This is a genomic window from Streptomyces sp. ICC4 (assembly GCF_003287915.1).
In the GTDB taxonomy this organism is placed as follows: domain Bacteria; phylum Actinomycetota; class Actinomycetes; order Streptomycetales; family Streptomycetaceae; genus Streptomyces; species Streptomyces tritrimontium.
In genome coordinates this window covers 4581677-4637146 of sequence record NZ_CP030286.1, presented here as the reverse complement: position 1 = coordinate 4637146, position 55470 = coordinate 4581677, and the positions used below count along the sequence as shown (strand labels likewise).

54 protein-coding genes and 1 pseudogene (2 of these 55 only partly in view) are annotated in these 55470 nt (G+C 72.8%); 29 read left to right on the top strand and 26 right to left on the bottom strand.

Annotated elements, in window-relative coordinates:
* The 3 genes from DRB89_RS21485 to DRB89_RS21475 form a co-directional block, all read left to right on the top strand.
* A protein-coding gene (locus DRB89_RS21485; RefSeq protein WP_112449840.1) for an FAD-binding and (Fe-S)-binding domain-containing protein crosses the window boundary here: on the top strand, positions 1 to 117 show its 3' portion. 2820 nt of this gene lie to the left of the window's left edge; the window shows 117 of its 2937 coding nt (coding positions 2821-2937); its start codon lies beyond the left edge, outside the window; it ends in the stop codon at positions 115 to 117.
* A gap of 112 nt (positions 118 to 229) precedes the next feature.
* The gene (locus DRB89_RS21480; RefSeq protein WP_112449841.1) at positions 230 to 2077 is read left to right on the top strand and encodes an ABC transporter ATP-binding protein; all 1848 of its coding nucleotides are present in this window, start codon (positions 230 to 232) and stop codon (positions 2075 to 2077) included.
* A complete protein-coding gene (locus DRB89_RS21475; protein ID WP_112449842.1) occupies positions 2074 to 3855 on the top strand; it encodes an ABC transporter ATP-binding protein in 1782 nt (593 codons plus the stop codon). Before DRB89_RS21480 ends, DRB89_RS21475 begins: the two co-directional genes overlap by 4 nt.
* A 129-nt stretch (positions 3856 to 3984) precedes the next feature.
* On the opposite strand, the gene DRB89_RS21470 is transcribed toward DRB89_RS21475, so the two are convergent.
* A complete protein-coding gene (locus DRB89_RS21470; protein ID WP_112449843.1) occupies positions 3985 to 4776 on the bottom strand; it encodes a metal-dependent hydrolase in 792 nt (263 codons plus the stop codon).
* Positions 4777 to 4921: 145 nt separating this feature from the next.
* On the opposite strand from DRB89_RS21470, the gene DRB89_RS21465 reads away from it, so the two are divergent.
* From DRB89_RS21465 to DRB89_RS21455, 3 genes are all read left to right on the top strand, one after another.
* On the top strand, positions 4922 to 7444 hold the full coding sequence (locus tag DRB89_RS21465; protein WP_112449844.1) for a DEAD/DEAH box helicase: 2523 nt from the start codon (positions 4922 to 4924) through the stop codon (positions 7442 to 7444).
* Between the two features lie 88 nt (positions 7445 to 7532).
* A complete protein-coding gene (locus tag DRB89_RS21460) occupies positions 7533 to 8435 on the top strand; it encodes an acyl-CoA thioesterase II (protein ID WP_112449845.1) in 903 nt (300 codons plus the stop codon).
* A gap of 50 nt (positions 8436 to 8485) precedes the next feature.
* Complete coding sequence (locus DRB89_RS21455) at positions 8486 to 8887, top strand: YchJ family metal-binding protein (protein ID WP_112449846.1); 402 nt, start codon at positions 8486 to 8488, stop codon at positions 8885 to 8887.
* Here DRB89_RS21455 and DRB89_RS43075 read toward each other — a convergent pair.
* Both DRB89_RS43075 and DRB89_RS21445 read right to left on the bottom strand, forming a co-directional pair.
* The gene (locus tag DRB89_RS43075; protein ID WP_162688676.1) at positions 8851 to 9759 is read right to left on the bottom strand and encodes a DUF6397 family protein; all 909 of its coding nucleotides are present in this window, start codon (positions 9757 to 9759) and stop codon (positions 8851 to 8853) included. The two genes, DRB89_RS21455 and DRB89_RS43075, sit on opposite strands and share 37 nt — an antisense overlap.
* Positions 9760 to 9856: 97 nt before the next feature.
* The gene (locus tag DRB89_RS21445) at positions 9857 to 10255 is read right to left on the bottom strand and encodes a roadblock/LC7 domain-containing protein (RefSeq protein WP_112449847.1); all 399 of its coding nucleotides are present in this window, start codon (positions 10253 to 10255) and stop codon (positions 9857 to 9859) included.
* 106 nt (positions 10256 to 10361) lie between these two features.
* On the opposite strand from DRB89_RS21445, the gene DRB89_RS21440 reads away from it, so the two are divergent.
* A complete protein-coding gene (locus DRB89_RS21440; protein ID WP_112449848.1) occupies positions 10362 to 10799 on the top strand; it encodes a PPOX class F420-dependent oxidoreductase in 438 nt (145 codons plus the stop codon).
* Positions 10800 to 10849: 50 nt separating this feature from the next.
* Here the strand turns inward: DRB89_RS21440 and DRB89_RS21435 are convergent, their stop codons facing one another.
* The 4 genes from DRB89_RS21435 to DRB89_RS21420 are packed head-to-tail and all read right to left on the bottom strand — an operon-like array spanning position 10850 to position 13075.
* The gene (locus tag DRB89_RS21435; RefSeq protein WP_112449849.1) at positions 10850 to 11488 is read right to left on the bottom strand and encodes an ATP/GTP-binding protein; all 639 of its coding nucleotides are present in this window, start codon (positions 11486 to 11488) and stop codon (positions 10850 to 10852) included.
* The gene (locus DRB89_RS21430) at positions 11488 to 11868 is read right to left on the bottom strand and encodes a DUF742 domain-containing protein (protein WP_112449850.1); all 381 of its coding nucleotides are present in this window, start codon (positions 11866 to 11868) and stop codon (positions 11488 to 11490) included. The genes DRB89_RS21435 and DRB89_RS21430 overlap by 1 nt, the downstream gene beginning before the upstream one ends.
* A gap of 17 nt (positions 11869 to 11885) precedes the next feature.
* Entirely contained in the window at positions 11886 to 12329 is a 444-nt protein-coding gene (locus DRB89_RS21425) for a roadblock/LC7 domain-containing protein (RefSeq protein ID WP_112449851.1), read from the bottom strand.
* Positions 12329 to 13075, bottom strand: coding sequence for a hypothetical protein (locus DRB89_RS21420; protein WP_112463388.1), 747 nt, complete (start codon positions 13073 to 13075; stop codon positions 12329 to 12331). Before DRB89_RS21420 ends, DRB89_RS21425 begins: the two co-directional genes overlap by 1 nt.
* A gap of 32 nt (positions 13076 to 13107) precedes the next feature.
* Here DRB89_RS21420 and DRB89_RS21415 point away from each other — a divergent pair, with 32 nt between their 5' ends.
* The 3 genes from DRB89_RS21415 (at position 13108) to DRB89_RS21405 (ending at position 15180) form a co-directional block, all read left to right on the top strand.
* Positions 13108 to 14253: an alpha/beta hydrolase gene (locus DRB89_RS21415; RefSeq protein WP_112450951.1), complete on the top strand. Its 1146-nt coding sequence runs from the start codon at positions 13108 to 13110 to the stop codon at positions 14251 to 14253.
* A gap of 127 nt (positions 14254 to 14380) precedes the next feature.
* Positions 14381 to 14827 carry an SRPBCC domain-containing protein gene (locus DRB89_RS21410; RefSeq protein ID WP_112450950.1) on the top strand — a complete coding sequence of 149 codons (447 nt, stop codon included), beginning with the start codon at positions 14381 to 14383 and terminating at the stop codon, positions 14825 to 14827.
* Complete coding sequence (locus DRB89_RS21405; protein WP_112463387.1) at positions 14824 to 15180, top strand: metalloregulator ArsR/SmtB family transcription factor; 357 nt, start codon at positions 14824 to 14826, stop codon at positions 15178 to 15180. Before DRB89_RS21410 ends, DRB89_RS21405 begins: the two co-directional genes overlap by 4 nt.
* 46 nt (positions 15181 to 15226) lie before the next feature.
* On the opposite strand, the gene DRB89_RS21400 is transcribed toward DRB89_RS21405, so the two are convergent.
* A complete protein-coding gene (locus tag DRB89_RS21400) occupies positions 15227 to 16726 on the bottom strand; it encodes a hypothetical protein (RefSeq protein ID WP_112463386.1) in 1500 nt (499 codons plus the stop codon).
* A 137-nt stretch (positions 16727 to 16863) separates the two neighbouring features.
* Between DRB89_RS21400 and DRB89_RS21395 the strand changes: the two genes are divergently transcribed.
* From DRB89_RS21395 to DRB89_RS21380, 4 genes are all read left to right on the top strand, one after another.
* Entirely contained in the window at positions 16864 to 17679 is an 816-nt protein-coding gene (locus DRB89_RS21395) for a class I SAM-dependent methyltransferase (RefSeq protein WP_162688675.1), read from the top strand.
* 211 nt (positions 17680 to 17890) lie between these two features.
* Complete coding sequence (locus DRB89_RS21390) at positions 17891 to 18283, top strand: hypothetical protein (RefSeq protein ID WP_112450946.1); 393 nt, start codon at positions 17891 to 17893, stop codon at positions 18281 to 18283.
* Between the two features lie 121 nt (positions 18284 to 18404).
* Positions 18405 to 19724, top strand: a complete 1320-nt coding sequence (locus tag DRB89_RS21385; RefSeq protein WP_112450945.1) for a neocarzinostatin apoprotein domain-containing protein — start codon at positions 18405 to 18407, stop codon at positions 19722 to 19724.
* A 197-nt stretch (positions 19725 to 19921) separates the two neighbouring features.
* On the top strand, positions 19922 to 21337 hold the full coding sequence (locus DRB89_RS21380; protein WP_239516272.1) for an Ig-like domain-containing protein: 1416 nt from the start codon (positions 19922 to 19924) through the stop codon (positions 21335 to 21337).
* 464 nt (positions 21338 to 21801) lie between these two features.
* On the opposite strand, the gene DRB89_RS21375 is transcribed toward DRB89_RS21380, so the two are convergent.
* On the bottom strand, positions 21802 to 22314 hold the full coding sequence (locus DRB89_RS21375) for a hypothetical protein (protein WP_112450944.1): 513 nt from the start codon (positions 22312 to 22314) through the stop codon (positions 21802 to 21804).
* A 128-nt stretch (positions 22315 to 22442) separates the two neighbouring features.
* Entirely contained in the window at positions 22443 to 22835 is a 393-nt protein-coding gene (locus tag DRB89_RS21370) for a hypothetical protein (protein WP_112450943.1), read from the bottom strand.
* Positions 22836 to 23069: 234 nt separating this feature from the next.
* Here DRB89_RS21370 and DRB89_RS21365 point away from each other — a divergent pair, with 234 nt between their 5' ends.
* Genes DRB89_RS21365 through DRB89_RS21350 form a run of 4 tightly spaced genes read left to right on the top strand, consistent with a single transcriptional unit; the run spans position 23070 to position 27413 of the window.
* Positions 23070 to 23591 (top strand): hypothetical protein, encoded by a 522-nt coding sequence (locus DRB89_RS21365; RefSeq protein WP_162688674.1) that lies wholly within the window; start codon positions 23070 to 23072, stop codon positions 23589 to 23591.
* Positions 23588 to 25405 carry a peptidoglycan-binding domain-containing protein gene (locus DRB89_RS21360; RefSeq protein WP_112450941.1) on the top strand — a complete coding sequence of 606 codons (1818 nt, stop codon included), beginning with the start codon at positions 23588 to 23590 and terminating at the stop codon, positions 25403 to 25405. The genes DRB89_RS21365 and DRB89_RS21360 overlap by 4 nt, the downstream gene beginning before the upstream one ends.
* Positions 25402 to 26136, top strand: coding sequence for an ABC transporter ATP-binding protein (locus DRB89_RS21355; RefSeq protein ID WP_112450940.1), 735 nt, complete (start codon positions 25402 to 25404; stop codon positions 26134 to 26136). The genes DRB89_RS21360 and DRB89_RS21355 overlap by 4 nt, the downstream gene beginning before the upstream one ends.
* On the top strand, positions 26133 to 27413 hold the full coding sequence (locus DRB89_RS21350) for an ABC transporter permease (RefSeq protein ID WP_112450939.1): 1281 nt from the start codon (positions 26133 to 26135) through the stop codon (positions 27411 to 27413). Before DRB89_RS21355 ends, DRB89_RS21350 begins: the two co-directional genes overlap by 4 nt.
* A gap of 18 nt (positions 27414 to 27431) precedes the next feature.
* Here the strand turns inward: DRB89_RS21350 and fxsT are convergent, their stop codons facing one another.
* The 3 genes from fxsT to DRB89_RS21335 all read right to left on the bottom strand — a co-directional run bounded on the left by fxsT (position 27432) and on the right by DRB89_RS21335 (position 31638).
* Positions 27432 to 29774: an FxSxx-COOH system tetratricopeptide repeat protein gene (gene fxsT / locus DRB89_RS21345; protein WP_112463385.1), complete on the bottom strand. Its 2343-nt coding sequence runs from the start codon at positions 29772 to 29774 to the stop codon at positions 27432 to 27434.
* Positions 29771 to 30175 (bottom strand): hypothetical protein, encoded by a 405-nt coding sequence (locus DRB89_RS43070; protein ID WP_162688673.1) that lies wholly within the window; start codon positions 30173 to 30175, stop codon positions 29771 to 29773. Before DRB89_RS43070 ends, fxsT begins: the two co-directional genes overlap by 4 nt.
* 242 nt (positions 30176 to 30417) lie before the next feature.
* The gene (locus DRB89_RS21335) at positions 30418 to 31638 is read right to left on the bottom strand and encodes a helix-turn-helix domain-containing protein (RefSeq protein WP_112463384.1); all 1221 of its coding nucleotides are present in this window, start codon (positions 31636 to 31638) and stop codon (positions 30418 to 30420) included.
* Between the two features lie 130 nt (positions 31639 to 31768).
* Between DRB89_RS21335 and DRB89_RS21330 the strand changes: the two genes are divergently transcribed.
* Positions 31769 to 32656 carry an alpha/beta fold hydrolase gene (locus DRB89_RS21330; protein WP_112452405.1) on the top strand — a complete coding sequence of 296 codons (888 nt, stop codon included), beginning with the start codon at positions 31769 to 31771 and terminating at the stop codon, positions 32654 to 32656.
* Between the two features lie 37 nt (positions 32657 to 32693).
* Here DRB89_RS21330 and DRB89_RS21325 read toward each other — a convergent pair whose 3' ends face one another.
* Positions 32694 to 33656, bottom strand: a complete 963-nt coding sequence (locus tag DRB89_RS21325; RefSeq protein WP_239516271.1) for an aldo/keto reductase — start codon at positions 33654 to 33656, stop codon at positions 32694 to 32696.
* A gap of 9 nt (positions 33657 to 33665) precedes the next feature.
* On the bottom strand, positions 33666 to 35564 hold the full coding sequence (locus DRB89_RS21320) for a peroxidase (RefSeq protein WP_112463879.1): 1899 nt from the start codon (positions 35562 to 35564) through the stop codon (positions 33666 to 33668).
* Positions 35565 to 35591: 27 nt separating this feature from the next.
* On the opposite strand from DRB89_RS21320, the pseudogene DRB89_RS21315 reads away from it, so the two are divergent.
* The 4 genes and pseudogenes from DRB89_RS21315 to DRB89_RS21300 all read left to right on the top strand — a co-directional run.
* Positions 35592 to 36044: pseudogene (locus tag DRB89_RS21315) on the top strand (class F sortase); the annotation flags it as partial.
* A gap of 24 nt (positions 36045 to 36068) precedes the next feature.
* Positions 36069 to 36719, top strand: a complete 651-nt coding sequence (locus DRB89_RS21310; protein ID WP_112449702.1) for a PH domain-containing protein — start codon at positions 36069 to 36071, stop codon at positions 36717 to 36719.
* 84 nt (positions 36720 to 36803) lie between these two features.
* Positions 36804 to 37415: a VanZ family protein gene (locus tag DRB89_RS21305; protein ID WP_275432081.1), complete on the top strand. Its 612-nt coding sequence runs from the start codon at positions 36804 to 36806 to the stop codon at positions 37413 to 37415.
* A gap of 44 nt (positions 37416 to 37459) precedes the next feature.
* The gene (locus DRB89_RS21300; protein WP_112449704.1) at positions 37460 to 37669 is read left to right on the top strand and encodes a PspC domain-containing protein; all 210 of its coding nucleotides are present in this window, start codon (positions 37460 to 37462) and stop codon (positions 37667 to 37669) included.
* Positions 37670 to 37675: 6 nt separating this feature from the next.
* On the opposite strand, the gene DRB89_RS21295 is transcribed toward DRB89_RS21300, so the two are convergent.
* From DRB89_RS21295 to DRB89_RS21285, 3 genes are all read right to left on the bottom strand, one after another.
* Positions 37676 to 38452, bottom strand: coding sequence for a hypothetical protein (locus DRB89_RS21295; protein WP_239516270.1), 777 nt, complete (start codon positions 38450 to 38452; stop codon positions 37676 to 37678).
* Between the two features lie 166 nt (positions 38453 to 38618).
* The gene (locus DRB89_RS21290; RefSeq protein ID WP_112449706.1) at positions 38619 to 38879 is read right to left on the bottom strand and encodes a hypothetical protein; all 261 of its coding nucleotides are present in this window, start codon (positions 38877 to 38879) and stop codon (positions 38619 to 38621) included.
* A 139-nt stretch (positions 38880 to 39018) separates the two neighbouring features.
* Positions 39019 to 40167, bottom strand: a complete 1149-nt coding sequence (locus DRB89_RS21285) for an adenosine deaminase (RefSeq protein WP_112449707.1) — start codon at positions 40165 to 40167, stop codon at positions 39019 to 39021.
* Positions 40168 to 40281: 114 nt separating this feature from the next.
* On the opposite strand from DRB89_RS21285, the gene DRB89_RS21280 reads away from it, so the two are divergent.
* On the top strand, positions 40282 to 41001 hold the full coding sequence (locus DRB89_RS21280) for an alpha/beta hydrolase (protein WP_112449708.1): 720 nt from the start codon (positions 40282 to 40284) through the stop codon (positions 40999 to 41001).
* A gap of 348 nt (positions 41002 to 41349) precedes the next feature.
* On the top strand, positions 41350 to 42495 hold the full coding sequence (locus DRB89_RS21275; protein WP_239516269.1) for a helix-turn-helix transcriptional regulator: 1146 nt from the start codon (positions 41350 to 41352) through the stop codon (positions 42493 to 42495).
* Here DRB89_RS21275 and DRB89_RS21270 read toward each other — a convergent pair.
* On the bottom strand, positions 42416 to 43372 hold the full coding sequence (locus DRB89_RS21270; protein ID WP_112449709.1) for a LysR family transcriptional regulator: 957 nt from the start codon (positions 43370 to 43372) through the stop codon (positions 42416 to 42418). The genes DRB89_RS21275 and DRB89_RS21270 overlap by 80 nt on opposite strands.
* Before the next feature lie 99 nt (positions 43373 to 43471).
* Here DRB89_RS21270 and DRB89_RS21265 point away from each other — a divergent pair, with 99 nt between their 5' ends.
* From DRB89_RS21265 to DRB89_RS21250, 4 genes are all read left to right on the top strand, one after another.
* Positions 43472 to 44785, top strand: coding sequence for an MFS transporter (locus DRB89_RS21265; RefSeq protein ID WP_112449710.1), 1314 nt, complete (start codon positions 43472 to 43474; stop codon positions 44783 to 44785).
* A gap of 67 nt (positions 44786 to 44852) precedes the next feature.
* Positions 44853 to 46076: a DUF402 domain-containing protein gene (locus tag DRB89_RS44725; protein ID WP_239516268.1), complete on the top strand. Its 1224-nt coding sequence runs from the start codon at positions 44853 to 44855 to the stop codon at positions 46074 to 46076.
* A 1-nt stretch (position 46077) separates the two neighbouring features.
* Positions 46078 to 47055, top strand: a complete 978-nt coding sequence (locus DRB89_RS21255) for an RNA-binding protein (RefSeq protein ID WP_239516267.1) — start codon at positions 46078 to 46080, stop codon at positions 47053 to 47055.
* Positions 47056 to 47147: 92 nt separating this feature from the next.
* The gene (locus DRB89_RS21250) at positions 47148 to 48149 is read left to right on the top strand and encodes a sigma-70 family RNA polymerase sigma factor (protein ID WP_112449711.1); all 1002 of its coding nucleotides are present in this window, start codon (positions 47148 to 47150) and stop codon (positions 48147 to 48149) included.
* Here DRB89_RS21250 and DRB89_RS21245 read toward each other — a convergent pair.
* The 7 genes from DRB89_RS21245 to DRB89_RS21215 all read right to left on the bottom strand — a co-directional run.
* On the bottom strand, positions 48045 to 48380 hold the full coding sequence (locus DRB89_RS21245; RefSeq protein ID WP_239516266.1) for an STAS domain-containing protein: 336 nt from the start codon (positions 48378 to 48380) through the stop codon (positions 48045 to 48047). The genes DRB89_RS21250 and DRB89_RS21245 overlap by 105 nt on opposite strands.
* 173 nt (positions 48381 to 48553) lie before the next feature.
* Positions 48554 to 49831 (bottom strand): thymidine phosphorylase, encoded by a 1278-nt coding sequence (locus tag DRB89_RS21240; protein WP_112449712.1) that lies wholly within the window; start codon positions 49829 to 49831, stop codon positions 48554 to 48556.
* Between the two features lie 108 nt (positions 49832 to 49939).
* On the bottom strand, positions 49940 to 50332 hold the full coding sequence (locus DRB89_RS21235; RefSeq protein ID WP_112449713.1) for a cytidine deaminase: 393 nt from the start codon (positions 50330 to 50332) through the stop codon (positions 49940 to 49942).
* Positions 50329 to 51594, bottom strand: a complete 1266-nt coding sequence (locus tag DRB89_RS21230; protein ID WP_112449714.1) for an ABC transporter permease — start codon at positions 51592 to 51594, stop codon at positions 50329 to 50331. Before DRB89_RS21230 ends, DRB89_RS21235 begins: the two co-directional genes overlap by 4 nt.
* Positions 51591 to 52706: an ABC transporter permease gene (locus DRB89_RS21225; protein ID WP_112449715.1), complete on the bottom strand. Its 1116-nt coding sequence runs from the start codon at positions 52704 to 52706 to the stop codon at positions 51591 to 51593. The genes DRB89_RS21230 and DRB89_RS21225 overlap by 4 nt, the downstream gene beginning before the upstream one ends.
* Complete coding sequence (locus DRB89_RS21220; protein WP_239516824.1) at positions 52703 to 54370, bottom strand: ABC transporter ATP-binding protein; 1668 nt, start codon at positions 54368 to 54370, stop codon at positions 52703 to 52705. Before DRB89_RS21220 ends, DRB89_RS21225 begins: the two co-directional genes overlap by 4 nt.
* Positions 54371 to 54600: 230 nt before the next feature.
* Positions 54601 to 55470, bottom strand: the 3' portion of a protein-coding gene (locus DRB89_RS21215) for a BMP family ABC transporter substrate-binding protein (protein WP_112449717.1). It continues 174 nt past the right edge of the window; only the last 870 of its 1044 coding nucleotides appear in the window; its start codon lies off the right edge, out of view; its stop codon occupies positions 54601 to 54603.

Genomic DNA, 55470 nt, shown 5'->3' with positions numbered 1-55470 from the left:
CGATGGTTCGACGCGCACCTGTCGGCGAACCGGATGTGCGAGGTGGGCATGGACCGGGCCACCGGTCGCAGCTACTACTCGGCGCTGCTGGAGCTGGAGCGCGCCACCCGCCCCTGACGCCCCAGGTCTTCACGCGGAAGGCTTCGGCCAACGGAAAATCGATTGCCCTGGACCGGTCCGGAACGCGAACCTTGCACGGTTTGGACCACTCGACGAGTCATGGGGCGTCATGCAGATCAGCGATCTTCCGTATCCGGACCCAGGGGTACCCGACGCTCGCTCCGGCCCCCGCTTCCTCTGGTGGCTGGGTCGGGGCCAACTCGGCGGACAGGCCAAAAGCCTGTGCTGGGGGCTCCTCCACTTCGGCGGCATCGCCGGACTGCCGTACGCCGTGGGCCTGGGCATCGACGCCGTCGTGGACCGCGACGGCGACCGGCTGCTCTGGGTCGGCGGCCTGATCGCGCTGCTCGGCGTCGCGATCTCGCTCGGCGACGCGATGCTGCACCGGACCGCCGTCACCAACTGGATCACCGCCGCCGCGCGCGTCCAGCAGCTGCTCGCCCGCAAGACCGCCGAGCTCGGCTCCGCGCTGACCCGGCGGGTCGCGGCGGGCGAGGTGGTGGCGGTCTCCACGGGGGACGTGGAGAAGATCGGCTGGTTCGTCGAGGCCGTCTCGCGCTTCCTGGCCGCCGCCCTGACCCTGGTCCTCGGCTGTGTCGTCCTGCTCTTCTACGCGCCCACGATCGGCGTGGTCGTGGCCCTCGGCATGCCGGTCCTCGCGCTCGCCGTCCTCCCCCTGCTGCCGCGCGCCACCCAGCGCGCCGACGTCCAGCGGGAGAAGGCGGGCCGGGCCACCGAGCTGGCCTCGGACACCGTGGCGGGCCTGCGGGTGCTGCGCGGCATCGGCGGCGAGGAGCTCTTCCTCAGCCGCTACCGCGAGGCCTCGCAGGAGGTCCGCAAGGCGGCCGTGCGCAGTGCCCGGATGTGGGCGCTGATCTCCGCGATCCAGGTGCTGCTGCCGGGCGTGCTGCTGATCACGGTGGTCTGGTACGGGTCCGCGCTCGTCCTGGACGGCCGGCTCGCGGTCGGCGAACTCGTCGCCGCCTTCAGCGCCGTCGCCACCATGCTCTACCCGCTGCGGCACTTCGAGGAGATCGCGATGGCGTACTCCTTCTCGCGGCCCTCCGCCAAGCGGGCCGCCCGGGTGCTGTCGCTGACGCGGACGGACCCGGACACGCATGCGAACACGGACACGGACGCGGACGCGGGCAAGGACGCGGCGGGCTCCGGCTCCGCGCGGCCGCCCGCCCCCGGCGGCGACCTGTACGACCCGGAGACGGGGCTGCTCGTCCCGGCGGGCCGGTTCACGGCCGTGGTGTGCGGGGACCCGGACCTGGCGGGCCGGCTCGCGGAGCGGCTGGGCGGGCATCCGATGGACGCCGCGGCCGGCCCCTCCGTCCTGCTGGGCGGGGTCGCGCTGGACGAGCTCGCGCTCGACACGGCACGCACGCTGGTCCTCGTACAGGACAAGGACCCGGTCCTGCTGTCCGGGACGCTGCGCGAGCTGTTCGACGTACCGGCCTCCGGCGCGGTCGACCCGCGCGAGGCCCTCGCGGCGGCCCAGTGCACGGACGTACTGGACGCCCTGCTGCAGTCCGCCCCCGACGGGGTGGACGACCCGATGGACGCCCGGATCACCGAGCGCGGCCGGTCGCTGTCCGGCGGCCAGCGCCAGCGGCTCGCCCTGGCGCGCTCGCTGGTCACCGACCCCGAGGTGCTGGTGCTGGACGAGCCGACCTCCGCGGTCGACTCGCACACCGAGGCGCGGATCGCGGACGGGATCTCTGACCTGCGCGCCGGGCGCACGACGGTGGTGCTGGCGTCCTCGCCGCTGCTGCTGGACCGCGCCGACCGGGTCGTCCTCGTCCACGAGGGCTCGGTCGTGGCGAGCGGCACCCACCGCGAGCTGTTGCACGGCGATCCGCGCTACCGCGCGGTCGTCACCCGCGAGACCGAGGACGAACAGCGGCTCTCGCACAGGGAATCCGTACTGACAGAGATCGAGGAATCCGCATGATCGGCGTGGCGCCGCCGCAATACGATCCGGCGGCCCCCGAAACGGCAGCGACCCTGCCCGTGGGCACGTCGGCGACCGTACGGGACTACGTGCGCGGCCTGTTCCGCCGCCACCGGCGGGCCTTCGTGGCCCTGGTGGCGGTCAACACGGTCGCGGTGGTCGCCTCCATGGTGGGCCCGTACCTGCTGGGCCAGGTGGTGGACCAGCTCACGGAGGGAGCCCGCGAACTCCATCTGGGGCGCGTGGGGCTGCTGTTCGCGCTGGCACTCGGTGTCCAGACCCTGTTCGTCCGGATGGTCCGGCTGCGCGGGGCGATGCTCGGCGAGGAGATGCTGGCCGACCTGCGCGAGGACTTCCTCGTGCGGTCGGTGGGCCTGCCGCCGGGCGTCCTGGAGCGCGCGGGCACCGGAGACCTGCTCTCGCGGATCACCACCGACATCGACCGGCTGGCCAACGCGATGCGCGAGGCCGTGCCGCAGCTGGCGATCGGCGTGGTCTGGGCGGGGCTGCTCTACGGAGCGCTCGCCGTGACCGCCCCGCCGCTGGCGCTGGCGGCGCTGGTGGCGCTTCCGGTCATGGTGATCGGCTGCCGCTGGTACTTCAAGCGGGCGCCCCGGGCCTACCGTTCGGAGGCCGCCGGCTACGCCGCGGTCGCGGCGGTGCTCACCGAGACGGTGGACGCGGGCCGCACCATCGAGGCGCACCGCCTCGGCGGGCGCCGGATCGAGCTGTCGGACCAGCGGATCAAGGAGTGGACGGCGTGGGAGCGGTACACGCTGTTCCTGCGGACGGTCCTCTTCCCCGTCATCAACGTCACGTACGTGACGATCCTCGGCTCGGTGCTGATGATCGGCGGGTACTGCGTGATCCAGGGCTGGATGTCGGTGGGCCAGCTGACCACCGGCGCGCTGCTCGCGCAGATGATGGTCGACCCGATCGGCCTGATCCTGCGCTGGTACGACGAGTTGCAGATCGCGCAGGTCTCGCTGGCCCGGCTGGTGGGCGTGCGGGAGATCGAGCCGGACGCGGGGGACGCCTCGCTCTCCCCGGACGGCCGCGACGTCCGGGCGGACCAGGTGCACTTCGGCTACCGGGAGGGCGTCGACGTCCTGCACCAGGTGTCGATGTCGGTGCCGCCGGGCACCCGGATGGCCCTGGTCGGGCCCTCGGGCGCGGGCAAGTCGACGCTGGGCCGGCTGCTGGCGGGCATCTACGCGCCCCGGACCGGCGAGATCACCCTCGGTGGGGCGCGCCTGTCGCGGATGCCGGCGGAGCGGGTGCGCCAGCACGTGGCCCTGGTCAACCAGGAGCACCACGTGTTCGTGGGCTCGCTGCGCGACAACCTGCGCCTCGCCCGTTCGGAGGCCGGGGACGAGGAGCTGTGGGAGGCGCTCGGCGCGGTCGACGCGCAGGACTGGGCGCGGGCGCTGGACTCCGGTCTGGACACCGAGGTCGGCTCGGGCGCCGCGGCGCTGACTCCGGCGCAGGCCCAGCAGATCGCGCTGGCCCGGCTGGTGCTGGCGGATCCGCACACCCTGGTGCTGGACGAGGCCACCTCGCTGCTGGACCCGCGCGCGGCCCGGCACCTGGAGCGTTCGCTGGCCCGGGTGCTGGACGGCCGTACGGTGATCGCGATCGCGCACCGGCTGCACACCGCGCACGACGCGGACGTGATCGCGGTGGTCGAGGGCGGGCGGATCAGCGAGCTCGGCTCGCATGACGCCCTGGTCGCGGCGGACGGCGCGTACGCCGCCCTGTGGCGCTCCTGGCACGGGTGACCCGCCCCCGGGTCCTGTGCCGGTGCACGTACGAGGCCCCGTGTTCCCCCGCGACCGCGGGGGAACACGGGGCCTCGATGCGAAAGCCGGAGGAAGCGGAGGAACCGGAGGCCCCTTCCGGTCACAGCACTAGAAGAGGCCGAGGGCCGAGGCTCCGCCGACGCCGCCGAGCAGCATGAACACCGGCATGAGGAGCTTGAGCTCCACCCAGCTGCCGGCGCGGAAGCGCATCATCTTGGGCGGGCCGATCGGGTACCAGCGCTTGCCCGCGATGGGCAGGGGCCACAGGATCGGGCAGCCGGAGACGGTCAGGGCGTCGCCGATGTCGTGGACCAGGGCGCCGAGCACGATCGGCAGGCCGAGCCACAGGTACTCCTGGCCGGGGCCGGTGAAGAGCCAGCCGGAGCCGTTGCCGGGCTGGTCGAGCACCCCGGCCAGTATCCAGGCGCTGGTCGCGCCGAGCAGCCAGACCAGGACGTCGCTGGACATGCGGGCGGCCCGCCACAGCAGGCCTTCGACGGCCAGGACCAGGTGGACGAAGAGCAGTGCGAGCACGCCCCACCGGTCGGCGGTGACGGCGAGCGCGGAGGAGCCCGCGCCGATCAGGACGGCCCAGACCCAGGTGTGGGTCAAGGTGCGGTGGCCGCCGGTGCGGCGGGCGTCGCGCGGGGCCCGGGTGGCCTTGTAGACCCCGTAGGAGATCTTGTCGACCACCTCGCAGAGGCCGCGCGAGAGCGGGCCGAAGGCCCGGGAGATCGTCGCCGACTTGTGGTCGAGGTCGGGGGCGAGTGCGGCTCCGGCGCAGATCAGCGCGCCGACGACGAGGACGGGCCAGGGCATCGGGTGCCCGGAGGCCGCGGCTGCCGCGCCCACCCCCAGCCAGGCCGCTGCCCCGGACAGTGAGTGCGCCGGACCCATCATGGTCGTTCCCCGCCCCGGTGGTGTGCTGGTCGGGCCCTGCCGACGGTGTCGTTCGGGCCGCATCGACGGCACAGCGTACCGTCGATGATCTTCCATCCGTCCGCCGGTTCCCTCATCCGGGGGGAAGCCAGGCAAGATGGGGGGTGTGACCCTCATTGATCAGCTCCCGCCGAACGCCGACCCCGATGCCCTCTTCGAGGCTTTCTCCTCGTGGGCGGAGGACCAGGGCATCACCCTGTACCCGGCGCAGGAGGAAGCGCTGATCGAGGTCGTCTCGGGCGCGAACGTGATCCTGTCCACCCCGACGGGCTCGGGCAAGAGCCTGGTCGCGGCGGGCGCGCACTTCACCGCGCTGGCCCAGGACAAGGTCACCTTCTACACCGCCCCCATCAAGGCGCTGGTCTCCGAGAAGTTCTTCGACCTCTGCAAGCTCTTCGGCACCGAGAACGTCGGCATGCTGACCGGCGACGCCTCGGTGAACTCGGACGCCCCGGTGATCTGCTGCACCGCCGAGGTGCTGGCCTCGATCGCCCTGCGCGACGGCAAGTACGCCGACATCGGCCAGGTCGTGATGGACGAGTTCCACTTCTACGCGGAGGCGGACCGCGGCTGGGCCTGGCAGATCCCGATCCTGGAACTGCCGCAGGCGCAGTTCGTGCTGATGTCCGCGACGCTCGGCGACATGAAGCGGTTCGAGGAGGACCTGACCCGGCGCACCGGCCGGCCCACCACGGTGGTCCGCTCCGCGACCCGGCCCGTCCCGCTGTCGTACGAGTACGTCACGACGCCGATCACCGACACCATCACCGAGCTGCTGGAGACCCGGCAGGCCCCGGTCTACATCGTGCACTTCACGCAGGCGCAGGCCGTCGAGCGGGCACAGTCGCTGATGAGCATCAACATGTGCACCCGCGAGGAGAAGGACAAGATCGCCGAGCTGATCGGCAACTTCCGCTTCACCACCAAGTTCGGCCAGAACCTCTCGCGCTACGTCCGCCACGGCATCGGCGTGCACCACGCGGGCATGCTGCCCAAGTACCGCCGCCTGGTGGAGAAGCTGGCCCAGGCCGGCCTGCTGAAGGTCATCTGCGGCACCGACACCCTCGGCGTCGGCGTCAACGTCCCGATCCGTACGGTGCTGTTCACCGCGCTGACCAAGTACGACGGCACCCGGGTCCGCACGCTGCGCGCCCGCGAGTTCCACCAGATCGCCGGCCGAGCGGGCCGGGCCGGCTTCGACACCGCCGGCTATGTGGTGGCCCAGGCGCCCGAGCACGTGATCGAGAACGAGAAGGCCCTGGCGAAGGCGGGCGACGACCCGAAGAAGCGCCGCAAGGTGGTCCGCAAGAAGGCTCCCGAGGGCTTCGTCGCCTGGTCGGACACCACCTTCGAGAAGCTCATCGGCGCCGACCCGGAGGCGCTGACCTCGCGCTTCAAGGTCACCAACATCATGCTCCTGTCGGTCATCGCCCGGCCCGGCGACGCCTTCAAGGCGATGCGCCACCTGCTCGAGGACAACCACGAGCCGCGCAAGGCCCAGCTGCGCCACATCCGCCGGGCCATCGCCATCTACCGCTCGCTGCTGGACGGCGGTGTCGTCGAGAAGCTCGACACCCCCGACGCCGAGGGCCGCACGATCCGCCTCACCGTCGACCTCCAGCAGGACTTCGCGCTGAACCAGCCGCTGTCCACCTTCGCGCTCGCCTCCTTCGACCTGCTGGACCCGGAGTCCCCCTCCTACGCGCTGGACATGGTCTCGGTCGTCGAGTCCACGCTCGACGACCCGCGCCAGATCCTCGCGGCCCAGCAGAACAAGGAACGCGGGATCATGGTCGGCCAGATGAAGGCCGACGGGATCGAGTACGAGGAGCGGATGGAGCGGCTCCAGGACGTCACCTATCCCAAGCCGCTCGAAGAGCTCCTCCTGCACGCCTACGACGTGTACAGCAAGAGCCACCCGTGGGTCCGCGACCACCCGGTCTCCCCGAAGTCGATCATCCGCGACATGTACGAACGCGCGATGACCTTCACCGAGTTCACCTCCTTCTACGAACTCGCCCGCACCGAGGGCATCGTGCTGCGCTACCTGGCCGGTGCCTTCAAGGCGCTGGACCACACGATCCCCGACGACCTCAAGTCCGAGGACCTCCAGGACCTCATCGCCTGGCTCGGCGAGCTGGTCCGCCAGGTCGACTCCAGCCTGCTCGACGAGTGGGAGCAGCTGGCGAACCCGGAGGTGGAGACGGCGGAGCAGGCCCAGGAGAGGGCCGACCAGGTCAAGCCGGTCACAGCGAACGCCCGCGCCTTCCGCGTCCTGGTCCGCAACGCCATGTTCCGCCGTGTCGAGCTGGCCGCCCTGGACCACGTCAACGTGCTGGGCGAGCTGGACGGGGACTCCGGCTGGGACGCCGACGCCTGGGGCGAAGCGCTGGACGGCTATTGGGACGAGTACGACGACCTGGGCACCGGCCCCGACGCGCGCGGCCCCAAGCTGCTCCAGATCGAGGAGGATGCGGCGCACGGCCTGTGGCGCGTCCGCCAGACCTTCGCGGACCCCAACGGGGACCATGGCTGGGGCATCAGCGCCGAGGTCGACCTGGCCGCCTCCGACGAGGAGGCCCGGGCCGTCATCCGCGTCACCTCGGTGGGCGAGCTCGGCCAGCTCTGACCTCCCCCGGACCCCGTCCGGGCGGGGGCCCTGCCCGCAACCGACCGGCGCCACCGTGGCCGCCGGGCCCGACAGTGGAGATCCTCTGATGACGAACCCCGCCGAGAGGCTGGTCGATCTGCTCGACCTGGAGCAGATCGAGGTCAACATCTTCCGGGGCGCGAGCCCCCAGGAGTCCCTCCAGCGCGTCTTCGGCGGCCAGGTCGCCGGCCAGGCGCTGGTGGCGGCCGGCCGCACCACCGAGAGCGACCGGCCCGTCCACTCCCTCCACGCGTACTTCCTGCGCCCCGGCATCCCCGGGGTGCCGATCGTGTACCAGGTGGAGCGGGTGCGCGACGGGCGCTCCTTCACCACGCGCCGGGTCACCGCGGTCCAGCAGGGCAAGACCATCTTCAATCTGACCGCCTCCTTCCATCACCCGGAGGAGGGCAGCATCGAGCACCAGCTGCCTCCCCGCCTCGACTTCCCGCACCCGGACACGCTCCCGAAGGTCGTGGACGAGATCCGCGAGCACCTGGGCGCACTGCCCGAGGCGCTGGAGCGGATGGCCCGCCGCCAGCCCTTCGACATCCGCTACGTGGACCGGCTCCGCTGGACCCCCGAGCAGCTCAAGGACGCCGATCCGCGCAGCGCGGTGTGGATGCGCGCCGTCGGCCCGCTGGGCGACGACCCGCTCGTGCACACCTGCGCCCTCACCTACGCCAGTGACATGACCCTCCTCGACGCCGTGCGCATCCCCGTGGAGCCCCTGTGGGGCATGCGCGGTTTCGACATGGCCTCCCTGGACCACGCCATGTGGTTCCACCGGCCCTTCCGGACGGACGAGTGGTTCCTGTACGACCAGGAGTCGCCCATCGCGCACGGTGGCCGGGGCCTGGCGCGCGGCCGCATCTACGACCTCGAGGGCAGGCTGCTGGTCTCCGTGGTCCAGGAGGGTCTCTTCCGGCCGTACGGCGCGAAGGACGGCACGCCGGCCGTGTCGCCGCAGTAGACCGGATCACCGCAGCCGTCCGACCCGTTCCCGAAGAACTGAGTGCACCCATGCCCACCCCGGCCCTCCCCTGTCCCTGCGGGCTGCCCGCCGCCTACCCGGAGTGCTGCGGCCGCTTCCACTCCGGTGAGCGGCAGGCGCCCACCGCCGAGCTGCTGATGCGGTCCCGGTTCAGCGCTTTCGCCGTCGGCGACACCGCCCATCTCCTGCGCTCCTGGCACCCTTCGACCCGGCCGGGCGCTCTCGATCTCGATCCCGGCCAGCGCTGGGAGCGGCTGGACATCCTGGCGACCGAGCGCGGCGGGATGTTCGAGACGGAGGGCTCGGTGGAGTTCCGGGCGCACTACCGCGAGGGCCGGCACACCGGCTCGCTGCACGAGCACAGCGCCTTCTCCCGCGTGGACGGGGCCTGGGTCTACGTCGGCCCCCTCTCACCCGTCGACTTCGACTGACCCCGGGCGCCGGTCAGGGCGAAGTCCAGGCTGGTGCGGTACCGGCCGGTCTCGTCCGGCGGCTCCGCGCACAGCAGCCGCGACGCCACGGCGGCCGCCGCCGGGACCTGGGGATGCCCGTAGGGCGGGGGCGGGGCGAGCGCGGCGAGCACGATCCGCTCCGCCGGATCGGGCACGGCCTCCCGGACCTCCTCCTCCGGGAGCACCGAGGCCAGCACGGCCGCCCGCTCCCAGGGGTCGGCGGTGCGGCCGAGCAGCAGCCCGACGTGCCGCTCGCGCCAGCGCCTCGGGCGGAGATCCGTCCCGGCCTCCATCAGCTCCCGGTCCGCCGGCGGCGCGCTCCCGCGCAGCATCCCCGGCTCCCGGGCCGCGAAGTCCCGTAGCTCCGAGGCCAGATAGAGCCACACCACCGCCCGGTAGCGGTTGATCCGGTATCCCACCGGAGCGATGTGCCCACAGCGCGCGAGCCGGGTGAACCGGCTCGGGCCCACTCCCAGCGCGGCGGCCGCAGCCTCCGCCCCCGCCACCGTCTCCACCCGCTCGAGCAGCGCCCGCGGGAATTCCCCGGCCGACCGGACCCGGTCGAGCTCGGTCCTGGTGAAGCGCGCGGATCCGCCGGGCCCGGGCGGACCGGCGCGCACGATGCCCAGCTGGACGGCACGGGCGAACTCGGCCCGGCCCAGCCCCAGTTCCCCCGCGGCCTGCCCACCGCCCAGCAGTCCGTCGACCGCTCCCGCCCGCGCCGCCGGCACCGCCCGCGTCGTGTGCTTCGCGTGCGTCGCGTGCGTCGCGTGCTTCGCGTGCGTCGCGTGCGTCGCGTGCGTCGCGTGCGTCGCGTGCGCCATGTTCGTCGTGTTCGTCATGTACGTCATTACGCTCTCCCCACCAGAAGTGATTACTGTGTGTGAAGACCGTAACCGAGCGCGACGACATCCCGCGGAGCCTGTGGACAACCCGCGAAATGCCTGGTCAGCCGCCTGTGATCCGTCGTTCCGCGACACCCAGGTGCTCGCCCACCCGGTTCACCAGCAGGGTCATCTCGTACGCCACGTGACCGATGTCGGCCTCGGCGGCGCTCAGAACGCACAGGCAACTGCCCGCGCCCGCCGCCATGACGAAGAGGACCCCCTCGTCGTACTCCACCATCGTCTGGCGCACCTCGCCCGCCCTGAAGTGCCGTCCCGAGCCCTTCGCCAGGCTCTGCAGGCCCGCCGCGACAGCCGCCAGGTGCTCCGCGTCCTCCCGTGCCAGCCCCGCGCTCGCGCCCGTCACCAGGCCGTCGTTGGAGAGCACCACGGCGTGCCGGACCTGCTGCACCCGCCGCGTCAAGTCGTCCAGCAGCCAGTCGAGCTGCTTGTCCAGCGCCATATCAAGTCCCTCCCCGTCGACGCGGCCGACACGGCCGCGCCCCACCCCGCGTACTCGTCCCGCCAGCCTTCCCCACCAGGGGCTTTCCGGCAAGGAGGATGGACCCATGGTGAAGAAGATGACTCAAGAGGAATGGCGGGAGTTCGTCTCCCATGCCACCCGCACCGGAAAGCTCGCCACCGTCCGCGAGGACGGAAGCCCCCACATCGCTCCCATCTGGTTCGTTCTCGACGGGGATTCCTTCCTGTTCAACACCGGGAAGGACACCGTCAAGGGGCGCAATCTGGCCCGTGACGGCCGCGTCTCGCTCTGCGTGGACGACGAGCGCCCGCCGTTCTCCTACGTCGTCCTCCAGGGCCGCGCCGAGATCACCGACCACGCGGACGACCCCGACGGGCTCCTCGCCTGGGCGACCAGGATCGGCTCCCGCTACATGGGGCAGGAGCGCGCCGAGGCCTTCGGCCGCCGCAACGCCGTGCCCGGCGAACTCCTCGTCCGCGTCCGCATCGACAAGGTGATCTCGGCGGCCGACATCGCGGACTGAGGCCCCGCCCGAGTCCGGGCGCGAGTCCGAGTCCACGCCCGCAGGCCGGTTCACACCGAATCGGCCTGCGGCTCCACCGATTCCAGCAGCCGCGCCGTGTGCACCCGCCCCGCGTACTCCACGAGCCGGATCAGCACTTCCTTTCCCGAGTCCTTGTCCCGCGCGTCGCACAGGACCACCGGTGTCCCCTGATCCAGGTCCAGCGCCCGCGACACCTCGTGGGCCCCGTACCGCCTGGCGCTCGTGAAGCAGTTCACGGCCACCACGAAGGGGATCCGCCGGTGTTCGAAGTAGTCCACCGCCGGGAAGCAGTCCTCCAGCCGCCGCGTGTCGGCGAGCACCACCGCGCCCAGCGCGCCCTGCGACAACTCGTCCCACAGGAACCAGAAGCGGTCCTGCCCCGGCGTCCCGAACAGGTACAGCGACAGCCCGGACCTGATGGTGATCCGCCCGAAGTCCATGGCCACCGTCGTCGTCGTCTTCTGGTCGACCCCGCCCGTGTCGTCGACCAGCTCCCCCGCCTCGCTGAGCAGTTCCTCCGTCCGCAGCGGCCGGATCTCGCTGACCGCGCCGACCAGCGTGGTCTTGCCCACGCCGAAGCCGCCCGCCACGAGTATCTTCAGCGCGAGCGCGGCCAGTTCCTCTCCGCCCTCGGCGGCCGGCGCCGCCCCGTTGTCCTGCAGTCCCATCACAGCGCTCGCAATCCCTCGATGACTTCACGCAGAATCCGCTCGTCCGGCAGCTGCGCCGGCGGCACCGGCCGGCTGACCTTGACGTGCCCGGCCTCCAGCAGGTCCCCGAGCAGCACCCGCACCACGCCCACGGGCAGGTCCGCGTCCGCCGCGAGCTCCGCCACCGACTGGGTCTCGTCGCGGCACAGGCCGAGCAGCGCCCGGTGTTCCGGGCCCAGCAGCGACTCGGACACCTCGTCCGTCCCCGCCGGGTCCACGACGACCAGCGCGATCAGGTCGAAGCGGACCCCGTGGGGTCCCGGCTTCGTGCGCCCGCCGGTCATGGCGTACGGACGGACGAGCGGGCCCGCGTCGGCGTCGTACCACTGGCCGTTCATGCTCAAGGCCGCCGCCTTCAACCGGCGGCCGGCGGGCGCGCCGCGAACCGGGCCGGGGTGTACAGGTGCTCGCCGACCCGCTTGACCAGCCGGGCCATCTCGTACGCGATGAGCCCCATGTCGGCTCCCGCCCCGCTGAGCACGGCCAGACAGGAGCCGTCGCCCGCGGCGGCCACGAAGAGGTATCCCTCGTCCATCTCCACCATCGTCTGGCGCACGCCCCCGGCGTGGAAGTGCCGGCCCGCGCCCTTGGCCAGGCTGTGGAAGCCGGAGGCCACCGCCGCCAGGTGTTCGGCGTCCTCCCGGCTGAGCGCGCTGGAGGCGCCCACCGCCAGGCCGTCGTTGGACAGGACCACCGCGTGCCGGACCTCGCGGACCCGGACCACGAGGTCGTCCAGCAGCCAGTCCAGCTCGCCGGACCTGCGGACCCCGTCGAGGTCGATCCTCTGGTGCTCGATCATCACCGTTCTCCTTCGCCTTCACTGCCTGCGTGGGGGGAGTTGTCGTGGGCACCGGCCCGGGTGCCGCGCACCCAGCCGGCCCGGTACGCCGCCATCCGGTCCCGCGCCTGTTCGGGGCTGCGCCCGGGCGGGTCCCCGGGCCCCCGCACACCGGCCGGGGCCTTGGGTTCGGGCGCTTCGCGCAGCTGCGGGACGAGGCTCGCCTGCCGGACCCGGCGCGGCAGTTCGGTGACGGAGCCGGCCGGACCCGCCGGACCCGCCGGACCCGCCGGGCCCACCGCGCCGCCCACAGCGGCCGTACCGGAGACGGAGGCCGCCCCCGGGACGGGCGTACGGGGGACCCCGCCGCCGGATCCGCGCGGCCGGAGCGCGGCCACCGGGGCCGGGCGGGGCTCCTCCTCCCGTGCCGGATCGCGCTCCGCGGCCGGGAGCCCGCGCGCGTCGTCCCGTACGACGCTCATGGCCGGGGACTGCGTCTGGGGGTGGGCCGAGACCCCGGTGCGGTCGTTGGGGTGTGTGGATGTCCCGTCGGCGTTGACGTCGCGCACGCCCGGCGGGGGCAGGCCGCCCCCGGCCAGCGCCCCGGGCAGCGCCGCCTCCGCGTCCTCCCCGCCGGGGGAGGGGGCGCGCGGGTGGTGGGGGCCCGGGGTGCGGCCGGCTCCGGCGAGGTGCGGGTGGCCGCGCCGCCCGCGGGCCGGACGGTCTAGGCAGAATGGTCCAGACCTTCTAGGGTGAGCCCCCGTCATCTTCCGCCGCACGCAGTCCTCTTGGGGTTTCGATGGTCACGCGCAGGTCCCTCCTGGTCATCGCCGGCATCGGCGCCGGGGCGATCGCCCTGCCCTCCGCACCCGCGCGGGCCGCCCAGACCGCCGGGCGGGTCATCGACCTCCCCGCCCCCACTTCCCGGCAGCCGGTGGGCACCGTCGACCTGCACCTGGTCGACCGCGACCGCGACGATCCGCTCGCGCCGGACCGCAGGCCGCGCGAGCTGATGGTGCAGCTCTGGTACCCGGCGCTCACCACCGCCGGCCACCGCCGGGCCCCGTACACCACGGGCGCGGTGGCCGCCTCGCTGGAGGCCGGCCTGCCGCTGAGGCCGGGCACCCTGGCGGCCGTACGCCCGCACGCCCGGACCGGCGCTCCGGCCGTGCCGGGGGCGCTGCCGCTGGTGCTCCTCGGGCACGGACGCAAGGGCGGGCGGAGCAACTGCACCGCCCTGGCCGAGGAACTCGCCTCGTACGGCTACCTGGTCGCGGCCCTCGACCACACCTACGACGCGGCGGTGGTGGAGTTCCCCGGCGGGCGGGCCGTCCACAGCGTGCTGCCCGAGGAGTCCGACGACTGGGACCGCCAGGAACGGCTCGAGATAGCCGCCCGGGTCGGCGACCTCCGGTTCGTCGCCACGACCCTGACCCGCCGGCGCCACGGGCCCCGCGCGGACCCCCGCCGGATCGGGGTCGCCGGTCACTCCATGGGCGGGGCCGCCGCCGCCGAACTCCTGCGGGTGGACGAGCGGTTCGCCGTCGGAGTCAACCTCGACGGAGCCCTGTTCGGCTCCCCCGTGGCCGATCTCGGGCTGGACCGGCCGTACCTGCTGCTCACCGCACTGGAGGACCACGACACCTGGCGGCGCTGGCGCGAGCACCAGCGCGGCTGGGGCCGCCAGTTGAGGGCGGGCGGCACCGGGCACCTGACCTTCACCGATCTGCCGCACTTCGCCGTTCCGGGCGGCCTGGCGGAGGCCTGGCCGGCCGACCTGTACGCCGAACTGCTCGGCACCCTGGCTCCGGCCCGCTCGACCGAGCTGATCCGGACCTACACCCGCCTGTGCTTCGACCGGTTCCTGAAGGGCCGGCCCTCTCCCCTGCTCAACAGCCCTTCCCCGCGCTACCCGGAGGTCGACTTCCGCTGGACCCGCGGCTGACCGCTGACGCCGGACCCGGGCGCGCGACCGCCACGCCGCCGAGCTCGCGCAACCCACAGGTTGCGCGAGCTCGAATGACGTGCAACTCTGGAGTTGCATCCAATCGCGGCGACGAAGGAGTCACCTGATGAGCACGGATCGGATCGAGCGCGAAACACTGATCGAAGCGTCCCTGGAGCGGGTCTGGTCCCTGGTGGCCGAGCCCGGTTTCTGGGTCGCCGACGAAGGAAGCGTGGCGGGCACCGTGGCCAAGGAAGGCGAGTCACTCGTGGCGCGCAACGCCGAGTACGGCGACTTCCCGGTGCGCGTGGAGAAGGTCGACCCGCCGACGTACCTCGCCTACCGGTGGGCCAGCGCGTTCCCCGGACAGGAGCTGCGCGAGGACAACAGCACCCTGGTGGAGTTCAGCCTGAGCAGGGAGGGCGACAAGACGCGGCTGCGCGTCGTCGAGAGCGGGTTCGCGGCGCTGGCCGGCTCCGAGGAGCTGCGCGGCAAGGCGCTGAAGGACAACACCGGCGGCTGGCCGCAGGTGCTCGCCGCCTTCGCGAAGCGCGCCGAACAGCCGCCCGCGTGACGGAGGAACGGCCCGGCACCGGCGCGGAGGTGGACAACGTCCTCTCCGCGCTGGCCGACCCGACGCGGCGCAAGCTGCTCGACCTGCTCGCCGCCCGGGGCGAGGTGACGGCGACGACGCTCGCCGAGGACCTCCCCGTCTCCCGGCAAGCGGTGGTCAAGCACCTCACCGTCCTGGACGCCGCCGGACTCGTTTCCGGCAACCGGGTCGGGCGCGAGGTCCGGTACACGGTGCGGCCCGCGGCCCTGGACGCGACGGCGCGGTGGATGGCCACGCTCGCCGCCGACTGGGACCGGCGCCTCGCGGCCGTCAAGCGCCTCGCCGAGACGGCCGAACGGGCGCCGGACCGGTAACGGCCCCGGGCCGTACGGGTGCCGCGCGGGCCTGCCGCCGCGCGGCTCACCCGGTCAGCGGCACCGCCGCGGCCAGCCGGCCGCCCGCCGGGAAGTACAGCCGGTCCAGCCGGGCCGTGTGCGGCCACTCGCGCACGCGGTGGAAACACAGGTCGCTCGGGATCGGCACCTCCCGCAGGTCGGCCGCGTGCGCGCCGTCGGGGAGATCGGCGGCCGCGGCCGCCAGCAGCGGATCGGCCGAGGAAGCCCATGCGACGGCGGGCGCCGGCCGCGGCCACGGCTCGCCGGTGTTCGGGAACAGCCATCCCCCGCCGCCGGAGACCCGCAGGACGGCGGCCGGGCCGGTCGCGGCGGCGGATGCCGCGGTCGCGGCCTCCTGCCGGGCCCGCCGCGCGAAGGCGAGCAGCAGGGCCGGCAGCGACTCGGCGACCAGTTTGAGTTCGGGCCACTCCCGGAGCTCCGCCGGTTCGGCGGGGACGGAGACCACGTACCCCCACCGGCCCGTCGCCGGGTCGATGCGGACCTGCGCGAGCGCACGCCCGCGCCCGTGGCGGATCTCGGCGAGCGGCCAGTACGTGCCGTCCCCGCCCAGGATCCGGTGGAGCTCGGGGTCCACGGCGAGTTCGGGAGCGCCGGGCAGCAGGCGCAGCGGGGGCAGCCCCGTGACGGTGACCCCGCCGATCTCCCGGAGCAGCACCCGGATGTCCTCGGGGACCGTGACGGGCCAGGCGTCCAGGGCGGATTCCGTGCAACCGGCGTCGAGCACGACGAACTCCGGGTGGCGGTCGGCCAGTTCGCGCAGTTCGGCCACCGCGCGGTGTGCGGCGTCCGCGGGCAGGGCGGGGCGGCGCACCGGGCGGCCGAGGAAGTCCCCGCTGACGACGGACCGCAGGAGCAGCGCCCGGCCGCCTCCGGCCAGGCTGATCAGGACGTCGCTGCTGCCGGTGTCGGCCGTGCCCCAGGAGGTGGAGAAGTACGGCTCCCAGGCCACGCCGCACGGGTAGTCGGGCAGTTCGCGCAGGTCGACCACATCGGTGAGCGGATCCCCCCGCCCGACGAGTGCGGCGAGCTCCGCGTCCCCGCCCTCGGCCACGCCGACGCTCGGGACGGCGTCGACGAAGACCCGCGCCGCGGGGGGCTGCGAGCCGTCGGCGAGACGGACCGCGAGGGCGGCCAGCCAGTCGAGGAACTCCGGTGCCTCGACGGTGACTTCCCGGTCGTCCTGCCGGTGGGGATACAGGGACACGACCGGCCCCCAGTCCCCCGTCCCGACGCCGACGACCAGCGAGCCCTCACCGAAGTCGAGGTCGCCGAGCGTCCAGTAGCCGTCCGCGAAGACCTGCCGGCCGCGCGGTCCGAACGCGTACTGCTCGTCCTCCGTTTCCACCCCGCCGATCTCCCGCAGCACGGCCCGCGGCCCGTCCGGCACCTCCACCGGCCAGGAGTCCAGTTCGGCGTCCGTGAACCCGTCGAGCAGCTCGACCTCGTCCGGCCGCTCCCGCGCCAGTTCCCGCAACGCGCGGATCACCACTGCCGCGTCGGTCATCGCCCACACCTCTTGCCTCGTATCGTGCCGGTCCTGTTCACGGCCGCCGGGTCCCCCGGCCGGTCGCACCGGGCACCGTACATCGCCTCCGTGTCGTAGCGCGCCGTCCGGGCCGTCCTGGCCCGATAGTGGGGAGCGTGAACGACTGGCCAGAAGGAACCGGGCAAGCCGGTGCGGGCGGCGGGGACGCCGCGGGTGCGCGGGAGCACGTCGCGTGGTCCGGGCGGGATGGCGCGCAGGCCTTCGCCGCCGTGGAGGCGGCCACGGACTGGCTGCTCGGGTACCCGTTCGTCTTCCGGGCCCTGGCCCGGAAGATCGACAGCGGGCACGTCCTGGTGGACTACGGCTGCGGGCCGGGCAAGGTGGCCGACCACGCGGCCCGGCTGCTCGGAGCGCGGGTACTGGGCGTGGACACCTCGCCCGAGATGCTGGCGCTGGCCCGCGGCTCCGGAACGGCCGTGGCCGAATTCCACTTGGTCGACGGCGACCGCACTGTCTGCCTCCCGGACGGCGGCGCCGACGCGGTGATGTGCAATCACGTACTGGCGTCCCTGCCGACCGAGGCGGCGGTGCTCTCGGTGTTCCGGGAGATCCATCGGCTCCTGCGGCCCGGAGCCCCGCTCGTGCTGCTGGCCACCGATCCCGCGTGCAGCGGCACGGAGTACGCCTCACTGCGCATCGGCGAGCCGGGCTGGGAGTACGGCCCGGGCGACGCGCTGGCCGTACGGCTCCGGCGTTCGGACGGAACCTGGCAGGAGATGGCCAACCACGCGTGGCCCGTGGACGCCTGTCCGCCCCTGCTGGAGCGTGCCGGATTCCGGAACGTCGTTCAGCACCGGCCGACGGTGGAGGAGGCGTTCGGTGTGGTCGACGCGGAATTCGCCGCCAGTCGCACGTGGTCGGCGGAGCGGGCGAACCCGCCGCTGGTGATCACGACGGCATTCGCGGTCTGACGGTTTTGGCTGTCTTGGGTGTCTTCGCTGTCCGGCGGTCTTGACTGTCCGGCGGAATTCACGGTCTGACACCACCGACCGAGGGCCCGTATTCACCGGCGCAGGGGTGATGACGGTTCCATCATGACAGGTCAGACGGTGTTTTCGTAGGACTGACGGCACATCCGATTTCTCTTGTTCGGGGCCCTGTCCAGATCTCAGAATCTCCGTCATGAACTCCTCTTCGCACATCAATCACAACGCCGTGCTGCGAGCCCGGGTGGCTCTCCTCGCATCGTGGGAGCTGCTCGCCAAGGAGGAAGTCGCGGCCTACCGCGTGCTGGTCGACGTGAGTCCGCTCGCCTATCTGCCCCGCCTCGCCGTGGCGCTGCGGGAGTACAGCCGCCAGGAATTCTCCGGGGACCCGCGGACGGCTCTGGCCCTGCACGCCGAGTCCGTTGCGGCGGCCCGGCGCATGTGCGCGCTGGAACCCGAACGGACCGACCTGCTCGTCGACGCGCTGGTCCACTACCGGGAGCGGCTGGTCCTGATGGGCCGGCACGCGGAGGTCCCCGCGGTGGACAGGGAGATCTCCCTCGCCGGGGGATCGGCGGACTCCGCCTGATCGGCCCGGCCTCTCCTCCCGCACGGCCGGCTGGCCAAAAAGGCGGGCTGGCGAGGGACGGCCCGCGCCGTTGAGGATGCTCCCCCGGCCGGGCGGGCCGGCCGGGGGAAGGCGGGGGCCGATGGAATCAGGGCGCAAGGGGCCGCGGGGCGGCCGGTCCGGGGTGCTGGTGCGCGGTGCGCTCGCGCTGGCGCTGGCCTGCGCGGGGATCGCGGCGGGTCCCGGGGCGGCCCGGGCGGCCGGTCCCGGCTCCGTCGCGTGCGCCGCCGATCCCGGCACCGTTGATCCCGGCGCCGCCGATCCCGGCGCTCGGGGCCCGGCCGGCGCGGCCGTACCGGGAAGCCTGGTCTCGGTGGACCGCCGCGACGGCCGGATCAGCCAGGTGCGGCTCTTCTCCGCCGCCGCGGGCCCGGCGCACCCGGGCTTCGCATGGCACCGGGAGCAGGTCGCGCCGGACGGTCCGTACGGGCCGTGGCGGCGGGTGGGCGACACGGCCGCGAGCCCGGGGAGCGGACCCGTCAGCGCGGCCGAGAACGCGGCGGGCGATCTGGAGGTGTGGTTCACCTCCGGCGGTTCCCTCTGCCACACCGTGCGGAAGGCGGGCGCGGACGACTGGAGCGCGCCGGAGGGCATCGGGCCCGCGTCGGCCACCACCCCCGGTGGGGGCCGGTTCCGGCCGAAATCGGTGGAACGAGCACCGGACGCCGCCTCCACCGCCTCCACCAGCTCCACCGGCCCGGCGCGCCTGGAGGTCGAGCGGACCGCGGGGCTGCTGGACGGGGACATCGTCACGTTCACGATCGCGGGCGGCCCGCCCAAGGCGTACGTGTGGGTCAAGCAGTGCGGCCCCTCGGCCTCGGCGGCCACCTGCGACGATGCCACGGGCCGCCAGTTCCGCGTCCTTCCGGACGGCACCTACCGGCCCTCGCCGAAGAAGCTCTACGCACGACTCGGTGCGCCCGCGGGGGACTTCGACTGCCGCACGGCATCCGCCGGCGGTTCCTGCACCCTGGCCCTGACGGACAACGACGGGGCCGTGCTCGCCTCCGTCCCGCTGCGCTTCCGCCCGCACGGCGGCCCGGAGGCGCCGCCCACCCTGCGCGTGCACCCGGCCGAGGAACTGGTTGACGGACAGACGGTGCGCGCGACGGGCAAGGGGTACGAGCCCCGGTACCACTCCCTGGTCATGCAGTGCGCCGCCGGCTCCTCCGACACCCTCGGCTGCCGCCCCCGCAGCAGGCCGCCGGCGACCACCGACGACGGGCGGGTCGACGAGGAGGTCGCCCTGTCGTCGGCCTTCACCTCCATCGACGGCCGGGCCGTCGACTGCCGCGCGACGGGCGCCTGCGAACTGGTGGTCTTCGGCACCCGCGTCCGCGGCCCCGAAACCGTCCGCCACTCCCTGTCCTTCGCCCCGGTGGCGGTCCGGTCCTCGCCCTGACGATCCGGTCGCTCGTTTGCTCCGTACGAGTTCTCTTCGGTGCCCGTTCGGCCCCACGGGCCGAGTTCATGATCATCAGGATGCCCGGAAATCGTTTTGATGCTGCCATCCGGCCGAAGGCGATCTGGGAGGGCTGCGTGACGATGATGCCGTCGACACACCGCGTACGACTGAGGCGACAGGGCAGGACGTGGAGCGTGGCCGGGGCGTTGGCCGGGGCGCTGCTCGTCGTCGCCGCGGCGCCCCAGCCCGATGACGAGCAGAGGAGCGGAGGCGGCGCGGCGGCCTCCGTGGAGCTGCTGGTCGGCCGGGTCCTGGACAAGGGCGGTCGGCGGTGCGCGGTGGAGGCCTTGCGGGCCGAACTGTGCGGCGGGCTGGAACAGCGCCTGGTGCGGGCCACCGCGCGCGGGGCGGGCTCCGTGGTGCGCGACCCCTCTTCCGGCGGCGCCGCCCGTGCGGCGGCGCCCACGGTCGTGCTGCCCACCGATGCCGCCAGCCCCCTCGAGATCACCCTCGCCGGGCCGGGCCTGCTCACGTACGTGACCGTCCACGACGGCCACGGGCGGTACGTGGGCGGCGCCCTCGGGGCCCGGGGCCACCGCTGGGCGAACACCGAGCCGTTGCGGGCCGGAGAGACCTACACGGTCCGGGTCGGCGCCCAGGACGCGGCGGGCACCCCGGTCGGTGTGACCATGGCGTTCCGGACCGCGCCGGCGACCGAGGACGGCAGGCTCACCGTCGAGTTCGGGCCGAAGCCCGGCGTCTACGGCGCGGGGCAGATCGTGACGGCCTCCCTCAGTCACCCGGTCCCCGCCGCGGATCCGGCCGCGCGGGCCCGGCTGGAGCGGGCGCTGCAGGTCACCTCGGAGCCCGCGGTCGAGGGGGCCTGGCACTGGGTCGACGACTCGACGCTGCACTACCGGCCCCGCTCGTACTGGCCCGCCCACACCGTGGTGAGCGTGCTCAGCGGTCTCGACGGGGTCGAAGTCGCGGACCGGGAGTTCGGCGGGGCCTCGGAGCCCCTGCGGTTCACCATCGGGGAGCGGATCGAGGCGGTCACCGACGCCGCCGCGCACGAGATGACCGTACGGCGCAACGGCACGGTCCTGCGGACGATCCCGGTGACCACCGGGAAGGCCGGGTTCCTGACGCGCAGCGGGGTCAAGGTCGTCCTGGGCAAGGAGTACAAGGTCCGGATGCGCGGGGACACCGTGGGAATCAAGCGCGGCACGAGCGAGTTCTACGACCTGCCCGTCTTCTACGCGACCCGGGTGACGTGGAGCGGCGAGTACGTGCACGCCGCGCCCTGGTCGGTCGAGGCCCAGGGCGAGGAGAACGTCAGCCACGGCTGCACGGGCATGAGCACGGCGGACGCGGCCTGGTTCTTCAACACCGTCCGGGAGGGGGACGTGGTGTCGGTGGTGAACAGCGGTGGGGAGCGGATGACGCCTTTCGACAACGGATTCGGCGACTGGAACCTCGATTGGGCGGCGTGGCGGGCCGGCAGCGCCCTGAGCGCAGCCTCCGCTGAATCCCCGCTCGCGCCCGCTTCCCCGTACGCGTCCGACCGGGCCTCCGCGCACGGTCCGTCCAGGCTGCGTCCGCTGACGTGAGGAATTCCCCGCCGGGGCCGCGGCATTGACCTTTCCGAAGGAGTGGACTGGCGAATCCGATAAACGGTGCACGACGTTCTTCGACATATGCCAGATTCTCCGCCGGGCGCCCCCGTGTCCCGATCCCTTCCTGTTCGGCCTGATGGCCTGTGGTCCGTCCAACCAGGAGATCGCCGAACAGCTGTAAAGTCACCACCGCACCGTGAAGTTCCACATGGAGAACATGCGGATCAAATGGGGGTGACCTTTCGCGTCTCCAGATCTGTATCCTCTCGGTTCACCATCGCATCGGGGCCCGTCCCGCCGGACACCGCTGAGCCACTCGGGCTCCGGAGCCGATCCGGCTCCGGAGCCGATCGAGCACCACGCCGATCAGGCTCCCGAACCGGTCAGCGTGGCGGCCAGCCGCATCCGCTCCTCGTGCTGCTTCTTCGCCAGGTCCAGCATCTCGGCGTTCTGCTCGATCACCGCGGACCGTTCAGTTCCGCTGCCTTCAGGCCCAGTTGGCTCGGCGCCTTCAGCGGATCGTCCACCTGGCTCTTCGGCCCGGGCTTGGACATGTCGGCCTCGGGACCGGCGAGAATCAGCCGCTCATTGGGGCCCATGGGCGGCTGCGGGGGCTTCTCCTTGGCGATCCGCGGGTTCGCGTGCCCGTACCGCGCGGCGTCGGACTCGCTGGAGACGCCGAAATGGAGGAACTCGTCCGCCGTGGCGGCCGGATCCGCCTTCTGCCGCTGCTCGTACCGGAGTCCGTAGCGCTTCATGCACTGGTCGATCAGGATGTCCTGGGCCACGTCGAGCACGGCGTGCTGCTGGGGTGTCGACAGATGGCCGGCGAGCGGGTAGAGGAGGTCCTTGCTTTCCAACTGGATCCGGGCGGCCTCCGCGGCCGGCTCCTTTCCGCCTCCGCCCCCGCCGTCACCCGCGTCCGAACAGCCGGAGAGCAGCAGCACGAGCATCGTGGCGGAAACGGTCATTGCGGTCGGCACGGGACGTGGCGAGAACATGGTGACTCCGTTGGGGGAACGTCTACGATACGTGAATGGCTGCTCCGCCCGGCGCTTACGGGCGGAGCAGCCATGTTCACGTGTGGGGCCCGACCGGATCAGACGTTGCAGTACGCCGAGGAAAGCTGGTCCCAGTACGGGGAAGGGAGATTGCCCTTGGCGCCCGCGTTGACGTAGGCGCCGTAGCCGTACCAGTCGGTGTGCACGGACCAGCGCTTGGTGTCCTGGTTCGAGTAGGACTCGGTCCAGTCGTTCGTCGTGTGCCCGGAGCAGCTGCGGGAGCCCACGAAGCAGTCGTTCTGGAAGTCCTCGTCCGTGACGTACGGGTCGAAGACCGAGTTGCTCTGGCCTTCCTGGCAGAACAGGCCGATCTCGCCCGAGGTGAGCCAGCCGTCCTTGCCCGCCGCCGAGGCCGTTCCGGCGCTCACGCCGACGGCGGCGAGCACCAGGCCGGCGGCCGCGAGGGTACGCAGAGAGTTGCGGATGCTCATCGAGCAGTCCTTTCCCTTGGCCGTCAGAGAGTTGCTGTCGACCGGAGGACGTCGGCTCGAAACTCATGCCCCCCGGCTGCTGAGGAATCAACCATCTCAACTGACCTGCCACACCTGCCCCTTGGGACAGGGCGCCGAGGATCGAAGCTGATCTATGGTTCCCACGAGGCACGGTCGAAGCCCTGCCCTGGCTCCGTTCCGGATTCCGGTCGGGGCATTGTTAAGGAGTTTGCCATGGCACTTCGACGCGCACGCGCGGTGGTTGTCGTTCCCGCGCCGCTGTCCCTCACCCTGCTTCTCGCGGGGTGCTCCGGCGGTGACGCCTTACCCTCCGGCGGTACGGAGACCGGGACTTCGTCCGCGGGCGCGGTTCCGTCCTCGCCCGCGGAGAGGGACGAGGCCGATCCGCGCCAGGCGGACTGCTTCCGCTGCGTGGAGGACGAGGGCGTGCCGATGCGCGACACCGGCTCCGGGGTGCGGGTCGTCGACGAGTCCAAGGCCGACCCGGCCAAGGTGCAAAAGGCCGAGCGGGCCTGCGAGAGCCGGCGGGCCGTCCCGACCGCGGGCCCCGAACAGCTTTCGAAGGCACGGAAGTTCACTGAGTGCATGCGCGCGAAGGGCTTCCCCGACTTCCCCGATCCCGATCCGCGCACGGGGCGGCACGACCTGGGCGGGATGGACCTCAAGGGCTCCGCCAAGGACCCCGCCGCGCTCCAGGAGTGCGGCGGCACGCCGGGTGGGAAGGTCACCGGATGAGCGGCGGTCCCACGCGCTCCGGGAGCCCGGGACGGACCGGGGAGCCTGCCGACGAAACCTCGTACGAGCCCGCCCACGAGCCCGCAAACGGGTCCGCACACGAGTCCGCACACGGGTCCGTCGAAGGACCTGGCGGGGCAGCGGCCGACGGCGCGTCCGGCGGCCTGGGCCGCCGGCGCAAGTGGGTGGCCGCGGTCGTCGGCGGGGCCGTGCTGCTCGCCGGCGCGGGCGTGGCCGCCTCCCTGGTCATCAAGTCCCCGGCCCAGACCGCCGCCGACGCGGCCCCGCCGCCCCTCGACGTACTCGTCGCGCGCGTGGAGAAGCGCGTCCTGCGCGACACCGTCATCGTCCGCGGCACGGTCAGCGCCGCCCAGAGCACCCAGGTCATCCCGGCGGTGGCGGGCGCGGAGGGGGCGAGCGCGCCCGTGGTCACCAAGGCCCCCGTCCGCCAGGGCGACCGGATAGACGCCGGGAAGGTCCTGCTGGAGGTCTCCGGCCGGCCGGTGTTCGCCCTCCCCGGCAGCCTGCCGGTCTACCGCGACCTCAAACCGGGCGCCACCGGCGACGACGTCAAGCAGCTCCAGAAGGCCCTCGCCGGTCTCGGCCACCCCGTCGGCGGCGACCCGGCCGGCACCTTCGGGGCCGGGACCAAGACCGCCCTGACCGCCTTCTACACCTCGATCGGCTACGACCCGGTGCCGGCCGTGGCCGACCGGGGCGAGGCGGTCTCCGCCGCCGAGGACGCCGTCACCGCCGCCGCGCGCTCCCTGGAGGACGCGCGCGCCTCCGCGGCCCGGGCCGACGCCCCGGCCACCTCGAGCGCCGGTACGGAGGGCACCGGTACGGAGGGGGGCGCCGCGAACGGCAAGGCCTCCGCCGGCGCGTCGGCCGGCAAGTCCGGCGGCTCCGGCGGCTCCGGCGGCTCCGGCGGCTCCGGCGGCCAGGACGCGGCCCGCGCCGTGTCCCGCGCCGAGGAGGACCTGCGCAAGGCGCAGAAGCGGCGCGGCGACGCGAAGGCGGCCGCCGGGCCCATGCTGCCGGCCGGCGAGGTGGTGTTCCTGGAGTCCTTCCCCGGCCGCGCCGACTCCGTCTCCGTGCACCCCGGTTCGCCGGTCAGCGGCAGCGCGATGTCCCTCTCGGCGGGGGCCCTCGTCGTGCGCGGACACCTCCAGGAACACCAGCGGGGCCTGGTCCGCCCGGGCCAGAAGGTCGAGGTCCTCTCCGAGCTCAGCGGGGTCACCGCGGCCGCCGAGGTGCTGTCCGTCGCGGACACCGCGCAGGCGGAGCAGCCGTCCGGGCAGAGCGGTACGGGAACCGCCACCGGCGGCGGCCAAGGGCAGCAGGCGCCCGCTCCCTCGGCCGCCACCGGGTACGCGCTGGTCGTACGCCCGCTGCAGACGCTCGACGCCAAACTCGTCGGGCAGGACGTACGGCTGACCGTGGAGGCCGCCGCGACCGACGGCGACGCCCTGGTCGTCCCGGTGTCGGCCGTCTCGGCCGGCGCGGACGGCCGTACGACGGTGACCGTCGTCGACGGTACGGGGACCCAGCGCCGGATCGAAGTGCGCCCGGGCACCACGGGTGACGGGTACGTGGAGGTCAAGCCGGTCGGCGACGGGCAGCTCGCGGAGGGGAACAACGTGGTCACGGGCGTCAACCCGGGTGCCGCCGGCAAGACCGGGAAGGGCGACGGCGGCAAGGACGGCGGGGACAAGAGCGGCGGCGCCAAGGGCAGCGGCGGCAAGGCCGCCGGAGCCGCAGCCGGAGCCGGGTCCGTCCGCGAGGCTTCGGCGGCGGGGGTGGTGGCGGCATGACCTCCACGCCCACCGCCACGCCCACCACCGCGCCCACCACCGCGTCCGCCGTGCCGCCCGTCATCGAGTTCCGCCAGGTGGGACTGACGTACCCCGGTCCGCCGCCCGTCGCCGCCTTCCGGCCGTGCGATCTCACCGTGCGGCGCGGCGAGTTCGTGACCGTCGTCGGCCCCTCCGGCTCGGGCAAGTCGACCTTCCTGAACATCGTCGGGCTGCTCGACGCCCCCACCAGCGGCAGCTACCTGCTGGACGGCATCGACACCGGCGCCCTCGGCGACGGCGACCGGACCGCGCTGCGCGGCCGCCGCGTCGGTTTCGTGTTCCAGTCCTTCCACCTGTTGCCCCACCGCTCGGCCCTGGAGAACGTGAGCCTGGCCATGCTGTACAACGGCGTGCCCCGGCGCGAACGGCCCGGCCGCGCCCGCGAAGCCCTGGACCGCGTCGGCCTCGCCCACCGTGTCGACTCCGTCCCCGGACGGCTGTCCGGCGGCGAGCGGCAGCGGGTCGCGATCGCCCGGGCCCTGGTGGCCCGGCCCTCGCTGCTGCTGTGCGACGAGCCCACGGGCAACCTCGACTCCGCCAACGCCGAGACCGTGCTCGCGCTCCTCGACGAGCTCCACGGTGAGGGAATGAGCGTCGTGGTCATCACCCACGACCAGGAGGTCGCCGCCCACGGCGGCCGCACCGTGGCGATCCGCGACGGCGTCCTGCGGGAGCAGGTGCGGGCATGAGGTTCCGGCTCCCGGCACGGCTCCGCCGCAGGGCGGGGCGCCCTGCGGGCGGCGCGCGCCCGCACGTCGAGCCCTCCCGCTTCGCTCCCCGGGACGTCTTCGGCGAGTCCCTCGCCGGGGTCCTCCAGCGTCCGGCCCGCTCCGCGCTGACCGCCCTCGGCACCGTCCTCGGGGTCGGCACCTTCGTCACGGTCCTCGGCCTGACCGTCACCACCTCGTCCCAGATCGACGGTCGCTTCAACCTGCTCACGGCGACCGAGGTGAGCGTCGAGGACATCGCCTCTTCGCAGAACGAGTTCGCCGGACCCGGCTTCCCGACGGACGCCGACGCCCGGATCGGGCGCCTCGGCGGTGTCCGCCACGCCGGCGTCTACTTCACCGTCCAACTGGACGGCTCCGCCGGTGTCCGGGCCGCGCCGGTCGGCGGGTCCGGGGGCTCGGAGCGGATCGACGTCGTCGCCGCCTCACCGGGTGCGCTGCTGGCCGCCGGGCCGAGGATGTCCGCGGGCCGCCTGTACGACGAGTACCACTCCGGGACCCGGCAGCGGGTGGCCCTCCTCGGCGCGAGCACCGCGGCCCGGCTCGGGATCACCACGCTGGACACCCAGCCGGCCGTCTTCATCGGCGACGAGCCGTTCACCGTCATCGGCATCATCGAGGACGTGGAGCGCAAGGCCGATCTGCTGCTGTCGGTCGTGGTCCCCCGCACGACCGCGGAGGAGGTCTGGGGCACGCCCAAGGGGACCGGTACGACGATGCTGATCTCGACGGCGCCGGGCGCCGCCCAGCAGGTGGCCCGGCTCGCGCCCACCGCGCTGCGGCCGGACCACCCGGAGTACCTGAGGGCCGTACCGCCGCCGGACCCCAAGACCCTTCGGTCGGGGGTCACTTCGGACCTGGAGCAGCTCTTCCTCGTCCTGGCCGGGATCTGCCTGGTCATCGGGGCCGTCGGGATCGCCAACACCACCCTCGTCGCGGTCCTGGAGCGCACCGGGGAGATCGGCCTGCGGCGGGCGCTCGGCGCGCGGGGCCGCCACATCACCGTCCAGTTCCTGGTGGAATCCGGGGCGCTCGGATCGCTCGGCGGGCTGGTGGGCACCTCGCTGGGCACCGCGACCGTGGTGGCCGTGGCCCTCGTGCGCGACTGGACCCCCGTCATCCATCCCGCCACGGTCGCGGCGGCGCCGCTGCTGGGCCTGGTCACCGGGGTCCTGGCCGGCCTCTACCCCGCATGGCGCGCGTCCCGCATCGAACCGGCGGAGGCCCTGCGCCGCTGACCGGCACCGTTGCGGCGGTCAGGCCAGGTGCCGGTAGCGGTGGGCCGCCGAAGAGCCGGTGGCGCGGGCGAGCCGGGCGTCGTCGAGGTTGCCGCGGACGGTCCGGGTGGTCGGGCTGCCGCCGCCCAGGCACCTGAGGGCGCTCGCGAGGGTCTCCTCGTACAGCGGGACGGCCCGGTCCAGGTCCCCCGCCATCTGGTACGCGCCCGCGAGGTTGTTGCGGGAGGCGATGATGTCGGGGTGGTCGCCGCTCAGCACGCGCACCCGGTCGGCGAGGGTCTGTTCGTACAGCGGGACGGCCCGGTCCAGGTCGCCCGCCGACTCGTAGGCGTGCGCGAGGTCGTTGCGGGTGGCGAGCGTGTCGGGGTGGTCGCCGCCCAGCACCCGTTCCCGGTCGGCCAGCGCCCGCTCGAACAGCTCGATGACCCGGTCCAGATCGCCTGTGGACCGGTAGGCGTACGCGAGGTCGTTGCGGGTGGCGAGCGTGTCGGGGTGGTCGCCGCCCAGCACCCGTTCCCGGTCGGCCAGCGCCCGCTCGTGCAGCGGGATGGCCCGGGTGTAGTCCCCCGCCGTCTGCAGGGCGTAGCCGAGGTGGTTCAGCGAGCGCAGGGTGTCGGGGTGGTCGTCGCCGAGCACCGTCTCCCGGTCGGCCAGCGTCTGCTCGAACAGTTCCACTGCCCGGTCCAGATCCCCCGCCAGCTGATGGGTGTAGGCGAGGTAGTGCCGGGTGGTGAGGGTGTCGGGGTGGTCGTCGCCCAGCACCGCTCCCCGGTCGGCCAGTGTCTGCTCGAACAGCTCGACCGCCCGATCCAGCTCCCCCGCCGACCGGTGGACGTAGGCGAGGTGGTTGCGGGTGGCGAGGGTGTCGGGGTGGTCGCGGCCCAGCAGTCGTTCCCTGTCGGCCAACGCGCGCTTGGCGTACACGGCGGCCCGGTTGAGCTGCCCTTGGCCGTTCAGGAAGCAGGACGACTCGTAGAGGAGGACGGCGCTGCTCTCGTCGTCCTGGTCCGGGGTGGTCACGGACATCAGCGCGTCGACGTGCGGAATGAGGGTCTGCCACCGGGACCACCCGCCGACGTTGGTGGTCGGGGCCTCGGGCAGTGCGTGGAGGAGCAGTGCGGTGGCCCGGCCGCGGGCGGTGGCGGTGGCTTCGGGGGCGCGGTGGGGATCGGCGCCGGGGCCGGTCTGCGGGTCCGGGGTGCGGGCGACGGCCTGGACGAGCCGGTGCGTGGCGACGCTCTCCGGCCCCAGGGTGATCATGCTGTGGCTGTAGAGCAGCCCGAGGGCTTCGTCGACCGTCGGCGAGTCCTCCTCGGCGGGGCTTTCGAGGAGGTCGCGGGGGACGTTGTCCGGGGCGAGGAAGGCCAACACGCTCAGCAGGTCCACGGCGTGGGGGTTGGTGAGGGCGATGGTGTCCAGGGTGATGCGCCAGATGCGGGCGATGGTGCGGGCGTGGGCACCGCCTCCGGCGGGGGTGGCGAACATCCGGGCGGGGCGGCTGGCGAGTTGGGCGAGGTAGCGGGCGTGCGTGGTCTGGTTGTGCTGGATGTAGGCGCCGGCCTGTTCCAAGGCCAGGGGGAGGAAGCCGAGTTCGGCGGCAAGGTGCGCGGCGTCCTGCCGGTCCCGCTCGCCGGTCTGGCCGGTGATGTTGATGAGGAGTTCCACGGCGGCGTCGGGAGCAAGCACGTCCAGGGCAATGGGGTGGGTGGTCAAGTGGTGCCATCCAATAGCGCGACGAGTGGTGATCAGATGGTGGCCACCGGCGAGTTGGCCGATGAGCGGGGCGATGTGGTCGGGATGTTCGGCATTGTCCACGATCAACAGCCATCCGGGGTGGGCCTGCAGCCAGCCGGTGGCCCATTGTGCGTGGTGCTCGGTCGTGGTGTCGGGGAGGCTCCTGCGGGCCGGGTGCAGGCGCAGGGCCAGTTCCGCGAGCCCGGTTTCGATCGTGTCGGGGCTCGACGCGGTGAGCCACCACACGAGCGTGTACTGGTCACGGTGGGTATGGGCGTAATGCAGGGCAAGGGTACTCTTTCCGACCCCGCCGAGGCCGTGGACGGCCTGCGTCACGACGGCGGCCGTGCCCCGCATGGCGGCCCACAGTCTCCGCATCTCGTCATCTCGACCAAAAAAGAGGGCACTGGCGGGCAGGGGAAGGTTGTTCAGCCCCGCGGAGGCCGCCACTTCGGCAGGTGACGAGAACGCCTCGCGCGGCAGGATCTGGGTGCGCGCGTCGATGCTCGCCCGGTCACCCGTGCTGATGACCCCGCCGTTCACGCCGGCGGCCACGGACCGCGGACCCGAGGCCCCGCCGGGCTGCGCGGGCGCGGGGGGCTCCAGCCCCGGAACGGGGGCGCTCACCGCTGGACGCGGGCGTTGTCGCCGGTGCTGATGACCCCCGAGCTGTCCCGGACGGCCACGGAGCGTTCGCCGGACGCGGTGATGTTCACACCGGCGCCGCCCAGGAGCCGGACGAGGTCGCCGGCCAGAGTCGGGTCCGCGGCCAGGGCCTCGCGGATCTGGACCCGCAGCGCGGCCTGGACGTCGGGGTCGTGGGGCGATTCCGCCATGTCGTCCAGAGCCTGCCGGATGCCGGGACGGCCGGCTTCCCGGTGCCAGATGCGCTGCAGGATGCGCTGCCCGAGCGTGAGGGTGGCATCCGCGCCGGCATCGGTCGCCCGGGTGAACACGGCCGTGCCGTAGGCGCCGGCCGCGGCGGTGACATAGGGCGTGATCTCATTGGCTATCGTCAGCACGTCCATACTGCCCCCGTCGCAGTGTTACGGCACATCAGATATCGGTGGACCGATGATGCCATCCCGGGGCTTTGCGCGAGAGATATCGGCAATGCCGAATCTGTCCGGACGGATGTGCCGGCCCATACGCGTGAGAAGAAAAGCAACTGCAGTGACGGAACACGACTTGAGGAATTGCTGCCGCCTCATGATGCTGCCGGGGCCGGGGCTTTCAGGAATGGGTTGACGGGTCTATTTGAACGCATCGGTCAGCGTCTGCCCGGGGGCGGGGTGGTTCGGTGGGACGCGTCGTGCGCCGTGAGGGCGGCGGCCAGGTGGCGCGCGTCCGTGGGGTCGGTGGCGTCGCGGCCGGTGAGCAGGCGGATCCGGCCGAGCCGGTAGGTCAGGGTGTTGCGGTGCACGGTGAGGGCGGCGGCCGCCTCGGTGCGGCGGTAGCCCGCGGCGATGAACACCCGCAGGGTGTCGATCAGATGGGGCTGACCGGCGAGGCCGTCCAGGGTGCCGGCCAGCGCGTCCCGGGCGGGGCCCGGCCGCACCAGCTGGTACTCGACGGCGAGATCGGCCAGCCGGTAGAGCCCCGGGGGGCGGCCCAAGTCCTCCGCCAGCGTGAGGACTTCGGACGCCTCCGCCTGCGCACCCGGGATCGCTTCGTGGTCCTCGGCGGTGGCGGCGGCCGCCGTGCAGCGCAGTGCGGCGGCCGCGTCGAGCCGGGCGAGCAGCCGGCGGGTCGCGCCGTCCTGCCCGAGCGGGACGAGCAGCGCTCCCCCGTCGCCCTTGAAGGTGGCCAGCACCTCGGGGTTCCGGTCGAGTTCGGAGCGCACGGCCCGCAGGATGCGGGTCGTCGCGCTCCCGGGGGCCTCCGGGAGCCGCAGGACCACCACTTCGTACCGCTCGGCCAGCGTGCGCCCGTACCGCTCCGCCGCGCGCCGGGCGGGACGGCCGGCGAGCAGCACCCCGGCGAGGTTGCGGCCGTGTTCGCGCTGTTCCCAGTCGAGGTCGGCCTGCTCCCTCAGGTACGCCTCGGCGACCTTGGGCATCACCTCGCCGAGGAAGGCGAGCAGGCCGGTGACCAGGGCGTACGGGTCGGCAGCGGGCTCGGGACCGGCCGTGGCGAGCTCCCAGGCCTGGCGGGCGCCGAGCGGGTAGACCCGTAGCACCGCTTCCAGGGGTACGCCGTCCCGGGCCCGTTCGGCGCCCCAGGCGATGGGCGCGGCCAGTTCGTGTTCGGCCGGCGGGCGCCCTTCGGCGGCGGTGGGGAGGAAGAGCCGCAGCACGGCCTCGGTGTTCGCGATGAGATCGCCGCCGAGGATGCTGTCGGGCAGCAGCCGGTAGGCGGGGATCTCGGTGGTCAGGCGGGAGACGGTGGCCGCGGCGATCTCCGGCACCCGCGGCAGCAGCGAGGCGGCGAACCCCGGCGGGATCCGCCCGCCGGGATCCGGTTCGCGCCCGCGTTCGGCTTTCTCGTCCATTCCCGCATTGTCGCCGTGCACAAACGCGGGTGGAAGCATTCTGCGCGTACCGCCAGGGGACAGCGGCGGCGGGCCGGAGCATTCTGTGCAGTCCGACCAGAGCACCACACCCCCCGTCAGGAGATGTCGTATGGCACACAGCACCCGTGCGTCGCGGACCCGCCGATGGCTCGTCAGGGCGGGGCTCCCGCTCGCGCTGCTGTTCGGCTCCGCCTTCCCGGCACACGCCGCCGCCGACGGCGGAGCCGGCGGCATCAACGACTTCTCCTGCCGGCCCAGCGCCGCGCACCCCGAGCCGGTGGTGCTGCTGCACGGCACCTTCGCGACCTGGTACGAGGACCTCAACTTCCTCCAGGCCGACCTGGCGGCCCGCGGCTACTGCACCTTCGCCCTCACCTACGGCGCCTACGAGGGCTTTCCGCTGGTCGGCGGGTTGAAGCCGGTCGCCGTCTCCAACCTGGAGATCAAGGCGTACGTGGAGAAGGTGCGCGGCGCGACCGGCGCCGCCCAGGTCTCCGTCGTCGGCCACTCCGAAGGCGGCCTCCAGGCCCTCTACCTGGCGAAGATGCAGGGCATCCAGTCCCACATCAAGGCGGTCGTCGCCATCGCGCCCCCCACGCACGGCACCAACGCGGCCGGCCTGCTGGACCTGGGCGACAAGCTGCTCGGACGGCAGACCATGGAGCGGATCGTGACGACGATCGGCATCCCCGTGCTGGCCGACGAGGTGCCGGGCGGTCCCGCCATCCTGGCTCTGAACAACGGCCCGGTGGCCCAGCCCGGGATCTCCTACACCATCATCTCCTCGCGCTACGACGAGCTCGTGACCCCGACCGAGACGGCGTTCGTCCGCGAGCCGGGGGTCAGGAACCAGTACGTGCAGGACTTCTGCCCCTTCGATCCGGTGGGCCACATCGGCGAGGCCTACGACCTCAACGTCTGGCACCTGGTGCGCAACGGCCTCGACCCGCGCCGCGCCACCCCGATCCTGGTGTGCGCGGTCGGCTCGCCGGGCTAGCCGTCTCTCTCGGATCTTGCCTGGCCTGCGGGCCGTCCTACGGGAGCGGCGCGCCCCGGGCCGTCAGCCAGAGCGAGTACCACTCCTCGTGGCTGAGGTCGGGGGCGCGCAGCGCCGCGTCGCGGCAGGCGCGGATGCGGTCCGGGCGGCCGGTGCCGACGACGGGGGCGATCCGGGCCGGATGGCGCTGCAGCCACCACAGCAGGATCGTCTCCGGCGTGGTGTCCTTCGCCTTGGCCAGCGCGATCAGGAGTTCGGCGGTCGCGTGCTCCCGTGCGCTCTCCTGCCGTCCGGTGAAGCGGCCTTGGGCGAGTGCTCCCCAGGCCTGGAGGCGGACGCCGTTGGCCACGCAGTACTCGACGGTGCCGGCCGGGAAGCCGACGGAGGCCGCTGCCGGGGTGTTGACGAGGACTCCGTCCTCGAGCCAGTCGCGCCGGTCCAGGCTCATTTCCAGCTGGTTGGCGACGAGCGGGAAGTCCAGGTGGCGTTGCAGGTGGGCGCTCTGCGCCGCGTTCATGTTGGAGACGCCGAACTCCCTGACCAGGCCTTGGCTCCGCAGCGAGGTGAGGGCGCGGGCCGTCTCGGCCGGATCGGCCAGCGGATCGGGCCGGTGCAGCAACAGGACGTCGATGACGTCGGTGCGCAGCCGGGTGAGGCTCTCCTCCACGCGGCGGGTGACGGTGTCCCCGCGCAGGTCGTAGATGCCGGGGCGCTCGCCGTCGGCGAGGCGGATCCCGCACTTGGTCTGGAGCGTGACGCGCTCTCGCAGGCCGGGTGTGCGGGCGAGCACCTCACCGAAGACGGCTTCCGCCTTTCCGTGCCGGTAGATGTCGGCGTGGTCGAACATGGTGATGCCGCTGTCGAGGGCGGCCTGGATGGCCGCCTCGGCGTCGTCGATGTCCTCGGGCCGGTACGGGCCGGGCTCCCAGCTCCCGCCGAGGGCCATGCAGCCGTATATCAACCGGGTTTCGCCTGTCACTGATGCGGTGGTCGTCGCCATGCGTCCACCCTATGAGGCGGACGCCTTCCACAGCACCCGGTCCCCGTCCAGGATCACCAGCTCTCCGGTGGGGCGCAGCAGCAGGCGCGCGCCCGGGTGTCCGGTGGTGCCGCTCGACCAGGCCGGCTTGCCCTCGGCGGTGCGCAGGACCAGTTCGCCGTCCTGGGTGAAGACGGCGTCGTGGCCGGCGCCGCCCGCGTCGCTGTGCCACGTACGGCCGCCCTGGGCGTCGAGCAGGACGAGGTCCCCGGCGCTGTCGAGGGTCAGGCGGGCCTTGCCCGCGTCGAGGACGTCGCCGGTGCGCAGGACGGACCCGGCGTGGAACTCGATGGAGTCGTCGAGCTCTCCGGTGGTCAGGGCGCGCAGGACGGGGAGGGAGGGGCTGAAGGCGTAGACGGAGCCTTCCGTGCGCACGTAACGGCCGAAGTAGAGGGTGTTGGCCCGGCTGCCGTCCCCCGAGGGGGTTTCGAAGGCGCAGGCCGAGTCCGGACCGAGCACGGGGTCGGCGCCGGTGCGCGGGTTGCGGCCGGCCGGGAAGTCCTGCTCGTTCAGCCACTTGCGCGCGACGAGCTCGAACTGGCCGACCAGGTCGGCCTGGTGGCATACGAAGACCAGCCCGCGGGATGCCTCCGGGCCGTGGTCGGCGCCCAGTTCGGGGTGGTAGACGGGGCCGTACGGGATGCCGCGCCGCATCAGGCGGCGGCCGTCGAGCTCGGCCACGCCCAGCGGCGGGCGGCCCGGGGTGAGGACGAGGCCGTCGCGCGGGTTGCCCTTGCGGATGTGCGCGAAGAGCGGCATCCGCCAGCCGTGCGGGTCGGCGCTGTAGTCGAGGGTGGCGTCGGGGTCCACGCCGGGCTCGCGCGGCTGTTCGGCGGCGGGGCAGACGGCGACGGGCATCCCGCCCGGCCAGCGGCCCATGAGGCGGGCTCCCAGCCACTCGCGGCCGGCGTCGGCGGGTGCGGCGCCGGCCCGCTGGAGTTCCGCGAGCCGCAGGGAGACCTGCGTCCACCAGCCGGGCACGTCCTGCGCGAGGCGGCGTACGACCTGGAAGGATCCGCCGGTGGCCCATGCGGGCAGGGCGGTGGGGCGCCGGCCGACCCGTTCGGGCCCGACGATGAACTCGCCGGCGGGGATCAGCCGGGTGCCGGGCTTGCCCAGCACGGTGGTGCCGGTGGCCGGGTCGGGCTCGTCGAAGCCCCGTACGCCGGGCTGGCTGATGCAGTCGGCGAAGCCGAAGTGCTCGTGTCCGCGCAGTTCGCCGGGGAGGGTGGCGCCGTTCTGGCGGAAGAGGACCGCGGCGCCGGACTTGGTGGCGGCCTCGCGGTGTTCGGCGACGGCGGTGGCGAGGCGTTCGGGGTCGTCGGCGGCCAGGGTGAGGACGGCGTGGACCGCGCGCCCGGGCTCCTCCGCGCCGAACAGCCAGGACGGCGGGGCACTGGTGCCGGTGTCGCCGAGCTGCTGGGCGCGGACGGCGGCGCCCTGGGTGAAGGCCTCGGCGTTCGAGCCGGCCGGGGCGGCGGGGAAGGGTTCCCGGCCGGCGAGCAGGCGCAGCCCCGGGTGGGTGAGGCTGAGTCCGGTCCACAGGCAGGACATGGATTCCGGGTCGATGCCGCCCGCGCGCTCGCGGGCCCTGCTGAAGGCCTTGTTGAAGCGTGCCACGTCCTCGGTGGTGGAGATCGAGGGCAGCAGGCGCTTCAGCCACTGGCGGGCCTGGACGGCGTCGCGGAAGTGGAGGAAGAGCAGGGATACGTGGTCCTTGCGGAATCCGGCGAGGATGTCGCCCTGGCTGCGGCGGACGGTGCGCCGCGGGAGCCGGGCCGGGGCGGCGGCCGGCCCCGGAGGACCGGCGGCCGCGACGCCGGAGCCGTGCCCGCCGCGCTCCGACCCCCACCCGCCGCCTCCTGGCACTCCCCAACCCCCGGGCGAGGCCGGCCCCTGGCCGCCTCCGAACCGGTCCGGGTGCGGATCCCCTCGGCCGGGGTGGACACCTCGCCGGTGCTGCGGCTCGGGCTGGCCGCCGACGGCTCGGTGCAGGTGCCCTCCGTGGCGGACGGGGACAAGATCGGCTGGTACACCGGCGGCGTCACGCCCGGCGAGACCGGTCCGGCCGTGCTGATCGGCCACTTCGACACCGCGCGCGGCCCGGCCGTGCTGCGCGACGTGTCCCGCGTGCGCACCGGCGACGAGATCACGGTCACCCGGGCGGACGGCGCCGCCGCCGTCTTCCGGGTCCGCGAGCTGGAGCAGGTCGACAAGAGGCACTTCCCCACCGACAAGGTGTACGGGAACACCCCGCGCCCCGAGCTGCGCCTGATCACCTGCGGCGGCGAGATCAAGGACGGCCACCGGCCCGACAACATCATCCTGTATGCCGATCTCGTGGGCTGAGACGGCGTGAGGCAGAATCGGGCCATGAGCAGCGAGCAGCCCACTGACGAGCCGGCGTACGCAGACCACGTCTACCGCTCACCCATGGCCACGGTCACCGGCGTCCTGATGCTCGCGCTGATCGGGTGGCTCTGCGGGGACACGGTCGTGCGGGGCGGCGGGAACACTCCGTGGATCGCCCTCGCCGTCGCGCTGCTGCTCGCGCCGCTCGTCGTGGCGTTCACGATCCGGCCGGCCGTCTTCGCCAACGCCGACCGGCTGCGCGTGCGGAACCCGTTCCGGATCATCGAGCTCCCCTGGGCCGCCGTCGACTCCGTGCGCGCCACGTTCTCCGCCGAGGTGCTGGCCGAGGGCTCGAAGTACCAGCTGTGGTCGGTGCCCGTGTCCCTGCGGGAGCGCAAGCGGGCGAACCGGGCCCAGCAGGGCGGCCGGCCCAGCCGGCTCGGCGGGCTCATGGGGCGGAGCATGACCGCGCCCGGGGACGGCGGGACGCAGCCGGACGAGGTGCGGCGGGCCGCGGCGGACCGCACCGTGGACGAACTGCGCGAGATGCACGAGCGCGGGGCCTCGCGCTCCGGCGCCCAGGGCAGCGTGAAGGTGACCTGGTCGTACGAGATCATCGCGCCCGCCGTGATCGGCGCGCTGATCCTGATCGTGCTGCTCGCCACGGGCTGACCGGCGCTTTCCTCCGGAACCGCGGGCACCGCGCGGCGCGTCCCTTCAGGTGTGCACCGTCTCAAGGGCAGCGGCAACGCCGCTATTCACCCGCGGACCCGGCTCCTCGCCGCGGTCCTGCTGGCCGCTCACCTCCTGCTCGTCGGCTGGCTGATGCTGCGCCCGCTGGACGTGCCCTGGGCGGCCGCGCCCAATCTGACCCCGCTGGACGGGATCCGGGCCGACCTGTCGGCCGGGCCCCTGGAAGCGGCCCGGCGGATCGGCGGGGCGCTGGCCCTGCTGGCCCCGATCGGGGTCCTGCTGCCGCTGGTCAGCGGGCGAGTCGAGCTGTCGCCGCTGGCCGCGTGGTCCTCGCTGGCCCGGACGGCCGCCGCGGGCGCGCTGGTGTCGGTGGGCGTGGAGATGCTCCAGACCGTGGTGCCGGGGCAGGTGGTCGATGTCGACTCGGTGCTGCTGAACACCCTCGGCGTGGTGCTCGCACACGTGGCCGTCGTGCCGGCGCTGCGGGGCCGGCTGCGGCGGTCTCGGGCGGCTTCCGTCTCCGTGGCGGGCGCCGGGGCCGGTTCCCGGGCCGGTTCCCAGGGCGGCTCCAGGGGTGGCTCCCCGGCCGGTTCTCAGGGGGCTACCCCGAGAATTCCCAGGGTCGGGCTCGGCCCCTGGACCGACGTTCTCTCCTCGATTCAGCGGGAGTATTGAGGCATCGCGGGAAAGCCTCCCGCGAAAACGACTGAGGAGAGACCATGAGCGCCCTTGCCCGCCCCCGTGACGGACGATGGATCGGCGGAGTCTGTGCCGGTCTGGCGCGCCGATTCGGAATATCCGCGAACACGATGCGCACCATCTTCGTCGTCTCGTGCCTGCTCCCCGGCCCGCAGTTCCTGATCTACCTGGCGCTGTGGGTGCTCCTGCCGAATGACAAGACGAGCGCCTCCGGCTCCGCCGCCTGGTAGTCGGGGTCAGCGGGCGGCGCGGACCTTCTGGAGCTGCTTGTCCGTGACCTCGTGCGGGACCTGGGGGGTCTGCCGGCCGCCCGTGACGTTGAGGGCCATGAGGCGCACGACGGAGTCCCCCTGGCGTACGACGACGACGTGCACCTGTGCGGCGGCGCCCTCGGCGGAGGCGCTGGTGGTCCAGCTGACGCTCTCGTCGCCGTCGGTCTTGTAGTCGGCGGCCTTCACGTCGCGGTAGCTGCCGCTCTGCTTCTCGACGGTGGCGGTGAAGCCCGTGCCGCAGGCGGCGACGGCGTCCCTGAGCCGGCTGATCAGCGCCTTGGCGTCGGATTCGGCGTAGGAGCTGACGGAGGCGGAGATCGCGAGGCCCATCTGCTTCTGGGAGCCGACGCCGCGGTTGACCGTCTCGCGCGCGGCCGGGTCGGGCTTGTCGCCCATGATGTCGGCGAGCGGCTGACAGGCCTTGCGGTCGGACTGGGGCTGACCGTCGGGGGCGTTCGGGTTCTTGCCGTTCGCGGAGATCTGGTAGCCGGGCAGGTCGCCCTGTTCCAGGGCGGAGCGCTCCAGCCTGGTGCCGGCCCGCTTGGGCGCGGCGGAGGAGCCCGTGGCCCCGGTGGATCCCGCGGCTCCCGAAGAGTCGGCGGCCGCCGTGTGGCCGGGCGCGCTCGCGGAGCCCTTCTGGTCCGGGGACTTGCCGGGTGCGGGAGTGTGCGTACTGCTGCAGCCCACAGCCGCGAGCAGCAGGGCGGGGAGCAGTGCGGCCGTGGCCGTTGATGCCTTCATGTGCATGATCGAGACCTCATACCCCGTGCTTCGGTGGGCAGTTGGCGGTGATCCTGGCACATGCCGCGACGCGGCACACACCTGCTCGAAGAGGTGTGCACCGCGCGGGCGTGCGTGCGAATCGCGTACGGATCGCGTACGAATTCCTCGCGGGATCCGGAGCGGATCAGGCGCCGAGGCCGCTGGTCGGCAGACCGCCGAGCAGACCGGTCACCGTGCCGAGCGCGGCGGCCGGGTCCGTCGCCTGGGGGGCCTGCTGGCCGCCCTCGGGGCTCACGTGCTGCTGGCTGGTGAGGCCCTGGACGGTGCCCAGCGCCTCGCCGAGACCGACGGCGGGGACGGAGGCCGAGGCGGTCCCGCCGGCGACGGCGGCGAAGGCGGCACCGAGAGCGGCGACACCGAGGGTCTTGGCAGCTGACTGCTTCATGAAGGATCGTCCTTGCGACGGGGAAATGAGCGGCTCCGCAAACTAGTCACTTCAAACCCCCGCCCGCAAACATCATTAAATACGAGAAAGCGCCCGGGAATTGCTCCCCCCGGGCGCTCTCAGTACGTCATTCCATGGCCTACGCCATGACAGAACCGCTGGTCGAAGCGGTCTGCTGGAACAGCCACTCCGACTTCAGCTCCGCATAACCGGGCTTGATGACCTCATTGATCATGGCCAGTCGTTCATCGAAAGGAATGAACGCGGACTTCATCGCATTGACGGTGAACCACTGCATGTCATCCAGCGAGTAGCCGAAGGCGTCGACCAGGTGCTCGAACTCGCGGCTCATGCTGGTGCCGCTCATCAAGCGGTTGTCGGTGTTCACCGTGAGCCTGAAGTGCAGCTTTCGCAGCAGCCCGATCGGGTGCTCGGCATACGAGGCGGCCGCGGCCGTCTGCAGGTTGGACGTCGGGCACATCTCCAGGGGGATGCGCTTGTCCCGGACGTAAGAGGCCAGGCGCCCCAGCGTCACGGAGCCGTCCTCGGCCACCTCGATGTCATCGATGATCTTCACGCCGTGACCGAGGCGGTCGGCGCCGCACCACTGCAGCGCCTGCCAGATCGACGGCAGGCCGAAGGCCTCGCCCGCGTGGATGGTGAAGTGGTTGTTCTCGCGCTTGAGGTACTCGAAGGCGTCGAGGTGGCGGGTGGGAGGGAACCCGGCCTCGGCGCCGGCGATGTCGAAGCCGACCACGCCGTTGTCGCGGTAGCGGTTGGCCAGCTCCGCGATCTCCAGCGCGCGGGCGGCGTGCCGCATCGCGGTCAGCAGCGCGCCGACACGGATGCGGTTGCCGTTGGTCCGCGCGCGGCGCTCGCCCTCGCGGAAGCCCTCGTTGACCGCCTCGACGACCTCTTCGAGGGTCAGGCCGGCTTCGAGGTGCTGCTCGGGCGCGTAGCGGATCTCCGCGTACACGACGCCGTCCTCGGCCAGGTCCTGGGCACACTCGGAGGCCACCCGGAAGAGGGCCTCCTTCGTCTGCATGACGGCGCAGGTGTGCGCGAACGTCTCCAGGTAGCGCGGGAGGGAGCCGGAGTCCGCGGCTTCCCGGAACCAGGTGCCGAGCTTGTCGGCCTCGGTCTCGGGAAGGTTCTCGTAGCCGACCTTGTGGGCCAGCTCGATGATGGTCCCGGGGCGCAGTCCACCGTCGAGGTGGTCGTGCAGGAGCACCTTCGGGGAGCGGCGGATCTGATCCGGGGTGGGCAGGTTGGGGGTCTCGCTCGTCATCTGCGCACTCTAGCTCCTACGCGCGTAGAGCAGTGAGACGGTGCCCGGAGGCGATATGTAACAGTGACCGCGCGGACGGGTGGCGTACACCTCGGCGTCTGAGACTGTTCCGTCATGGCACAGCATGCGCCGTCGGCGCGCGGGGCCCGTCTCGGGCGGGCGGCCGGCGCGACCGGCCCGGTCTCTACGGTCAGTGGTGTGGTGCTCCTGCTTCCCGGGGCGTCCAGACTGTCCCCCGGTCCGGTACGTCCGCTCGCGCGGGCGCTGGCCCGCGCGGGGATGGCGGAAGGCCTGGTCGCGCACCAGGTCGTGCACGGCGGGGGCAGCCGCGAGGAGGACGCCGCCTGGGCGGCGGACGAGGTGGTCCGCCGGTACGGAGACGTGCCGGTGTGCCTGGCCGGATACGACGCGGGAGGCCGGGCGGCGCTCGCCGCCGCGGGCCACGAAGCCGTCAACTCCGTGCTGGCGCTGGCCCCTTCGCTCCCGAGCCAGTCCGCGACCGACTCCCCCGAACCGGTGAAGCAGTTGTCGGGGCGCCAGGTGCTGATCGTGCACGGCACCAACGACGCGCGCAGCGACCCGGAGCTGTCGTTCCGGCTGGCGACCCGGGCGAAGAAGGCCAACCGCACGACGTGCCGCTTCGAGGTGCACTCCGACGGGCACGGGCTGCGCGAGCACCAGGCGGAGGTCGTCGCGCTGTCCGTGGACTTCGTCCTGGGCTCCGTGTTCTCCGGCCGCTACTCCCGCCCGGTCACCGATGCGCTGGCGGCTCCGCCGCCGCTGGGCCTGCGGATGCCCCTGGCCTCCGGCTACGGGCGCTTGCTGCGCAGGTAGGCCGTTCCTCTCGGATCCCGCCGGCCGGCCCACGACAGGCCCGCGGCGGGCTCGCGACAGGCTGGGGTCTGGTGGTCGCGCGGCGCGTCCGCACCGGCCGGTCCGTCCCCTCACGGTCGGATGGCGCGATCGGCTCCGGCGCGACCACCAGAGGCACGCACCCGCGTACGGGCGCGACGCCGTGACGGCGAAGCGCGGACCCAATGACGCCCGCGCCCTCCCCCGAGAACGCCGTGGTACCACTGTGCCGGTTCGGCATATATTCACGATGATCCAGGGGCATCGTCTTGACGCCTTGCGGGAACACGAGGGGTTTACGAATCGGTATAGGCCGGGACGAATATGCACATGCCAGCAGATGAAGCGGAGCAGTTGAGCCCCGTCGCCCTGCGCCTGTACGGGTACGCGGCCGAGCGGCACGCCTTCACCGAAGCGGAAGCCTCCCTCGCCCTCGGCGAACCCGCCGCGGCGGCCGTCGCCGAGCTCGCGGCGGCCCACCTGCTCCAGCCGCGCCCCGAGACCTGCCGCAACGGCACCGTGCGCGAGCGGCGCTGGAGCGCGGTCTCCCCGCGGGCCGCCACCGCCCGCACCCTGGCCCCCCTCACCCTGCGGATGCGCGAGACCCACGACGAGATGGACCGGCTGCGCGCCCGTCTGGAGTCGCTGATCCCGCGGTACGAGGCCGGCAGCACCCAGCGCGACCGGGACGGGGTGGACGGCCTGGAGCTGGTCACCGACCAGGCGGCGCTGCAGAACCTGATCCGCGAGCTCGTCGGTTCGGCCGAGCGCGAGGTGCTCACCTGCCACCCCGGCGGCGGCCGCTCCCCGGAGATCCTGGAGCAGGCGGTCGGCCGGGACGAGGCGATGCTGGCCCGGGGCGTCGGGCTGCGCACCATCTACCAGCACACCGCCCGCTACTCCCGGCCCACGGCCGCCTACGTCGAGCGCGTCGCCGCGCTCGGCTCGCAGGTCCGTACGGTCGGCGACGGGCTGATGCGGATGATCCTGGTCGACCAGCGCACCGGCCTGCTGGAGGTCCGCGACGACGACAAGGCCGCCCTGCTGGTGCGCGAGCCGAACGTCGTGCACTTCATGGTGCAGACCTTCGAGCGTTCCTGGGCCCAGGCGGAGCCCTTCGCCACCACCGTCGGCCCGGACCAGGCCCGCTCGATCTCCGAGGAGCTCCGCCAGACCATCGTCCGGCTCCTCGCGGAGGGGCTGGAGGACAAGGCCATCGCGCGGCGGCTCGGCATGTCCGAGCGGACCTGCCAGCGCCACATCGCGGAGGTGATGCGCGCGGTGGGCGCCAAGTCCCGCTTCCAGGCGGGGTTCCTGCTGTCGGCGGCGGCCGGTGCGGACAGGGCTGCCGACAGGGCTGCCGACCTGGCCGCAGACCTGGCCGCCGGCGGACCGCTCACGCCTCCGGCCGAGGCTCCAGGGGCTCCGCCAGCTCCGGGATCAGCCGACCCCGACGGGACAGCAGGAACCGCTTGAACTCCGCCACCGGCGGCGTGTCCGGATGCCCGTCCCGCCAGGCCACCCCGATCTCGCGGACGGCGCGCGGGGCGGTGACCGTCAGCTCGACCACCCCGGGCCTGGCCACGGCGGGCGGCGGCAGCAGCGCGACGCCGAGCCCGGCCGCGACGAGCCCGCGCAGGGTCTCCGCCTCCTCCCCCTCGAAGGCGACCCGGGGCGTGAACCCGGCCTCGGCGCACAGGTCGTCGGTGATCCGGCGCAGGCCGTAGCCCGGCTCCAGGGTGACGAAGGTTTCCTCGGCGGCCTCCGCGAGCCGGATCCGCTTGCGGGTGGCGAGGCGGTGGTCGTCGGGGACCACCAGGCGCAGCCGCTGCTCGTCCAGCCGGCGGGCCACCAGGTCGGGGGCGTCGGGCAGCGGCGAGGTCAGGCAGAGGTCGAGCTCGCCGGCCCGCAGCTTCTCCAGCATGGCCTCGCCGTAGTTCTGGACCAGGGAGAACCGCACGCCCGGATGGTCGGCCCGGAAGGCCCGGATCAGGCCGGGCACGGTCTCGGAGCCCAGGGTGTGCAGGAACCCGAAGGCGACCTTCCCGAAGGCCGGGTCCGCGTCCTGCTGGAGGGAGCCGGCCGCGCGGGCGATCTCGGCCAGCGAGCGCTCCGCGGAGGCGAGGAAGGAGCGGCCGGCCGTGGTCAGCGCGACCGTACGGCCCTTGCGCGCGAACAGCGTGACGCCCAGGTCCTGTTCGAGCCGGACCATGGCCCGCGACAGGGTGGACTGGGGGACGCCCAGCTCATGGGCGGCGCGGGTGACGTGCTCGTGCCGGGCGACGGCCGCGAAGTACGCGAGGCGCGGGGCCAGCGCATGTGTCACAGCCATGTCTTCTTCGTAACGACTCATCGATATGCGCCTATCCGACCTGCGGTGATGCGGGGATGGATTGATTATCGCGAATTTGTGCATTGGACGCATGAAACGGGCCGCTCTACGGTCGGAGACATGCCTCCCGCTCATACCGGGGCACCCGCCACCGCGGGTGCCTCCACCCCGTCGTCTCCCGCAGCGCCCGTCCAGGGCCCCGCCACCGCGGCGGCGCCCGCCGCCGAGGCGCACGAGCCCGGCCGCCCCGGCTACCGCCGCCTCAGCCTCGCGCTCTTCGCCGCCGGACTGGCCACGTTCGCCCTCCTCTACTCCACCCAGGCGCTGCTGCCCGCGATCTCCGCGGACTTCGGCGTGACGGCGGGTCAGGCCAGCTGGACGGTCTCCGCGGCCACCGGCGCGCTCGCGCTCTTCGTCCTGCCGCTCAGCGCGCTCTCGGAGCGCTTCGGCCGGACCCGGATGATGACCTGCTCGATGGCGGTCGCGGTCGGCGTCGGCCTGCTCGTGCCGTTCGCGCCGAACCTGGAGTGGCTGATCGCGCTGCGCGCCGTCCAGGGCGCGGCGATCGCCGGCATCCCGGCCTCCGCGATGGCGTACCTGGCGGAAGAGGTCAAGCCGAAGGCACTGGTCGCCGCGATCGGCCTGTTCGTGGCGGGCAACTCCATCGGCGGCATGAGCGGCCGCCTCGTCACCGGCTGGGCGGCGCAGGCGTGGGGCTGGCGCGGCGGGGTGCTGACCGTCGGCCTGATGTCGCTGGCCTGCGCGGCGGCCTTCCTGGCCCTCCTCCCCCGGGCCCGGTTCTTCCGGCCGGCCTCACTGAACCCGCGCGCGGTGGGGCGTACCGTCGCCGGCCATCTGCGCGACCCGCTGCTGCTGCGGCTGTACGGGATCGGCGCGCTGTTCATGACCGTGTTCGGGGCGGTGTACACCGTCATCGGCTACCGGCTGGTGGACGAGCCGTTCTCCCTCGGACAGGGCGTCATCGGCTCGATCTTCCTGGTCTACCTGGTCGGTACGGCCTCCTCGGCGGCCGCCGGTCAGCTGGTGGCCCGCACGGGCCGGCGCGGAGCGCTCTACCTGGCGGTGACCACGACCGCGCTGGGCCTGTTCCTGTCCCTCGCGGACTCCCTCACCGCGATCCTGCTGGGGCTGGTCCTGATCACGGCGGGCTTCTTCGCGGGCCACGCCGTGGCCTCGGCCGCGGTGAGCCGCACCGCGAAGACGGGCCGCGCGCAGGCCTCGGCGCTCTACCAGTCGGCGTACTACGTCGGCTCCAGCGCCGGCGGCACGCTCGGCGCCCTCGCCTACCACTCGGCGGGCTGGGCGGCCACGGTCACCATCGCGCTGCTCGCGGTCGCCGGCGTCGTCTCGATCACCCTGTACGGGTCGCACGCGGCCCGCGCGGCCCACGCGGCGGCGCTGCCCGCCCGCTGACGGCCTGACGCGATGGCGCACCGGCGCCCTGCCGTACCGACGGACCCGGGTGGCATGATCGCCGGTCATGCCCCTAGTCAACTTTCATCTGGTCCTCGGTGACACGGTCAGCATGATCTGTCCGGCCCGCGTCGTGGAGGACCGCCCCGACGGCCTGCTGCTGTGGATAGCCCCGGGCTCGCCGGTCTGGCGCGCCGAGCTCCCGCCCGGCGCCCACCTGCGGGACCTGCCGCCGGGCGGCTCGTACCCGCTGCGGGCGAGCCGGTGGCGGCGCGGGGGCGCGCTGATCCTCCAGCCGGCCGGGGCCGGGCACGCGGTGTGGTGGACCTTCACCGAGGAGCAGGAGTTCCGGGGCTGGTACGTCAACCTCGAGTCCCGTGCCCGGTCCGGTGCGGATGTCCGCGTGATCGACCAGGAGCTGGACATCACGGTCACCCCGGACCGGGTGTGGCGGTGGAAGGACGAGGAGTCCTTCGCCGCGAAGACGGGGCACCCGGTGTACTGGACCGCGGCCGAGGCCGCCGGGATACGCGCGGAGGGCGAGCGCGTGGCGGCGCTCGTCGAAGCGGCCGCCTTCCCCTTCGACGGCACGTGGTGCGATTTCCGCCCGCCGGCGTCGTGGACGGTGCCGACCCTTCCGGCGCTGCCGCTGGGCGAGGTCACCGTTCCCTCGGGGGTGCTCGTCCTGGGCAAGGCGGGCTGGATCGACTACCGGCGGGACGGGGACGGGCCCTGGTCCGAGCAGGCCTTCGCCGCGGCGGCAGCGGGCGGCGGCCACGTCCACGACGGCGAGGCCGCCGCGCCCGCGACGTGGGGGTACGAGGCGATGGCCGTCCCGGCCGCCACCGACCGGCCGCTCCCGGTCCGGGCGTGGACCGCGCCCTCCCCGTTCGACGGCGAGCCGGTGATCTCGGTCCTCGAGGTCGCGCTCGGCCTCCCTTGGGACCACGCAGCCCACGGCCCCGGCCCGGTCCCCCTCGGCGACCTCCCGGTCGACCGCTGCGGCATGGTCCTGGGCGACGCCCGGGCGCTGGACGCGTTCGAGGGCCGGGGCGGAGAGTGGCGCGCAGACCGGGCGGACCACCCGCTGCGGGCCGGGGTCGTCGAGGTCGGGGGGTGCCGGGTGCTCGGGCTCGGGTGGGACGGTGGGGACCACTCCATGCGGCACCGGGGGGAGCGGGCGTACGGGCAGGTGTACCCGGTGTCGCTGGAGGAGCGCGCGGGTGAGAGCGTGCTGCGGTGGACCATCCCGGCGTACGGAGCGCCGGGCGACGGGGAAGACGAGGACTGACGTGCCGTTCCTGCCCTACGCCTACCGGGTGACCAAGTACGACCCCGCCGACCGGGCGCCCGACGGGACCTACCGGGGGTCGGAGGACACCGACAGCGACCACGGGCCGGTCGAGGCCGCGTACCTGGAGGCCGTCGCGGCCTTCGCCGACGAGAGCGGGATCGAGGCGCTCACCGTGCGGGAACCGCGGGTCCCCGGCGGGTCCGGGTCCGCTCACTTCGGGCGGGAGCCGGCGGTGGAGGGGTACGGGCTGACCAGGCTGTTCCCGGGCGGCCCGGCCGGTTTCCACGACGGGGCGCGGGTGACGGTACCGGTCGCGCTCGAGCTCCTGCGCGGCATGCTCCGCGGCGACGGCCCCTACTGCCGACTGGAGGGGGCGGAGGGGGCGCGCGAGGTCTTCGCCGTGGAGGTCGGGTGGGACCTGTACGTCTACGTCGGCTCCCACACGTCCTGCGAGGGGGCCGTGGCCCGCACCTGGGAGCTCGGGATCTTCGCGGAGCCGATCGAGGTCTCGCCGTACGAACCCGAGTTCGACGGCCCGTACGAGCTGCGGCCCGCCGACGAGGGGTTCTGGGAGCAGGTCCGGGCGAGCGCGGCCCGCGGCGAGGCGGGACTGATCGAGGAGCAGCACGCCTGGACGCGCTGGCACCGGATCGGCAGCGGCAGGTCGCTCGACGCCGTGCGGGCCGGGCTCGCGCCGCGCGCGCTCCTGCACGTCTGGCCGGGGCTGTCGGCCGACACCGCCGGGCTGCTCGCGGGGCTCCCCGGGGAGTTCAGCCTCGAGTGCGTGTGGGAGGACGCGGACGGCCGGATCTCGAGCGCTCACGTCGACGAGGAGGACCGCGCGGAGCTGGCGCAGGTGCTCGCCGGGGCCCGGGCCGCGGCACTGCTGCCGGTCTACGCCGACGAGCACCACCCCCTGGTCACCGCCGTGCTCCCCGACGCGGACGGGGTGGTGCGGGCCCGGTGGGCACGCTAGGGCGACGTTTCGCCACCGCGTGCCGGGCTGCGGTTGTCAGAGGCCTCGGGTAGTTTCCGAAGCATCCACAACCAGTAGGGGGATCAAGGGACATGACGGAGACCACCGACCTCGGACCCGGGCTGGACGCCGCGCTGGACCGGTACCGCGTCGAACTCACCGGCTACTGCTACCGGATGCTCGGCTCCGCCTTCGACGCCGAGGACGCGGTGCAGGACACGTACATCCGTGCCTGGCGCAGCTTCGCCACGTTCGAAGGGCGCTCCTCCCTGCGCTCGTGGCTGTACCGGATCGCCACGAACGTCTGCCTGGACCTGCTGACCGCGGGGAACAAGCGGGCCCGCCCGATGGATTTGAGCGCCCCGCAGCACCAGGCCTCCGCCCAGCTCAACGAGCGGCCCGAGGTGACCTGGCTGGAGCCGGTCCCGGACGGCCGGGTGCTGCCGCAGACCGCCGACCCGGCGGAGATGGCGCTGGCCAAGGAGTCCGTACGCCTCGCCTTCGTCGCGGCGCTCCAGCACCTGCCGGCCAAACAGCGCGCGGTGCTGATCCTGCGCGAGGTGCTGGCCTGGAAGGCGGACGAGGTCGCGACGCTGCTGGACACCACCGTCGCGTCGGTCAACAGCGCCCTGCAACGGGCCCGGGCGACGCTCGCCGCCACCCGCATGCGCGAGAGCGAGGCCGCGGACCCACTGGACAGCGACCAGGCGAAGCTGCTGGAGCAGTACCTCTCCGCCTTCGAGGCGTATGACATCACCCGCCTGACCGCCCTCCTGCACGAGGACGCGGTGCTGTCGATGCCGCCGTTCGACCTGTGGCTCCAGGGCCACGCGGACATCGCGGCCTGGCACCTGAACCAGGGCATCGGCTGCAAGGGCTCACGCCTGGTCCCGACCACGGCGAACGGCATGCCGGCCTTCGGCCAGTACCGGCCCCGCGAGGACGGGCGGCCGGGCTGGACCCCGTGGGCGCTCCAGGTGCTGGAGGTGTCAGACGGGAAGATCGTCGGGCTCAACGCCTTCCTCGACACCGCCCGGTGGTTCCCGCTCTTCGGGCTCCCCGAGCAGCTCGACGAGTCCTACGAGGTCCAGTAGGGCGCGCAGCGCGGGGCCGGCCCCGATGACCCGGAAGGGCCGGCCCCCTGCGGCGAGCCGGAGCCTGGCCAGGGCCTCGACGGCGGCGAGGCCGGGGGCGGTGACGGCCCCAGCGTCGCACTCCACGGCCGTGGCCCCGTCCTCGTACAGGCGGGCCAGGCGGGCGCACAGCCGCGCGGTGTCGTGTCCGGCCGGGCCGGGTCCGGGCAGTACGAGCCGTCTGATCGTCACGTGGGGGTGACTCCCCCACCTGCCGGAACTCATCGGCGGGCGCACGGAACGGCCGGATGAAGCCTGCCCACCGGGCCACCTGTGCCGGCTGGAGCACCGGCGCGGGCCCGGGCACGGCGAAGCCCTCCCCCTCATGGAGCCGGGGAAGGGCTCGGCCTCGGTCCTGCGCGGTGTTACGCGATGCGGTCCAGGACGATCGGGGTCGCCGAGAAGGCCGTGCCGGCCGCGGCGATGTCGAAGGTGCCGTCCAGCGCCGCGAGGGCGTAGTCGAACTTCTCCGGGGTGTCCGTGTGCAGGGTCATCAGGGGCTGGCCCGCCGTGACCGTGTCGCCCGGCTTCGCGTGCATCTCGATGCCCGCGCCCGCCTGGACCGGGTCCTCCTTGCGGGCGCGGCCCGCGCCCAGGCGCCAGGCGCCGACGCCGACGCCGTACGCGTCGAGGCGCGTGAGCACGCCCGACGCGGGGGCGGTGACCACGTGCTGCTCGCGGGCCACGGGCAGGGCCGCGTCCGGGTCGCCGCCCTGGGCCGCGATCATCCGGCGCCACACGTCCATCGCGGAGCCGTCGGCCAGCGCCTTCGCCGGGTCGGCGTCCTTGATGCCCGCCGCGTCCAGCATCTCGCGGGCCAGGGCCAGGGTCAGCTCGACCACGTCCGAGGGGCCGCCGCCGGCCAGCACCTCGACCGATTCGCGGATCTCCAGCGCGTTGCCGGCGGTGAGGCCGAGCGGGGTGGACATGTCGGTGAGCAGGGCGACCGTCTTGACGCCCGAGTCGGTGCCCAGGCCCACCATGGTCCGGGCCAGCTCGCGGGCGTCCTCGATGTTCTTCATGAAGGCGCCGGTGCCGACCTTCACGTCCAGGACGAGCGAGCCCGTGCCCTCGGCGATCTTCTTCGACATGATCGAGGAGGCGATCAGCGGGATGGCCTCGACGGTGCCGGTCACGTCGCGCAGCGCGTAGAGCTTCTTGTCCGCCGGGGCCAGGCCGTCGCCGGCCGCGCAGATGACGGCGCCGGTGGTCTCCAGGACGTGCAGCATCTCCTCGTTGGAGAGCAGCGCGCGCCAGCCGGGGATGGACTCCAGCTTGTCCAGGGTGCCGCCGGTGTGGCCGAGGCCGCGGCCGGAGAGCTGGGGCACGGCCGCGCCGCAGGCGGCGACGAGCGGGGCCAGCGGCAGGGTGATCTTGTCGCCGACGCCGCCCGTGGAGTGCTTGTCCGCGGTCGGGCGGGAGAGGGAGTCGAAGTTCATCCGCTCGCCGCTCGCGATCATCGCGGCGGTCCAGCGGGCGATCTCGGTGCGGTTCATGCCGTTGAGCAGGATGGCCATCGCCAGCGCCGACATCTGCTCGTCGGCGACCACACCGCGCGTGTACGCGTCGATGACCCAGTCGATCTGCTCGGGGCTCAGTTCACCGCGGTCCCGCTTGGTGCGGATGACGGAGATGACGTCCATGGAAGTGCTTCCTTCTACGCGCATAGAGACAGGAGAGGGGTTACCGGTGACCGGTGGTGGAAGGACGGCGGCCCCCCGCCCGGCAGGGGCGGAGGGCCGTCGGTACGGCTATCTCAGATGGTCGGGCCCGAAGGCCTGCGGCAGCATCGCGGAGAGCGGCAGGACGCCCTCGGGCGTCTCCACCTGGAGCTCGGCGCCGCCGAACTCGAACAGCAGCTGGCGGCAGCGCCCGCACGGGACGAGGATCTCGCCCTTGCCGTCCACGCACGTGAAGTGCGTCAGCCGGCCGCCGCCCGTGGCCTGGAGGGAGGAGACCAGGCCGCATTCGGCGCACAGGCCGAGCCCGTAGCTGGCGTTCTCCACGTTGCAGCCGACGACGGTGCGCCCGTCGTCGACCAGCGCCGCGACGCCGACCGGGAAGCCCGAGTACGGGGCGTACGCCCGGGACATGGCCTCCCGGGCGGCCTCGCGCAGGGACTCCCAGTCGGGAGCGGTGCTCACTTGCCCTGGCCCTTGCGGTACGGCATGCCGTCCGCCTTCGGCATCCGCAGGCGCTGCGCGGACAGCGCGAGCACCAGCAGCGTGGTCAGGTACGGGGCGGCGTCGACGAACTGGCTGGGCACCGCGTCGGTCAGCGCGTACCAGACGAACAGCAGCACGGCGAAGGCCGCGGAGATGCCGGCCTGGACGTACTTCTTCTTGTACAGCTGCCAGGCCACGACCAGCACGAGGAGGATCGCGAGGAGCAGCAGCATCGCGTGGACGTTCTCCGCGCCGCCGCGCAGCTTGAGGCTGTCGGTGAAGCCGAACAGGCCGGCGCCCAGCGCCATGCCGCCCGGCATCCAGTTGCCGAAGATCATCGCGGCGAGGCCGATGTAGCCGCGGCCGCCGGTCTGGCCCTCCTGGTAGATCGGGCTGGCCACGATCGACAGGAACACGCCGCCCAGGCCCGCGAGGGCGCCCGAGACGATGACGGCGATGTACTTGTACTTGTAGACGTTGACGCCGAGCGATTCGGCGGCGACGGGGTTCTCGCCGCAGGAGCGCAGCCGCAGGCCGAAGGTGGTGCGCCACAGCACCCACCAGGTGCCGGGGATCAGCAGCAGCGCGACGACGGTCAGCAGCGACAGGCCGGTGACCAGCCCGCCGATGACGCCGGCGAGGTCCGAGATGAAGAACCAGTGCTTGCCCTGGAGGGTCGACATCCAGTCCGACAGCCCTGGCACCGTGATCTTGTAGATCGGCTCGACGCGCGGGGACTGCTTGGAGGAACCGCCCGCGGCGTCCGCGAAGGTGAAGTTCGACAGGTACTGGGTGAAGCCCAGCGCCAGGATGTTGATGGCCACACCGGAGACGATGTGGTTGACGTTGAAGGTGACCGTGATGATCGCGTGCAGCAGGCCGCCGATGGCGCCGCCGATCAGACCGGCCATGACGCCGGTCCACGGGCCCCACTGGTAGCCGGCCCAGGCACCGAACCAGGTGCCGAGGATCATCATGCCTTCGAGGCCGATGTTGACGACGCCCGCGCGCTCGGCCCACAGGCCGCCGAGTCCGGCGAGGCCGATCGGCACGGCGAGGGAGAGCGCCCCGGAGACCTGGCCGACCGAGGTCAGGTCGTTCGCGCCGCTGATCACGCGGACCAGCGAGATCAGCGCGAGGCCGCCCGCGATGATCAGCATCATCCACGGGAGGGTGAGCTTCTTGCGGCCGCCCGGCTTCTTGGGGGCGGCGCTCGTCGCGGAAACGGTGCTGGTGCTCACGCCGCGACCTCCTTGTCGGTCTTGATGGCGCCGCCGGCGGCGAGTTCCTCGCCGACCTTCTGCTGCTGGCGTCGGATCCCGTAACGGCGGACGAGCTCGTAGGAGACGACGACCGCGATCACGATCAGACCCTTCATGATCGTGCCGATCTCCTTCGCGTACCCGGCCGTGTCGAGCGAGGCCGAGGCCTTGTCGATGAAGGCCATCAGGAACGCGGCGAAGAAGATGCCGACCGGGCTGTTGCGTCCGAGCAGCGCGATGGTGATGCCGGTGAAGCCGATGCCGGCCGGGAAGGACAGGTTGTACGTGTGGGTCTCGCCCAGCAGCTGCGGCATGCCGGCGAGGCCGGCGACCGCGCCGGAGATGAGCATCGAGGTGATGATCATCTTCTTGGCGTCCACGCCGGAGGCCTGGGCGGCGGACTCGCTGGCGCCGGTGGCGCGCAGGTCGAAGCCGAAGCGGGTCCGGTTCAGTCCGAACCAGTAGACGATGCCCAGGGCGAAGGCGACGAAGGTGAAGCCGTAGATCTCCAGGCCGTCGCCGATCGGGAGCGCCGGGAACCAGCCGGACGAGGCGATGTCGCCCGTGGTCAGGTCGTTCGAGCCCGCGGGCTGGACGCCGAGGTTCTTCGGCAGGATCAGATAGGCGATCAGGCTGGTCGCGATGGCGTTCAGCATGATCGTGGAGACGACCTCGCTGACTCCGCGCTTGGCCTTCAGGACACCCGCGATACCGGCCCAGAAGGCACCGGTCAGCATGGCGACGACCACGATCAGCAGGATGTGCAGCGGCCCGGGCAGGGATACGGCGGTGCCGACCACGGCCGAGATCATCGCGGCGAGCCGGTACTGGCCGTCGACGCCGATGTTGAAGAGGTTCATCCGGAAGCCGATGGCCACGGCCAGGGCCGCCAGGTAGTAGGTGCCCGCCTGGTTCACGATCAGGATCTGGATGTCCTGGAAACCGGCGTTCTCCACCATCAGGCGCAGCGGTTCGATCGGGTTGATGCCCGTCGCGCCCAGCACGGCCATGGTCAGCACGAAGGCGGTGACCAGCGCGAGCGCGGGCCCGGCGAAGCCGAGGAGCAGCCGGTCCTTGTCGAGTTTCTTCATCGGGCCTCGTCCTCCGGGGAGTCGGTACGGGTTTCCGTGCCGGCGGCGGAGTGGTTGTCGGTGGCTTCCAGGTGCCCGGAGGCGGCGCCCGTCATGGCGGTGCCGAGCTCCTCCGGGGTGACGGTCGCGGGGTCCGCGTCGGCGACCAGGCGGCCGCGGTAGATGACGCGCAGGGTGTCGGACAGGCCGATGAGCTCGTCCAGGTCGGCCGAGATCAGCAGGACGGCCAGGCCCTCGCGGCGGGCCTCGCGGATCGCGTCCCAGATCTGCGCCTGCGCGCCGACGTCCACGCCGCGCGTGGGGTGGGCCGCGATGAGGAACTTCGGGTTGTGGCTCATCTCGCGGCCGACGATCAGCTTCTGCTGGTTGCCGCCGGAGAGCGAGGCCGCGGTGACCTCGATGCCGGGCGTGCGGACGTCGTACTCGCGCACGATCCGCTCGGTGTCCTTGCGGGCGGCCTTCGGGTCGAGGATGCCGCGCTTGGAGTTGGGGGCCTCGGTGACGTGGCCGAGGATGCGGTTCTCCCAGAGGGAGGACTCCAGCAGCAGTCCGTGGCGGTGGCGGTCCTCGGGGATGTAGCCGATGCCGCCCTCGCGCCGCTTGCGGACCGGGGCCTTGGTGATGTCCTTGCCGTCGAGGGTGATGGCGCCCGCGTCGGGGGTCATCATGCCCATGAGGGCCTCGATGAGCTCGGTCTGGCCGTTGCCCTCGACGCCCGCGATGCCGAGGATCTCGCCCTTGTGGATCGTGAAGCTGATCCCGTCGAGCAGGAGGCGGCCGGCGGCCGCGCTCTCGCGCACGTTGGCGTCCGGCAGCCCCGGCGTGCGCGCGGTGTCCTCCGTGGCCACGGGCGCGCCGCCCTCGGCGATCGTCAGGGACTCGACCTGGAGCATCGGGGTGGTGGTCACCGTGGACTCGCGGGTCTCGGGCGACGGGAGCTCGGAGCCGACCATCAGCTCGGCGAGCTGCTTGGTCGTGGTGGTGCGCGGGTCGGCGGTGCCGACCGTGGTGCCGCGCCGGATGACGGTGATGTCGTCGGCGACCTTCAGGACCTCGCCCAGCTTGTGCGAGATGAAGATGACGGTCAGGCCCTCGGACTTGAGCTCGCGCAGGTTGTCGAAGAGGGCGTCCACCTCCTGCGGCACGAGCACGGCGGTCGGCTCGTCGAGGATGAGGATCTTGGCGCCGCGGTAGAGGACCTTGAGGATCTCCACGCGCTGCCGGTCGGCGACGCCGAGGTCCTCGACCAGCGCGTCGGGGCGCACGCCGAGGCCGTACGCGTCCGAGATCTCCTTGATCTTCTTGCGGGCCTTCGCGCCGATGCCGTAGAGCTTCTCGCCGCCGAGAACCACGTTCTCCAGGACGGTGAGGTTGTCGGCCAGCATGAAGTGCTGGTGCACCATGCCGATGCCGCGGGCGATGGCGTCGCCGGGGCTGGTGAAGGAGACCTGCTCCCCGTCGATGGCGATGGTCCCCTCGTCCGGCTTCTGCATGCCGTAGAGGATCTTCATCAGAGTCGACTTGCCGGCGCCGTTCTCACCGACGAGGGCGTGGACCGTGCCCTTGCGGACGGTGATCGCGATGTCCTTGTTGGCGACGACGCCGGGGAAGCGCTTGGTGATGCCGTGCAGTTCTACGGCGGGGGGCGGGCTGGACGCGTTGATGACGCACTCTCCTTGGCGCGGAAGGAGCTGAAGGCAGGGAGGGGACAGGGCGGGGGGAGAAAGTATCGCGTCCACGATGCTTCTACGCGCGTAGCACTGTCGAAAGTGAAAACTTGCGGCCAACCGGCCACAAGATCACATGAAACCACGTGACACGGGCCGGGGCCCGGGAGCGATGGTGACCGCTTCCCGGACCCCGGGTGCACGCTAACCGCATGTCAGACGCTGCCTTACGGCGCGGTCTTGACCTCGATCTTCTTGGCGATGATGTCGGCCTTGGCCTTCTCCACCGCGGCGATGACGTCGGTCATCTTCTTGTACTCGGGGTTGGAGTCGGCCAGGCCGACGCCGTCCTTGTCGAGGCCGTAGCGGACCTCGCCGACCTGCGGCTTGCCGTCCTTGACCGACTTGATCAGGTTGAAGACGGACTGCGAGACCTGCTTGGTGACCGAGGTCAGGATGTGGTCCTTGTACTTCGCCAGACCGGCCTGGCTGTACTGGTCCGAGTCGACGCCGATGGCCCACTTGCCCTTGGCGGCGGTGGCCTCGATGGCACCGGAACCGGCCAGACCGGCGGCCGCGTAGACCACGTCGGCGCCCTTGTCGAGCTGGCCCTCGGCCGCGGCCTTGCCCAGGTCGGGCTTGGCGAAGCCGTCGAAGTTCGGCGGCTGGGTCAGGTACTGGGTGAGCACCTTGGCGTTCGGGTTGGTGTCCTTGACGCCCTGGACGAAGCCCGCCTCGAACTTCTTGATCAGCGGAACCTCGACACCGCCGATGAAGCCGACCGTGCCGGTCTTGGACACCTTGGCGGCGGCGACGCCGGCCAGGTAGGAGCCCTGCTCCTCGTTGAAGACCAGGTTGGCGACGTTCGGCGCGGTCACCGAGGTGTCGTCGATGATGCCGAAGGTGGTCTTCGGGAACTTCTCGGAGACCTTCTTGATGGCCGGCGCGTAGGCGAAACCGACGCCGATGACCGGGTTGTTGCCCTTGCGGGCCAGCTCGGTGAGGCGCTGGACCTTGTCGGCCTCGCCCTCACCGTCGGTGGGCTCCGCCTCGGCGCCCTTGATCTGCAGGTCCTTCTCGGCCTGCTGCAGACCCGC

Coding starts and splice junctions, on each gene's coding strand:
- DRB89_RS21300 (WP_112449704.1), top strand. CDS start 37,460: ATGAGCGCCCTTGCCCGCCCCCGTGACGGACGATGGATCGGCGGAGTC.
- DRB89_RS21265 (WP_112449710.1), top strand. CDS start 43,472: ATGCCTCCCGCTCATACCGGGGCACCCGCCACCGCGGGTGCCTCCACC.
- DRB89_RS21325 (WP_239516271.1), bottom strand. CDS start 33,656: ATGGCGACGACCACCGCATCAGTGACAGGCGAAACCCGGTTGATATAC.
- DRB89_RS21470 (WP_112449843.1), bottom strand. CDS start 4,776: ATGATGGGTCCGGCGCACTCACTGTCCGGGGCAGCGGCCTGGCTGGGG.
- DRB89_RS21275 (WP_239516269.1), top strand. CDS start 41,350: ATGCCAGCAGATGAAGCGGAGCAGTTGAGCCCCGTCGCCCTGCGCCTG.
- DRB89_RS44725 (WP_239516268.1), top strand. CDS start 44,853: ATGCCCCTAGTCAACTTTCATCTGGTCCTCGGTGACACGGTCAGCATG.
- DRB89_RS21355 (WP_112450940.1), top strand. CDS start 25,402: ATGACCTCCACGCCCACCGCCACGCCCACCACCGCGCCCACCACCGCG.
- DRB89_RS43075 (WP_162688676.1), bottom strand. CDS start 9,759: ATGACGTACATGACGAACACGACGAACATGGCGCACGCGACGCACGCG.
- DRB89_RS21310 (WP_112449702.1), top strand. CDS start 36,069: ATGAGCAGCGAGCAGCCCACTGACGAGCCGGCGTACGCAGACCACGTC.
- DRB89_RS21290 (WP_112449706.1), bottom strand. CDS start 38,879: ATGAAGCAGTCAGCTGCCAAGACCCTCGGTGTCGCCGCTCTCGGTGCC.
- DRB89_RS21430 (WP_112449850.1), bottom strand. CDS start 11,868: ATGAACGGCCAGTGGTACGACGCCGACGCGGGCCCGCTCGTCCGTCCG.
- DRB89_RS21480 (WP_112449841.1), top strand. CDS start 230: ATGCAGATCAGCGATCTTCCGTATCCGGACCCAGGGGTACCCGACGCT.
- DRB89_RS21365 (WP_162688674.1), top strand. CDS start 23,070: ATGGCACTTCGACGCGCACGCGCGGTGGTTGTCGTTCCCGCGCCGCTG.
- DRB89_RS21460 (WP_112449845.1), top strand. CDS start 7,533: ATGACGAACCCCGCCGAGAGGCTGGTCGATCTGCTCGACCTGGAGCAG.
- DRB89_RS21330 (WP_112452405.1), top strand. CDS start 31,769: ATGGCACACAGCACCCGTGCGTCGCGGACCCGCCGATGGCTCGTCAGG.
- DRB89_RS21295 (WP_239516270.1), bottom strand. CDS start 38,452: ATGAAGGCATCAACGGCCACGGCCGCACTGCTCCCCGCCCTGCTGCTC.
- DRB89_RS21240 (WP_112449712.1), bottom strand. CDS start 49,831: ATGGACGTCATCTCCGTCATCCGCACCAAGCGGGACCGCGGTGAACTG.
- DRB89_RS21420 (WP_112463388.1), bottom strand. CDS start 13,075: ATGACGGGGGCTCACCCTAGAAGGTCTGGACCATTCTGCCTAGACCGT.
- DRB89_RS21475 (WP_112449842.1), top strand. CDS start 2,074: ATGATCGGCGTGGCGCCGCCGCAATACGATCCGGCGGCCCCCGAAACG.
- DRB89_RS21415 (WP_112450951.1), top strand. CDS start 13,108: ATGGTCACGCGCAGGTCCCTCCTGGTCATCGCCGGCATCGGCGCCGGG.
- DRB89_RS21370 (WP_112450943.1), bottom strand. CDS start 22,835: ATGAGCATCCGCAACTCTCTGCGTACCCTCGCGGCCGCCGGCCTGGTG.
- DRB89_RS43070 (WP_162688673.1), bottom strand. CDS start 30,175: ATGGACGTGCTGACGATAGCCAATGAGATCACGCCCTATGTCACCGCC.
- DRB89_RS21280 (WP_112449708.1), top strand. CDS start 40,282: ATGGCACAGCATGCGCCGTCGGCGCGCGGGGCCCGTCTCGGGCGGGCG.
- DRB89_RS21425 (WP_112449851.1), bottom strand. CDS start 12,329: ATGATCGAGCACCAGAGGATCGACCTCGACGGGGTCCGCAGGTCCGGC.
- DRB89_RS21410 (WP_112450950.1), top strand. CDS start 14,381: ATGAGCACGGATCGGATCGAGCGCGAAACACTGATCGAAGCGTCCCTG.
- DRB89_RS21225 (WP_112449715.1), bottom strand. CDS start 52,706: ATGAAGAAACTCGACAAGGACCGGCTGCTCCTCGGCTTCGCCGGGCCC.
- DRB89_RS21385 (WP_112450945.1), top strand. CDS start 18,405: ATGGAATCAGGGCGCAAGGGGCCGCGGGGCGGCCGGTCCGGGGTGCTG.
- DRB89_RS21455 (WP_112449846.1), top strand. CDS start 8,486: ATGCCCACCCCGGCCCTCCCCTGTCCCTGCGGGCTGCCCGCCGCCTAC.
- DRB89_RS21360 (WP_112450941.1), top strand. CDS start 23,588: ATGAGCGGCGGTCCCACGCGCTCCGGGAGCCCGGGACGGACCGGGGAG.
- DRB89_RS21400 (WP_112463386.1), bottom strand. CDS start 16,726: ATGACCGACGCGGCAGTGGTGATCCGCGCGTTGCGGGAACTGGCGCGG.
- DRB89_RS21350 (WP_112450939.1), top strand. CDS start 26,133: ATGAGGTTCCGGCTCCCGGCACGGCTCCGCCGCAGGGCGGGGCGCCCT.
- DRB89_RS21390 (WP_112450946.1), top strand. CDS start 17,891: ATGAACTCCTCTTCGCACATCAATCACAACGCCGTGCTGCGAGCCCGG.
- DRB89_RS21435 (WP_112449849.1), bottom strand. CDS start 11,488: ATGGGACTGCAGGACAACGGGGCGGCGCCGGCCGCCGAGGGCGGAGAG.
- DRB89_RS21270 (WP_112449709.1), bottom strand. CDS start 43,372: ATGAGTCGTTACGAAGAAGACATGGCTGTGACACATGCGCTGGCCCCG.
- DRB89_RS21375 (WP_112450944.1), bottom strand. CDS start 22,314: ATGACCGTTTCCGCCACGATGCTCGTGCTGCTGCTCTCCGGCTGTTCG.
- DRB89_RS21285 (WP_112449707.1), bottom strand. CDS start 40,167: ATGACGAGCGAGACCCCCAACCTGCCCACCCCGGATCAGATCCGCCGC.
- DRB89_RS21440 (WP_112449848.1), top strand. CDS start 10,362: ATGGTGAAGAAGATGACTCAAGAGGAATGGCGGGAGTTCGTCTCCCAT.
- DRB89_RS21335 (WP_112463384.1), bottom strand. CDS start 31,638: ATGGACGAGAAAGCCGAACGCGGGCGCGAACCGGATCCCGGCGGGCGG.
- DRB89_RS21445 (WP_112449847.1), bottom strand. CDS start 10,255: ATGGCGCTGGACAAGCAGCTCGACTGGCTGCTGGACGACTTGACGCGG.
- DRB89_RS21250 (WP_112449711.1), top strand. CDS start 47,148: ATGACGGAGACCACCGACCTCGGACCCGGGCTGGACGCCGCGCTGGAC.